The sequence below is a fragment of the Mesorhizobium sp. M0195 genome (assembly GCF_040322115.1).
Taxonomy (GTDB): Bacteria; Pseudomonadota; Alphaproteobacteria; order Rhizobiales; family Rhizobiaceae; genus Mesorhizobium.
On sequence record NZ_JAMYSV010000005.1, the window covers coordinates 110,388 to 164,354 of the forward strand.

Annotated in this window: 60 protein-coding genes and 1 tRNA gene (2 of these 61 running past the window's edge); 24 read left to right on the forward strand and 37 right to left on the reverse strand. The window is 62.3% G+C overall.

Annotation, left to right across the window (positions count from 1 at the left end; all coding sequences use genetic code 11):
* The 3 genes in view from speB to NKJ12_RS13420 are tightly spaced (at most 29 nt apart) and all read left to right on the forward strand, a layout consistent with a single transcriptional unit that may run on beyond the window.
* A protein-coding gene (gene speB, locus NKJ12_RS13410) for an agmatinase (RefSeq protein WP_352703104.1) crosses the window boundary here: on the forward strand, positions 1-1,006 show its 3' portion. Its footprint begins 2 nt before the window's first position; the window shows 1,006 of its 1,008 coding nt (coding positions 3-1,008); only part of the start codon is in view: it crosses the left edge, with 1 base visible at position 1; it ends in the stop codon at positions 1,004-1,006.
* A gap of 29 nt (positions 1,007-1,035) precedes the next feature.
* The gene (argC, locus tag NKJ12_RS13415) at positions 1,036-1,962 is read left to right on the forward strand and encodes an N-acetyl-gamma-glutamyl-phosphate reductase (protein WP_352703106.1); all 927 of its coding nucleotides are present in this window, start codon (positions 1,036-1,038) and stop codon (positions 1,960-1,962) included.
* Entirely contained in the window at positions 1,963-2,802 is an 840-nt protein-coding gene (locus NKJ12_RS13420) for an aminoglycoside phosphotransferase family protein (protein WP_352703108.1), read from the forward strand.
* Here NKJ12_RS13420 and NKJ12_RS13425 read toward each other — a convergent pair.
* A complete protein-coding gene (locus NKJ12_RS13425) occupies positions 2,792-3,886 on the reverse strand; it encodes a COX15/CtaA family protein (RefSeq protein WP_352703110.1) in 1,095 nt (364 codons plus the stop codon). The two genes, NKJ12_RS13420 and NKJ12_RS13425, sit on opposite strands and share 11 nt — an antisense overlap.
* Before the next feature lie 151 nt (positions 3,887-4,037).
* Between NKJ12_RS13425 and NKJ12_RS13430 the strand changes: the two genes are divergently transcribed.
* Positions 4,038-4,265, forward strand: coding sequence for a DUF2842 domain-containing protein (locus tag NKJ12_RS13430; protein ID WP_254817582.1), 228 nt, complete (start codon positions 4,038-4,040; stop codon positions 4,263-4,265).
* On the opposite strand, the gene NKJ12_RS13435 is transcribed toward NKJ12_RS13430, so the two are convergent.
* Complete coding sequence (locus tag NKJ12_RS13435) at positions 4,262-5,320, reverse strand: polysaccharide deacetylase family protein (protein WP_352703112.1); 1,059 nt, start codon at positions 5,318-5,320, stop codon at positions 4,262-4,264. The genes NKJ12_RS13430 and NKJ12_RS13435 overlap by 4 nt on opposite strands.
* A gap of 89 nt (positions 5,321-5,409) precedes the next feature.
* Here NKJ12_RS13435 and NKJ12_RS13440 point away from each other — a divergent pair, with 89 nt between their 5' ends.
* A complete protein-coding gene (locus NKJ12_RS13440) occupies positions 5,410-6,639 on the forward strand; it encodes a GNAT family N-acetyltransferase (RefSeq protein ID WP_352703115.1) in 1,230 nt (409 codons plus the stop codon).
* A 21-nt stretch (positions 6,640-6,660) separates the two neighbouring features.
* Here NKJ12_RS13440 and NKJ12_RS13445 read toward each other — a convergent pair whose 3' ends face one another.
* Entirely contained in the window at positions 6,661-8,910 is a 2,250-nt protein-coding gene (locus NKJ12_RS13445) for a GumC family protein (protein WP_352703117.1), read from the reverse strand.
* Positions 8,911-9,165: 255 nt separating this feature from the next.
* Between NKJ12_RS13445 and NKJ12_RS13450 the strand changes: the two genes are divergently transcribed.
* The 7 genes from NKJ12_RS13450 to NKJ12_RS13480 all read left to right on the forward strand — a co-directional run bounded on the left by NKJ12_RS13450 (position 9,166) and on the right by NKJ12_RS13480 (position 15,252).
* Positions 9,166-9,729, forward strand: coding sequence for a polysaccharide biosynthesis/export family protein (locus tag NKJ12_RS13450; protein ID WP_254817578.1), 564 nt, complete (start codon positions 9,166-9,168; stop codon positions 9,727-9,729).
* 12 nt (positions 9,730-9,741) lie between these two features.
* Complete coding sequence (locus NKJ12_RS13455) at positions 9,742-10,866, forward strand: glycosyltransferase family 4 protein (protein ID WP_352703120.1); 1,125 nt, start codon at positions 9,742-9,744, stop codon at positions 10,864-10,866.
* A 116-nt stretch (positions 10,867-10,982) separates the two neighbouring features.
* Positions 10,983-12,518 (forward strand): undecaprenyl-phosphate glucose phosphotransferase, encoded by a 1,536-nt coding sequence (locus NKJ12_RS13460; RefSeq protein WP_352703122.1) that lies wholly within the window; start codon positions 10,983-10,985, stop codon positions 12,516-12,518.
* Entirely contained in the window at positions 12,515-13,804 is a 1,290-nt protein-coding gene (locus NKJ12_RS13465) for an O-antigen ligase family protein (RefSeq protein WP_352703124.1), read from the forward strand. The genes NKJ12_RS13460 and NKJ12_RS13465 overlap by 4 nt, the downstream gene beginning before the upstream one ends.
* A 36-nt stretch (positions 13,805-13,840) precedes the next feature.
* Positions 13,841-13,917: transfer RNA gene (locus NKJ12_RS13470), tRNA-Pro, on the forward strand.
* Between the two features lie 827 nt (positions 13,918-14,744).
* Positions 14,745-14,939: a hypothetical protein gene (locus NKJ12_RS13475; protein WP_254817574.1), complete on the forward strand. Its 195-nt coding sequence runs from the start codon at positions 14,745-14,747 to the stop codon at positions 14,937-14,939.
* Between the two features lie 121 nt (positions 14,940-15,060).
* Positions 15,061-15,252, forward strand: a complete 192-nt coding sequence (locus NKJ12_RS13480; protein ID WP_352477180.1) for a hypothetical protein — start codon at positions 15,061-15,063, stop codon at positions 15,250-15,252.
* Between the two features lie 38 nt (positions 15,253-15,290).
* On the opposite strand, the gene NKJ12_RS13485 is transcribed toward NKJ12_RS13480, so the two are convergent.
* Together NKJ12_RS13485 and NKJ12_RS13490 are read right to left on the reverse strand one after the other, a co-directional pair.
* Positions 15,291-15,749: a YbaK/EbsC family protein gene (locus NKJ12_RS13485; RefSeq protein ID WP_352703126.1), complete on the reverse strand. Its 459-nt coding sequence runs from the start codon at positions 15,747-15,749 to the stop codon at positions 15,291-15,293.
* A gap of 119 nt (positions 15,750-15,868) precedes the next feature.
* Positions 15,869-16,147: a helix-turn-helix domain-containing protein gene (locus tag NKJ12_RS13490; RefSeq protein WP_254817571.1), complete on the reverse strand. Its 279-nt coding sequence runs from the start codon at positions 16,145-16,147 to the stop codon at positions 15,869-15,871.
* A gap of 317 nt (positions 16,148-16,464) precedes the next feature.
* Here NKJ12_RS13490 and NKJ12_RS13495 point away from each other — a divergent pair, with 317 nt between their 5' ends.
* Positions 16,465-16,659 (forward strand): hypothetical protein, encoded by a 195-nt coding sequence (locus tag NKJ12_RS13495; protein WP_352703128.1) that lies wholly within the window; start codon positions 16,465-16,467, stop codon positions 16,657-16,659.
* 126 nt (positions 16,660-16,785) lie between these two features.
* Here the strand turns inward: NKJ12_RS13495 and NKJ12_RS13500 are convergent, their stop codons facing one another.
* The 7 genes from NKJ12_RS13500 to NKJ12_RS13530 form a co-directional block, all read right to left on the reverse strand.
* Positions 16,786-17,127, reverse strand: coding sequence for a hypothetical protein (locus NKJ12_RS13500; protein WP_352689380.1), 342 nt, complete (start codon positions 17,125-17,127; stop codon positions 16,786-16,788).
* A 74-nt stretch (positions 17,128-17,201) separates the two neighbouring features.
* Positions 17,202-17,744, reverse strand: coding sequence for a MerR family transcriptional regulator (locus tag NKJ12_RS13505; RefSeq protein ID WP_023674511.1), 543 nt, complete (start codon positions 17,742-17,744; stop codon positions 17,202-17,204).
* 245 nt (positions 17,745-17,989) lie between these two features.
* Entirely contained in the window at positions 17,990-18,313 is a 324-nt protein-coding gene (locus NKJ12_RS13510; RefSeq protein WP_023674510.1) for an integration host factor subunit alpha, read from the reverse strand.
* Between the two features lie 104 nt (positions 18,314-18,417).
* Positions 18,418-19,389: a beta-ketoacyl-ACP synthase III gene (locus NKJ12_RS13515; RefSeq protein WP_352703131.1), complete on the reverse strand. Its 972-nt coding sequence runs from the start codon at positions 19,387-19,389 to the stop codon at positions 18,418-18,420.
* A gap of 9 nt (positions 19,390-19,398) precedes the next feature.
* A complete protein-coding gene (gene plsX, locus NKJ12_RS13520; RefSeq protein WP_352477175.1) occupies positions 19,399-20,469 on the reverse strand; it encodes a phosphate acyltransferase PlsX in 1,071 nt (356 codons plus the stop codon).
* 123 nt (positions 20,470-20,592) lie between these two features.
* Entirely contained in the window at positions 20,593-21,141 is a 549-nt protein-coding gene (locus NKJ12_RS13525; RefSeq protein WP_352477174.1) for a YceD family protein, read from the reverse strand.
* A 40-nt stretch (positions 21,142-21,181) separates the two neighbouring features.
* Positions 21,182-21,721: a ubiquinol-cytochrome C chaperone family protein gene (locus NKJ12_RS13530; protein ID WP_254817564.1), complete on the reverse strand. Its 540-nt coding sequence runs from the start codon at positions 21,719-21,721 to the stop codon at positions 21,182-21,184.
* 114 nt (positions 21,722-21,835) lie between these two features.
* Between NKJ12_RS13530 and NKJ12_RS13535 the strand changes: the two genes are divergently transcribed.
* Positions 21,836-22,366: an outer membrane protein assembly factor BamE gene (locus NKJ12_RS13535; protein ID WP_352703135.1), complete on the forward strand. Its 531-nt coding sequence runs from the start codon at positions 21,836-21,838 to the stop codon at positions 22,364-22,366.
* Between the two features lie 128 nt (positions 22,367-22,494).
* Here NKJ12_RS13535 and NKJ12_RS13540 read toward each other — a convergent pair whose 3' ends face one another.
* Both NKJ12_RS13540 and NKJ12_RS13545 read right to left on the reverse strand, forming a co-directional pair.
* Positions 22,495-24,636: a sodium-translocating pyrophosphatase gene (locus NKJ12_RS13540; protein WP_352477171.1), complete on the reverse strand. Its 2,142-nt coding sequence runs from the start codon at positions 24,634-24,636 to the stop codon at positions 22,495-22,497.
* A gap of 252 nt (positions 24,637-24,888) precedes the next feature.
* Positions 24,889-25,389, reverse strand: a complete 501-nt coding sequence (locus NKJ12_RS13545) for a DUF2165 family protein (RefSeq protein WP_352506499.1) — start codon at positions 25,387-25,389, stop codon at positions 24,889-24,891.
* Positions 25,390-25,468: 79 nt separating this feature from the next.
* On the opposite strand from NKJ12_RS13545, the gene NKJ12_RS13550 reads away from it, so the two are divergent.
* Positions 25,469-25,702: a hypothetical protein gene (locus NKJ12_RS13550; RefSeq protein WP_352703137.1), complete on the forward strand. Its 234-nt coding sequence runs from the start codon at positions 25,469-25,471 to the stop codon at positions 25,700-25,702.
* A 26-nt stretch (positions 25,703-25,728) separates the two neighbouring features.
* Here NKJ12_RS13550 and NKJ12_RS13555 read toward each other — a convergent pair whose 3' ends face one another.
* The 16 genes from NKJ12_RS13555 to NKJ12_RS13630 all read right to left on the reverse strand — a co-directional run bounded on the left by NKJ12_RS13555 (position 25,729) and on the right by NKJ12_RS13630 (position 40,681).
* A complete protein-coding gene (locus tag NKJ12_RS13555; protein ID WP_352703139.1) occupies positions 25,729-26,493 on the reverse strand; it encodes an ABC transporter permease in 765 nt (254 codons plus the stop codon).
* Positions 26,490-27,428: an ABC transporter ATP-binding protein gene (locus NKJ12_RS13560; RefSeq protein ID WP_352703141.1), complete on the reverse strand. Its 939-nt coding sequence runs from the start codon at positions 27,426-27,428 to the stop codon at positions 26,490-26,492. The genes NKJ12_RS13555 and NKJ12_RS13560 overlap by 4 nt, the downstream gene beginning before the upstream one ends.
* The gene (locus tag NKJ12_RS13565; protein ID WP_352703143.1) at positions 27,425-28,600 is read right to left on the reverse strand and encodes an ABC transporter permease; all 1,176 of its coding nucleotides are present in this window, start codon (positions 28,598-28,600) and stop codon (positions 27,425-27,427) included. Before NKJ12_RS13565 ends, NKJ12_RS13560 begins: the two co-directional genes overlap by 4 nt.
* Positions 28,601-28,642: 42 nt before the next feature.
* Complete coding sequence (osmF, locus tag NKJ12_RS13570) at positions 28,643-29,554, reverse strand: glycine betaine ABC transporter substrate-binding protein OsmF (RefSeq protein ID WP_352703145.1); 912 nt, start codon at positions 29,552-29,554, stop codon at positions 28,643-28,645.
* 159 nt (positions 29,555-29,713) lie between these two features.
* Positions 29,714-30,931, reverse strand: coding sequence for an MFS transporter (locus NKJ12_RS13575; protein WP_352703147.1), 1,218 nt, complete (start codon positions 30,929-30,931; stop codon positions 29,714-29,716).
* On the reverse strand, positions 30,928-31,428 hold the full coding sequence (gene nusB / locus NKJ12_RS13580; protein ID WP_352456584.1) for a transcription antitermination factor NusB: 501 nt from the start codon (positions 31,426-31,428) through the stop codon (positions 30,928-30,930). Before nusB ends, NKJ12_RS13575 begins: the two co-directional genes overlap by 4 nt.
* Complete coding sequence (gene ribH, locus NKJ12_RS13585; RefSeq protein ID WP_352703149.1) at positions 31,425-31,919, reverse strand: 6,7-dimethyl-8-ribityllumazine synthase; 495 nt, start codon at positions 31,917-31,919, stop codon at positions 31,425-31,427. The genes nusB and ribH overlap by 4 nt, the downstream gene beginning before the upstream one ends.
* A gap of 130 nt (positions 31,920-32,049) precedes the next feature.
* Positions 32,050-32,667 (reverse strand): riboflavin synthase, encoded by a 618-nt coding sequence (locus NKJ12_RS13590; protein ID WP_352703151.1) that lies wholly within the window; start codon positions 32,665-32,667, stop codon positions 32,050-32,052.
* Between the two features lie 30 nt (positions 32,668-32,697).
* Complete coding sequence (ribD, locus tag NKJ12_RS13595) at positions 32,698-33,828, reverse strand: bifunctional diaminohydroxyphosphoribosylaminopyrimidine deaminase/5-amino-6-(5-phosphoribosylamino)uracil reductase RibD (RefSeq protein ID WP_352703153.1); 1,131 nt, start codon at positions 33,826-33,828, stop codon at positions 32,698-32,700.
* Between the two features lie 2 nt (positions 33,829-33,830).
* Positions 33,831-34,340, reverse strand: a complete 510-nt coding sequence (nrdR, locus tag NKJ12_RS13600) for a transcriptional regulator NrdR (RefSeq protein WP_023674492.1) — start codon at positions 34,338-34,340, stop codon at positions 33,831-33,833.
* 153 nt (positions 34,341-34,493) lie between these two features.
* Positions 34,494-35,072, reverse strand: coding sequence for a hypothetical protein (locus NKJ12_RS13605; RefSeq protein ID WP_352703155.1), 579 nt, complete (start codon positions 35,070-35,072; stop codon positions 34,494-34,496).
* Between the two features lie 69 nt (positions 35,073-35,141).
* The gene (gene glyA / locus NKJ12_RS13610; RefSeq protein ID WP_254817549.1) at positions 35,142-36,455 is read right to left on the reverse strand and encodes a serine hydroxymethyltransferase; all 1,314 of its coding nucleotides are present in this window, start codon (positions 36,453-36,455) and stop codon (positions 35,142-35,144) included.
* A 438-nt stretch (positions 36,456-36,893) separates the two neighbouring features.
* Positions 36,894-38,147: a L,D-transpeptidase family protein gene (locus tag NKJ12_RS13615; protein WP_352689388.1), complete on the reverse strand. Its 1,254-nt coding sequence runs from the start codon at positions 38,145-38,147 to the stop codon at positions 36,894-36,896.
* A gap of 352 nt (positions 38,148-38,499) precedes the next feature.
* Positions 38,500-39,015 (reverse strand): transcriptional regulator LdtR, encoded by a 516-nt coding sequence (ldtR, locus tag NKJ12_RS13620; RefSeq protein ID WP_023674486.1) that lies wholly within the window; start codon positions 39,013-39,015, stop codon positions 38,500-38,502.
* A gap of 203 nt (positions 39,016-39,218) precedes the next feature.
* Positions 39,219-39,641, reverse strand: a complete 423-nt coding sequence (locus NKJ12_RS13625) for a DUF6163 family protein (protein WP_352506512.1) — start codon at positions 39,639-39,641, stop codon at positions 39,219-39,221.
* Entirely contained in the window at positions 39,638-40,681 is a 1,044-nt protein-coding gene (locus NKJ12_RS13630; RefSeq protein ID WP_352703157.1) for an enoyl-CoA hydratase/isomerase family protein, read from the reverse strand. The genes NKJ12_RS13625 and NKJ12_RS13630 overlap by 4 nt, the downstream gene beginning before the upstream one ends.
* A gap of 144 nt (positions 40,682-40,825) precedes the next feature.
* Between NKJ12_RS13630 and NKJ12_RS13635 the strand changes: the two genes are divergently transcribed.
* The 3 genes from NKJ12_RS13635 (at position 40,826) to NKJ12_RS13645 (ending at position 43,931) form a co-directional block, all read left to right on the forward strand.
* Positions 40,826-41,650, forward strand: a complete 825-nt coding sequence (locus NKJ12_RS13635; protein WP_352703159.1) for a DUF8605 domain-containing protein — start codon at positions 40,826-40,828, stop codon at positions 41,648-41,650.
* 86 nt (positions 41,651-41,736) lie between these two features.
* On the forward strand, positions 41,737-42,768 hold the full coding sequence (hemB, locus tag NKJ12_RS13640) for a porphobilinogen synthase (protein ID WP_352506516.1): 1,032 nt from the start codon (positions 41,737-41,739) through the stop codon (positions 42,766-42,768).
* Between the two features lie 515 nt (positions 42,769-43,283).
* On the forward strand, positions 43,284-43,931 hold the full coding sequence (locus tag NKJ12_RS13645) for a dihydrofolate reductase family protein (protein ID WP_352477155.1): 648 nt from the start codon (positions 43,284-43,286) through the stop codon (positions 43,929-43,931).
* Between the two features lie 45 nt (positions 43,932-43,976).
* Here the strand turns inward: NKJ12_RS13645 and NKJ12_RS13650 are convergent, their stop codons facing one another.
* Entirely contained in the window at positions 43,977-44,450 is a 474-nt protein-coding gene (locus NKJ12_RS13650) for a polyphosphate kinase 2 family protein (RefSeq protein WP_352703161.1), read from the reverse strand.
* Positions 44,451-44,730: 280 nt separating this feature from the next.
* Between NKJ12_RS13650 and NKJ12_RS13655 the strand changes: the two genes are divergently transcribed.
* Together NKJ12_RS13655 and NKJ12_RS13660 are read left to right on the forward strand one after the other, a co-directional pair.
* Positions 44,731-45,774: an aldo/keto reductase gene (locus NKJ12_RS13655; RefSeq protein WP_352703163.1), complete on the forward strand. Its 1,044-nt coding sequence runs from the start codon at positions 44,731-44,733 to the stop codon at positions 45,772-45,774.
* A 121-nt stretch (positions 45,775-45,895) separates the two neighbouring features.
* The gene (locus tag NKJ12_RS13660) at positions 45,896-46,054 is read left to right on the forward strand and encodes a hypothetical protein (protein ID WP_352703165.1); all 159 of its coding nucleotides are present in this window, start codon (positions 45,896-45,898) and stop codon (positions 46,052-46,054) included.
* Between the two features lie 50 nt (positions 46,055-46,104).
* On the opposite strand, the gene NKJ12_RS13665 is transcribed toward NKJ12_RS13660, so the two are convergent.
* Both NKJ12_RS13665 and NKJ12_RS13670 read right to left on the reverse strand, forming a co-directional pair.
* Positions 46,105-46,362 (reverse strand): DUF982 domain-containing protein, encoded by a 258-nt coding sequence (locus tag NKJ12_RS13665; RefSeq protein ID WP_023674477.1) that lies wholly within the window; start codon positions 46,360-46,362, stop codon positions 46,105-46,107.
* Positions 46,363-46,459: 97 nt separating this feature from the next.
* Positions 46,460-47,122 carry a GntR family transcriptional regulator gene (locus NKJ12_RS13670; RefSeq protein ID WP_352506519.1) on the reverse strand — a complete coding sequence of 221 codons (663 nt, stop codon included), beginning with the start codon at positions 47,120-47,122 and terminating at the stop codon, positions 46,460-46,462.
* Between the two features lie 181 nt (positions 47,123-47,303).
* Here NKJ12_RS13670 and NKJ12_RS13675 point away from each other — a divergent pair, with 181 nt between their 5' ends.
* Together NKJ12_RS13675 and NKJ12_RS13680 are read left to right on the forward strand one after the other, a co-directional pair.
* Positions 47,304-48,563: a multidrug efflux MFS transporter gene (locus NKJ12_RS13675; RefSeq protein ID WP_352506520.1), complete on the forward strand. Its 1,260-nt coding sequence runs from the start codon at positions 47,304-47,306 to the stop codon at positions 48,561-48,563.
* Positions 48,564-48,616: 53 nt separating this feature from the next.
* Positions 48,617-48,988, forward strand: a complete 372-nt coding sequence (locus tag NKJ12_RS13680) for a DUF423 domain-containing protein (protein WP_352506521.1) — start codon at positions 48,617-48,619, stop codon at positions 48,986-48,988.
* A 70-nt stretch (positions 48,989-49,058) separates the two neighbouring features.
* On the opposite strand, the gene NKJ12_RS13685 is transcribed toward NKJ12_RS13680, so the two are convergent.
* Entirely contained in the window at positions 49,059-49,202 is a 144-nt protein-coding gene (locus NKJ12_RS13685) for a hypothetical protein (RefSeq protein ID WP_352477145.1), read from the reverse strand.
* Positions 49,203-49,265: 63 nt separating this feature from the next.
* Complete coding sequence (locus tag NKJ12_RS13690) at positions 49,266-49,409, reverse strand: hypothetical protein (protein WP_352506522.1); 144 nt, start codon at positions 49,407-49,409, stop codon at positions 49,266-49,268.
* A 164-nt stretch (positions 49,410-49,573) separates the two neighbouring features.
* Between NKJ12_RS13690 and NKJ12_RS13695 the strand changes: the two genes are divergently transcribed.
* On the forward strand, positions 49,574-50,656 hold the full coding sequence (locus tag NKJ12_RS13695) for a LacI family DNA-binding transcriptional regulator (protein ID WP_352506523.1): 1,083 nt from the start codon (positions 49,574-49,576) through the stop codon (positions 50,654-50,656).
* Positions 50,657-50,679: 23 nt separating this feature from the next.
* Here the strand turns inward: NKJ12_RS13695 and NKJ12_RS13700 are convergent, their stop codons facing one another.
* Entirely contained in the window at positions 50,680-51,855 is a 1,176-nt protein-coding gene (locus NKJ12_RS13700) for an OpgC family protein (RefSeq protein ID WP_352506524.1), read from the reverse strand.
* 216 nt (positions 51,856-52,071) lie between these two features.
* Here NKJ12_RS13700 and NKJ12_RS13705 point away from each other — a divergent pair, with 216 nt between their 5' ends.
* Positions 52,072-52,746 (forward strand): alpha/beta hydrolase, encoded by a 675-nt coding sequence (locus tag NKJ12_RS13705; protein ID WP_352689395.1) that lies wholly within the window; start codon positions 52,072-52,074, stop codon positions 52,744-52,746.
* A gap of 9 nt (positions 52,747-52,755) precedes the next feature.
* On the opposite strand, the gene sthA is transcribed toward NKJ12_RS13705, so the two are convergent.
* Positions 52,756-53,967: the 3' portion of a Si-specific NAD(P)(+) transhydrogenase gene (sthA, locus tag NKJ12_RS13710; RefSeq protein ID WP_352506526.1), read on the reverse strand. Its footprint extends 177 nt past the window's final position; the window shows 1,212 of its 1,389 coding nt (coding positions 178-1,389); its start codon lies beyond the right edge, outside the window; it ends in the stop codon at positions 52,756-52,758.

The window sequence follows — 53,967 nt, forward strand, 5'->3', positions numbered from 1 at the left end:
GCCGCCAAGGACCATCGATCACGCCTTCACCACCCGCTCCAGGACAGGCGCGTCGTTCGAGCCGACCTATGCCGGCGCGCTGTCGTTCATGCGGCGCAAGTATTCGAAGGACGTGAAGGGCGCCGATGTGGTGGTGTGGGGCATTCCCTTCGATGCGGCGGTCACCAATCGGCCGGGCGCTCGTTTCGGACCGCAGGCGATTCGCCGCGCCTCGGCCATCCTCGACAACGATCCGCAATATCCGTTTTCGCGCGACCTGTTCGAACAGCTTGCTGTGATCGATTTTGGCGATTGCCTGCTCGACAGCGGCAATCACCAGAAGACGCCTGCCACGATCGAGCGCGAAGCGGCAAAGATCTTGAAATCCGGCGCCTTTCTGCTTTCACTCGGCGGCGACCATTTCGTCACCTGGCCGCTGCTCAAGGCGCATGCCGCCATCCACGGCCCGTTGGCTCTGGTGCAGTTCGACGCACATCAGGACACCTGGCCCGACGATGGCAAGCGCATCGATCACGGCTCCTTCGTCGGCCGTGCGGTCAAGGAGGGCATCATCGATCCCGACCGCTCCATCCAGATCGGCATCCGCACCCATGCGCCCGACACGTTCGGCATCAAGATCCTATATGGCCATGAAGTGGAGGAAATGCGGGCGTCCGACATCGCCTATGCCATCGTCGACCGTACGGGCGGCAAGAAGACCTACGTCACTTTCGACATCGATTGTCTGGATCCGGCTTTTGCGCCCGGCACGGGAACGCCGGTCGCGGGAGGCCCGTCTTCGGCAAAGATCCTGTCGGTGCTGCGCCAGATCAACCAGGTCGATATCGTCGGCGCCGACGTCGTCGAGGTTGCGCCAGCCTATGATCACGCCGATATAACGGCAATTGCCGGCTCGATGGTGGCCATGCACTATCTCGGGCTGCTGGCGGAACGAAAGGCCCGGCTCGAGGACATGAACCAGGGCAATCACAGCGTTGCCGGATTGAATCAGGCAAGCGGCATATAGCTTTGAGATAACAGGAATTTTGGCAGGCAATGAAACCGAAAATCTTCATCGACGGCGAGCACGGCACCACCGGTTTGCAGATAAGGGCGCTGCTTGCCGAGCGCGGCGACCTGGAAATCATCTCCATCCCGGCCGAACGCCGCAAGGAAACGGCAGCGCGCGCCGAGTTCCTCAATGCCGCCGATGTTGCGATCCTCTGCCTCCCGGACGCGGCCGCTAAGGAAAGCGTTTCGCTGATCGCCAATGACACCACCAAGGTGATCGACGCCTCGACGGCGCATCGCGTCGCCGAGGGCTGGGAATATGGTTTCGCCGAAATGGACAAGGACCAGGCGAAGAAGATCGCTTCGGCGAAGCGCGTCGCCAATCCGGGCTGCTGGCCGCAAGGACCGATCGCGACGCTGCGGCCGCTGGTTGCGGCGGGGCTGTTGCCAGTCGATTTTCCGGTCACTGTCAACGGCATTTCCGGCTATTCCGGCGGCGGCCGGCCGATGATCGAGGATTATGTCGCCAAGGGCGAGGATGCGCCGGAATTCCTGCCCTACGGGCTGACGCTGCAGCACAAGCACGTGCCTGAGCTCAGGACCTATGCCAAGCTTTCGCACGATCCGATCATGCAGCCGGCAGTCGGCAATTTCGCGCAAGGCATGATCACCGTGGTGCCGCTGCAACTCGGCGGCCTCGACCATGTGCCGACCGGCGCGGAGCTTCATGCGGCAATCGCCGATCATTTCGCTTCCATCGGTGGCGGCGTGGTCGAGGTGGCGCCGTATCTGCATCAGGAACGCATGCCCGACATCGATCCGGAGATCTACAACGGCACCAACCGGATGAAGCTCTATGTCTTTGCCAACGATAACAGGGCGCAGGCGCTGCTGATTGCCGTCTACGACAATCTCGGCAAGGGCGCCTCGGGCGCCGCTGTGCAGAACATGGATCTGATGCTCGGCCTTTGAATGGATGCGCCGAGATTTCCAAAGCGCTGGAAGGTCGGCGCGCCGGAGCTCATTACCGAAACGTTCAGTAGCCGCATCTGGAAAGTTGTTCGCGAGGACGGCTCACCGGCAATCGTCAAGGATCTAAAGCCTTTCGACGATGTGGAGGACGAGTTGCGTGGCGAGCATTTCCTCGCCTGGCGACGCGGCGAAGGCGCGGTGCGGCTGCTCGGCCGCGACGGCCACTGCATGCTGCTCGAATACGCCGGCGAAATCTCGCTGTCACAGATCATTGCTGATCAGGACGACAATGCCGCCACCGCCATCGCGGCCGAGGTGATGGCAAGACTGGTCTCGCCGTCGAAGCACGCCGCCCCGCCGGACCTTCAGCCGTTGCGGAGACGGTTTTCCAGCCTGTTCAAAAAGGCGAAGGCCGATCGCGCCGGCGGCGAAAAGAGCCTGTATGTCGAAGCTGCCGAAATCGCGGAACGGCTGTTGTCCAATCCGCACGACGTACGGCCGCTGCATGGCGACGTGCATCACGACAACATCATGCACGGTCCACGCGGCTGGCTGGCGATCGATCCGAAGGGCGTCCTCGGCGACCCGGGTTTCGACGCCGCCAACATGTTCTACAACCCACTCGACCGAGATGATCTTTGCCTCGATCCGAGGCGGATCGCCCATATGGCGCAAGTCTTTGGCGCTACGCTCGGCCAGACGGGGCCTGCCGTACTGGACCACGCCGTTGCCTATGGCTGCCTGTCGGCTGCATGGCACCATGAAGATCGCAATGCGGTCGACGAAAACCGCGAGCTGGCGATTGCCGCGGCAATCCGGCGGGTGCGGCTCAGCCTCTGAGAGCGATCTCGTGGGGCAGCGGGTAAGCGCCCTTGGTACCGCGCCAATGCGCGGCGGCGAAGCCCAGCAGAACCAGCGCGAATGCCTGATGCGTCAGGGCCATGTGCAGCGGCACCTGCATCAATAGGGTGCCGATGCCGATCGATGCCTGCACCACGACAATCAGGAACAGCAGCGTCGCGCGTCGGGCATGCGTCGTGCCCGGCAGACGCCGGCGTGTCGCAATCATGTGCCAGAGCGCGACCGCGAAGATCGTGTAGGCGCCGATCCGGTGCACGAACTGCACTGTCTTCGGATTTTCGAAGAAATTGCGCCACGCCGGCTCGAGCAGCAGCAGGTCGCCAGGGACCAGCTTGCCGTCCATCAGCGGCCAGGTGTTGTAGCTCAAGCCGGCGTCAAGCCCCGCGACCAGCCCGCCGAGATAGATCTGGACGAGCGCCAGCAGCACCAGAAAGCCGGCCAGACGTTGCGTCGAGCGGTCGGCGGCAGGTTCCGAGTGCGGCGCCAGCCCACGCGCGACAACCATGGTCGCCGTGAAGATCAGCGCCGCCAGCGTCAGATGCGTCGCCAGCCGGTATTGGCTGACCGAAACCCGGTCAACCAGGCCGGATGCCACCATCCACCAGCCTATCGCGCCCTGCAGCCCGCCGAGCAGGAGGATGCCCGACAATCTCGTGCCGAGGCCCCGCTCAATGCAGCGCGTCACCCAGAAGAACAGCAGCGGCAGGGCGAAGACCACGCCGACACTACGTGCCAGGATACGATGCACCCATTCCCACCAGAAGATCGACTTGAACGCCTCGATGCTCATGCCCTTGTTGAGTTCGGCATATTGCGGGATCTGCTGGTAGCGCAGGAACTCCTCCTGCCACTCGGAATCGTTGAGCGGCGGGATGACGCCGTGAATCGGCTGCCATTCGGTGATCGACAGGCCGGAATCGGTGAGCCTCGTAGCGCCGCCGACCACCACCAGCGCAAACAGCACGAGCAGCACGACATAGAGCCAACCGCGCACCAGTGCACGATTGCGAAGGTCTCGATCGCGGGCGGCGAAGGGCGCGTCGTCGGATATGGCAGCAGCCATGGGTTTGTCCCGGCAGTTGAAGTCGCGGATTGGTGAACCATCGCAACCCGGCTTGCAAGGCCGGGCGACGCGGCACGCCGTCGCGCCGTTTCTGGCGGGTTGCGCGCATTCGCCGTTCGGCCTAAGCGATAGCGATCAACGAGATCGCGCCATGCCCATTCGCCTGAAAAAGCTGATCGGAAGCTTCCTGCTGGTAGTGCTGGTCGTCGTCTATGCGCTGGTCGCCTCGATCGTCGCGGTCGCCCAACTGTCGCAGTCCGGGCCGCTGGCGCACTTCATCTTCTTCCTGCTGAGCGGGCTTTTGTGGGTGCTGCCGGCGATGGGCATCATCAAGTGGCTGATCCTCGAGCCGCGGCCGAAGGGCCGAGGCAACAGTTAAATCGTCACCACCGTCTTGCCAGCATTGGCCAGCGGCGTCGTCACGCCCGACAACATGGTTCGGATGTGGGCGATGCTCTGATAGCGGCCGTTGACTGAAATGCGCGGCAGGGCATGCAGGAACCCGGCATGCTCGGCGCGCAGTACGCCGTGGCGGGTCGTCACCGCCGACGCATAGCCGGCATCGCGGACAAGGCCCACTTCGCGGCGGCCGACTGCGCTGGCATGACCGTAGGGATAGGCGAAATGGCGGGGCTCCTCGCCGAGTTTGGCCTGCAATATGCGCTTGACGTCGCCGATCTCATGCCGCGCGTCGCTCTCGGAAAGCCGCTTCAGATTGCAATGATTGACGCTATGCGCGCCGATCGTCACCAGCGGGTGCCCGGCCATGGTGCGGATCTCGTCCCAGCTCATCAGCGTGCTCGGACGCGGACCGCCCAACTCGATGCCGTTCGAGCGCGCCAGATCGCGCAACACCGCACGCTGGTCACGCTCGCGCACCTTCAGCGTCAGATACCCGTGCAGGCGCGCATTGGCCTGGACCTTTTTTCCCAGGTTCGAGCAGTCGATCGTCACCGGGCCGTCCGGCGTCGTCAGCGTCAGGCGATCGCGCGCATTGACGATATCCTCAACCACGTCCCACCACAGATCGGCAGCGCCGTCGATCAGTCCCGGCGCGACGTAGATGGTGATCGGCGCGCCGTGCTTCTCCAGCACCGGCAGCGCCTCGGTCATGTTGTCTCGATAGGCGTCGTCGGCGGTGATCGTCGCGAACTGGCCGTCCTTGTCGCCGGCCCTGATGCGCTCGATCGCCTCGTCCAGCGTGACGAACCTGTAGCCGTTCGCCTTCATGTCGGCGATCACGATATCGAGGAACCCAGGCGCGATGTTCAAGTGGCGGTTGACGCCGTTCGGCTTTTCCGGCGTCGCGGTGACCCGATGCAGCATCAGGATGACGCCAAGGCCGCCGATAAACGGCTTGGCCAGCGGCGCGAGACCGGAATAGCGGGCGAGATTGAGCGCCAGTTTGCGAATTGCCTCGCCCCCGTCGATCATTCATTCACCTTTTGCGCCTAAGCTCATCAAGCATGGAATGCGCCTGCGCGGACCCCCAATCGCGACGAATACGCCCTAAGGATTGAGGTATGGTTGACGCCACCGCGTCATTTGACGGCAATCGGCTGGCAAGCAGCGAGGCGTCGCCGTATACCTCGCCGGCCGGCAAAGCCGGCTTGTCGATCTCGGTTGCCGATAGGGCGGCGCTGGCGGCGTACGCCGAATTCTGCCGTTCGGCGCTTTTTGCCCCGGCGCAGAGCGCAGGCTGGATCCTGAACTGGGCCGCACATACCGGCGCCGACGTTGTCGTTGCGACGCTGCGCGCCGACAACAGGCCGGTTTTCTCGTTGGCGCTGGAGGTCACTCGCAGTGGAGCGTTCCGCGTCGCCCGGTTCATGGGCGGCCGCCATGCCAACGGCAATTTTGCCGCCGCCGACCCGCAATGGCTGGCGAATGCCGATAACGCGGCGATCCGCGCTATGCTGGCTGCGATTGCCAAGGTGCGGCGTGATATCGATCTTGTTGCGCTAGAGCGGCTGCTGCCCGATCTCGACGGCGTTGCCAACCCGCTCTCCGCCTTGCCGCATTTTTCGAGCCCCAATCTGTCTCTGGCCGCCGGTCTTGTAGGAGGGTTTGATGCATTGCTCACCCGCGTGAGCGGCAAGCGCAGGCGCAAGAAGCATCGCTCGCAGGCGCGCAAATTCGGGGCCGTCGGCAGCCATTGCCGCATCGAGGCGAGGACTGCGGACGAGGTGAACAGGCTGCTCGACGCCTTTTTCGAGATGAAGGAATTTCGCTTCCGCAAGATGGGCATCGCCAATGTTTTCGGTGAAGCGGAGGTGCGTGCTTTTTTTCGCTCGCTGTTTACCGACGCGCTCCAAGAGGAAGATCCGTCCTTCGTGCTGCATGGGCTGGAAGTCGCCGGCAAGCTTCGTGCGGTCACCGGATCGAGCCGCTCGGGCAAGCGGCTGATCTGCGAATTCGGGGCGATCGCCGAGGACGAACTCGCACACACCAGCCCCGGCGACTTCCTGTTCTTCGAGAACATCCAGGAAGCCTGCGAGGCGGGTTTTGAAATCTATGATTTCTCGGTCGGTGACGAACCCTACAAGCGATTGTGGTGCGATGTCGAAACGCAACATTTCGAGGCGCTGGTTCCGCTGACGCTGAAAGGTCGCGCGCTGGCGCTTGCGCTCAGGCCCGGCGCAAGCCTGAAAGCATTCATCAAGCACAGCCCAATGGTCTGGAAGCTGACCAAGCTGCTGCGCCGCAAGGCCGTGGGCCAGACAGCACCGGCCGCAGGCGAAGACGACAGCTGATTTCGATTTGAGAAAAATGCCTCAGGCCGCCGAGCGCCGTCCCGGCATTGGCCCCGGCGCCACATGGCCGATTGGCGTGACCAGCGTTAGGTCGGGATAACCGCTCTCGATGAGCGCGACTGCGGCTTGCGTCACCTGGTCGTCCGGCTCCAGCATGGAGAGCAGCACCTCGGTGCCCTCGCCCACCAGGCGGCTGATGCCTTGCGCGTCGGCCGGCCCGCATTCGACCACAACCAGATCATAGGCCGTGGTTAGCGACTGCATGATGATCGGCAGCCGGTCGGCGGCGCGCATGGCACGGACCGGATCGGCTGTGCCGACGGGAATCACGTGGCAATCCGAATAGAGATCGGGGTGGATCACATCGCTGAACTGCGCTTGCGAGGCGAGCAGATCGGTGATGCCCGGAAACAGCCCGCTGTCCAGCATCGGCCGCGAGGCAGCACCCGAAGCGGTGAGATCAAGCAGCAGCACGCGTAGCCCAGCGTCGGAGACTGCGCGCGCCACCAGCACCGCCGAGGCAGCCGCCTCGTCGCCTTCCGGTGACACGAATATGGCCCGGGCTGCACCGGTGGCGATCAGTTTTTCCGCGGCCTTGTCGATGTCGATCTCGCCGAGGATAGAACGTGCCGGTTCAATGTCTCCAGCGGCCATTTCAGAGTACTCCGGTTCGATTTTCTCGGCAGCCGCTTCCGCCACCGCGACGGGTTCCGGCTCCACTTTGGTTTCAATGATACTGTCGTCGTCGGTCTCATCGATCTCGGCGACTGCCGGTTCGGACCGCGCAACCGGCGGGTCGGGCTCGGCCAATGCGCGTTCGGCCTGGACAGCCGGCATCGCAACCTGCTCGATGTGTTCGAAATGGGCACCGGCGGCCGGACGCATGGCGCGGCCGGAAAACAGTTCCTGCAGCAACGTGACGATCGCCATGATGAGCAACGAGCCGACAAAGGCCGCGCCGACAATCGGACCAATTTTGGGGAAATAGGGTTCGGTCGGCGCCCGGGCCTCCGAAAATAGGCGAGCGTCGACAGGCAGGTAGTTGCGATCCTTGCGTGCGGCCGCCTGGAGATAGCTGGACGAGTAGAGATCGAGTTGCTGGCGCTTGGTCGCGGCATCGCGCTGCAGCGCATCGAGTTCCACCTGCTCTTCGCCGGCGCGGGCGGACGCCGCCTTCAGCGTGTTGACGTCGGCCACGAGTTGAGCCTCCCGCGCCTTCGCCGTCTCGGCCTGCGCCATCAGACCCTTCATGATCTTTTCCGCTTCGTTGCGGATCTGGCGGTCGAGATCGGCGAGTTGCGACCTCAGCGCCCGGATGCGCGGATGGTTGTCGAGCAAGGTGGTGGAAAGGTCGGCGATGTTGTTCTTGAGTTCGACTTGCCGCTCGCGCAAGCGCTGGATCAGTTCGGACGACAACACCTCCGGAACGGCATCCAGTGAGCCGCCATTGCGCAACGCCCTGCGCACGCTGTCGGCGGTCGCTTCCGCTGAAGCGCGGTTGGCGCGCACCCGTGACAATTCGCTCGACAATTCGGACAGCTGCTGGGTGGCAAGCACCGAATTGTTGCCGCCCATCAAAAGATCCGACTGGGCACGGAATGCGGCAACCTTGGCTTCCGCCTCCTTCACCCGATTCTGCAGATCCGCGATTTCCGGCGCCAGAAAGTCGGTGGCAGCGGAATTCGATTCGAGCTTGGCGTTGCCCTTGGATGCGATATAGGCGTTTGCAATGGCGTTTGGGATCGCGGCGGCAAGCTGTGGATCCTCCGACGAGAACTCGATTGCTATCGCACGGGTTTTTTCGACGCCATAGACGTTGAGCTTCTCATGCATTGCGTCCAGCACGCGCTCTTCCAGCGGGATCTCGAAGGGATCGCTTTTCAAGCCAACGAGGACGAGGGTGCGGCTCAGCGCCGACATCTTCAGCGCCTCGTCGAATTCGGGCAACTTCGCCAGGTTGAGCTTCGCCGCCACCTGTTTGAGGATGTCGGGGGACGAGATGATCTGGACCTCGGTGGCCACAGCCTCTTCGTCGGGAATCGACCGTTCGTTGCCGTTGGCCCCGGCTGGCCGCGTGAACTCCGATTCTCGAGGCCCGATCTCCAGCTTGGCTGCCGCCTTGTATTCGGGCGTTGCAAGCCAGGCGAGCGCAAAGGCCAGGCCGGTTACAACCAGCGCGACGACAAGGATGCGCAACCAGTTTCGCGCCAGGCTGGCGAAAAGCTGCCTGAGATCGATGTCGACATCTGCGGCCGCGGATTGAACGGACATGCATCCCTGCTCCGGTACTGAGTCAGCATGCACCGTAAACAACTATGGTAACTCAGCCGTTAATATCGCGGTAAGAGCCTGTTAGGCTCTACTAACAAGCCGCAAACAAGAGGCTGAAAACGATCTGCATTTGTCGATCCGGCCCGTATCGGCCGTGCGCCTTTACCGGCCATTAACCCTAACAGGATGATAACCGAGCTCGATCGTTAAGGTTTGCCGCAGAGTCGCCGGCTATTCAAAGGTACGTGTCCGCTCATGAAAAGCACTGCTCCCCTTTTCCGCGCGCTGCTTGCCGTATCGATGCTTTCGGGCTGCTCCAGCTACCGGCCGACGCCGGCCGCATTCCATGAAGTTCTTGACCAGCCCTATCGCCTCGGCGCCGGCGACCGCGTCCGCGTCACAGTGTTCGAGCAGGAAGGATTGACCAACACCTACAGTGTCGACCAATCCGGCTATCTCTCGCTGCCGCTCGTCGGCAACGTGCCGGCGCGCGGCCACACCGCCCAGCAGCTCGAGGGCGAGATCGCCGAGAAACTGCGCCAGGGCTATTTGCGGGATCCTGACGTTTCGGTCGAAATCGATCGCTATCGACCGATCTTCGTCATGGGTGAAGTGGGTGCGGCGGGCCAGTATTCCTATGTTCCGGGCCTAACCGTGCAGAAGGCCGTCGCCATCGCCGGCGGGTTCACGCCACGCGCCAACCAGGAAAGCGTCGACATTACCCGCGACATCAACGGCAAAGTGATAACCGGACGCGTGGTGACCTCCGACCCGCTACTGCCCGGCGATACAGTCTATGTTCGCGAACGCCTGTTTTGATGTGCTGACCAAGTGGCGGACACACTCAGGATCGTCCACTGCTTTCGCTCACCGGTCGGAGGCATCTTCCGGCATGTGCGCGACCTGACCGAGGCTCAGGTCGCCGCTGGCCATGCCGTCGGCATCGTCTGCGATTCGACGACGGGCGGCGATTTCGAGGAACGGCTGTTCGAACAGATGAAGGGCAGCCTGGCGCTCGGCATTCACCGCACGCCGATGCAGCGGCATGTCGGGCCAGGCGATCTCGCCTCGGCCCGGCGCACCTATAGAATCATAAAAGAATTGCGGCCGGACGTGCTGCACGGGCATGGCGCCAAAGGTGGCGCCTATGCCCGTCTGTTCGGCTCATTGTTGCGGGTATCCAGGTCTCGCGTAGCCCGCCTTTATTCGCCGCATGGCGGCTCGCTTCACTATGACGAGACCACCGCCATGGGGAAGCTGTTCTTCGCGCTCGAGCGCTTCATGGCTCGCTTCACCGATTGCCTGCTGTTTGTTTCCGACTATGAGCGACGGACTTATCGCAGGAAGGTCGGCGAGCCGCCGATTCCGAACGCTCTCGTCCACAACGGCCTGCGCGCCGCCGAGTTCGAGCCGGTGCGGACCGAGCACGGTGCGGTTGACCTCCTCTATATCGGCATGATGCGAGACCTTAAAGGCCCGGACATCTTCATCGATGCGCTGGGGCTAGCCGCAACACGGCTCGGCCACCCATTGAAGGCGCTGATGGTCGGCGACGGCGACGACCTGCCGCGCTATCGCGCCCAGGTGAATCAGCTCGGCCTCGAGGTCAGCTTCCTGGCGCCGATGCCGGCCAGGCTCGCCTTCAGGCTCGCCGAACTGGTCGTCGTTCCCTCGCGCGCGGAAGCCATGCCCTATATCGTTCTGGAAGCGCTCGCCGCCGGCAAGCCGATCATCGCGACGTCGGTCGGCGGCATACCGGAAATCTTCGACACCGGCTCGCCTGCCCTGATCCGGCCCGACCCGCGCGAACTTGGCGACAAGATAAGCGCCGCATTGGCCGATCTCGACGCCTACAAGGGCCTGATGCCCGGCATCGCCGACCTCAAGGCACGATTCGGCGCCGATGTAATGGCCGCTGAAATCGAAAAGGCCTATTTTGCCGCGCTCAAAAAATAGAGCAACGGGTTTCCACCGGGCTGCTCCTGGTGAAAGCGTCTCCAAAGCCATCTGTTGTTTCAAGGGTTTCTTAGCTCTCTTTTGCTATTCACCTGAGGGAAACCTGCGGACGCCCCATGAACGAAATCGACCCCGCGCGCCGTTTTTCGCTAGACGCGGTGCGCAAATTCAACGCCCCTGCCGAGAACAACACGGCCGGCGGCATGAACGACGTCGCCCGCCAGGTCGCCTCGCAATACCGGCGCGATACGATGTCGCCGATCATGGTGAGCGGCGTCCTGCGCATGGCGGAATTCGCGCTGCTGTTGGTGTCAGGTCTTGCCGTCTATTTCTACTACGTCGGCTTTTTCAACTATCTTGCCTGGCAATACTCCCTGACGATCGCCGCCACCTCGTTCCTCGCCGTCGTTCTGCTCGACGTCACCGACTGCTACCAGATCGTCGCCCTAATGCGGCCGATCGCCAATTTCGGCCGGCTCCTGCTGGTCTGGGCCGGAACGTTCGCCTTGATGGCGCTCACCGCCTTCACCATGAAAATGTCGGAAGACTATTCGCGCCTGCTCTTCGGCACGTGGTTTGTTGTTGGCTTCGTGCTGATCCTGGGTCTCCGCCTGGTGATGTCGAAGCTGATCCGGCGCTGGGCGCGCGATGGGCGGATGGAGCGCCGCGCCGTCATCGTCGGTGGCGGCAAGGCGGCGGAGGTACTGATCCGCTCGGTCGAAAGGCAGCCCTACAACGACATCCGCATCTGCGGCATCTTCGACGACCGCGGCGACAAGCGGTCGCCGCCGGTTGTCGCCGGTTATCCCAAGCTCGGCACAATTTCCGAACTCATCGAATTTGCCCGCATCGCGCGCATCGACATGCTGATCGTATCACTGCCGCTGATCGCCGAATCGCGCGTGCTGCAGTTATTGAAGAAGCTATGGGTGCTGCCGGTCGACATCCGGCTGTCGGCGCATTCGAACGCGCTGCAGTTCAGGCCGCGCGCCTATTCCTACATCGGCTCGGTGCCGATGCTCGATATCTTCGACAAGCCGATCAACGACTGGGATTCGGTCGCCAAGCGCGCCTTCGACATCGTCTTTTCGATCATCGGCATCATCGTGTTCTCGCCGGTGATGCTGGCGACCGCGATCGCGATCAAACTCGACAGCAAGGGGCCGGTGCTTTTCCACCAGAAGCGGCACGGCTTCAACAACGAGATCATCGAGGTCTATAAGTTCCGGTCGATGTACACCGACAAGGCGGACCCGACGGCGAAGCAGACCGTGACAAAGAACGATCCGCGGGTCACCCGCGTCGGCCGCTTCATCCGCAAGACCTCGATCGACGAATTGCCACAGTTCTTCAATTCGCTGTTCGGGTCGCTGTCGCTGGTGGGTCCGCGCCCGCACGCCATTGCCGCGCAGTCGCACAACCTCCTCTACAATGAGGTGGTCGACGGCTATTTCGCCCGTCACAAGGTCAAGCCCGGTGTGACCGGCTGGGCGCAGATCAATGGCTGGCGCGGCGAGATGGACACCAACGAGAAGATTCGCATGCGGACGGAATACGACCTGTATTACATCGAGAACTGGTCGCTCCTGTTCGACCTCAAAATCCTGTTCCTGACGCCGATCCGCCTGCTCAACACGGAAAACGCATATTGAGCGCGACGGCCTATGAATTGCCGGCGGCGGCGGTCAACGCCAAGCTGATCGCACTGATTGCGTCAGGGGCGGTTTTCCTCGGCGTCTTCCTGTCCGGCTTCGTCATTGCCGAGCCGGCACCGTACGACGTCTATATGATCGGGCTGATCGTGGTGTGGCCCTTGTTCGGAATGCGCATACAGCGCGCGGGGGTACCGCTTCTGGTGCTGCTGTTGATCATGAACATCGGCGGCATGATCTCGATGACGCAGATGTCGGACCTCGCCGGCACGCCGCTCTATCTCGCCGTCTCGCTGTTCCTGGCCTTAACCGCGGTTTTCTTCGCTTCGGTAACGGCGGTCCGGCCCAGTCTCTATCGGGTGATCTTCGTCGCCTATGTGGTGTCGGCGGTGCTGACTTCGCTGGTCGGCATAGCCGGCTATTTCCATGCCTTTCCGGGAGCCGAGATCTTCACCAAATACGACCGCGCCGCCGGCGCGTTCCAGGACCCGAACGTGTTCGGGCCTTTCCTGGTGCTGCCGGGCGTCTACGTGCTCTATCTGCTGCTTACCGGCTCGGTCGCGCGCATGCCTGTATTGGCGGTGCCGCTGCTGATCATCACCGCCGGCATCTTCTTTTCCTTTTCGCGCGGCGCCTGGGGCATGTTCGCCGTTTCGGCGGTCCTGCTGACCGGTGCCTTGTTCCTGCAGAGCGCCAGCGGCAAGTTCCGGCTGCGCGTCGTCGTCATGACCATCGCCGCCGTCGGACTGCTGGTCATCGCAATGATCGTCATCCTGCAACTGCCGGGCGTCGCCGAGATGTTCTCGAACCGCGCACAGCTTGAACAAAGCTACGACACCGCCCGCCTCGGCCGCTTCGCCCGCTACACGATCGGCTTTCAGATGGCACTGGAGCATCCGTTCGGCATCGGCCCGCTCGTCTTCGGCAAGATGTTCGGCGAGGACACGCACGACATCTGGCTGAAGATGCTGATGGATTACGGCTGGCTCGGCTTCGTGTCGTTCCTGACGCTGACGTGCTGGACGATCGCCGCCGGCTTCCGCATTCTGCTGCGCGACCGGCCGTGGCAGCCTTATCTTCTATGCGCCTACGTCGCCTTCATCGGTAATATCGGGCTCGGCACCTTCATCGACATCGACCACTGGCGCCATGTCTACCTGCTGCTTGGCTTGATCTGGGGTGCCATCGCGCTCGAATACCGCCACCAGTGGCAGCTGCGGGCGGCGCAGCGACCGGCAATGCCCGTTGCTGTCGCTTCAGGCAGGACAGCAACCGAATTCGGTTGACCGGACCCAGTCTATCACGATACATCGCGACCGGTCCGGAGTGTAGCGCAGCCCGGTAGCGCACTTGACTGGGGGTCAAGGGGTCGTCGGTTCGAATCCGGCCACTCCGACCATTAAAATCCAAAGGCTTAGCCAGTTTTCCCCCAAACTGGGCTGTACAGACAATAGCCGCACTGCAGCCAGCGCAACGTACGCAGGCGCGTGATCTCATCGAAGAATCGATCACGATCACTCGTGCGCGAGGCACGGAGGCTGGCGGCTAGCCAGAAGCCCACCGAGAAACCGCGCGACAGTGGCTAGGCGACGTTTGCTGCGTACGCCAACCTTTATCGTGAGCCCGTATTCCAGCTTCAATAAGAAAAGGTCCCGCCGCACATGCCAGAACGGCGGGACTCGATCAGGCGCCTTGCATCAGGCAGGGGTGACTCGGGGGTTTGGGCATGCCCGGTGCGCGCGGATCGTAGTGAACCCTAGGCCCATCCGCTGCAATGCGTCCACCAACCGTCGGTTGGAAAGAACTAAATCAATCCCGATGGCTGGCCTGGCCTGAACAGGCGTGCTCAAGGCTCAGTTTCTTCCCGCGGAAGAGCTTTTTGGTCAGGACAATCAGGATAGGGCAATTCTTCACACGGAGGGGGCCTGTGGCCAACTCTGCCATAATGTTCCGCGAGTTTTGCGAAACCGTAGGCGAAGGCGAAGAGAAGCGCGAGGATAACCGCTATTCGGACGGCCATACCGTATTGTAGCAGGATCCTCGCATTGGAGCGCGCCGCGTTTTGGTACGTTTGAATGTTGAGTTCGAAAAACGTTGGCTTTATTTGAATTGCCGTCGTCCGCAGTTGTAAGGGCGAGCGGACGCTACGAAGATGCCACGCGCTTTCGCCCTTAGGGGAGAGATGCAATGTCGCTTCAAGGGGTTGCCTGTCCTGCCGAGCTGACCATGTTGACCAAGGCACTTGATGCCCGATGCCGTGAACTAGGCCTCGCTGACGGCGATCCAGGCAGAGAAGTGCTCGGCCGCAGGGTGATGGATTTGTTCGAAAGTGGTCAGCTCAGCGCCGAAGACCTGAGACTGGCTCTGAGCGGCGAGATCTTTAACGCCAAAAATCCTCCGGCCGGAGCCAGTGGGCTTTGATACGGCAAGCGGCTATCCGCGCAGCCATTTGAATTACTGGGCCAGCGTGTGAACAAATGTGATTTGGCCGTTGGTGCCAGACGGGCTAACTTTGCCCATCGAACGAACGAGGAGAATGATCATGAAGACATTCCTCGCAATAGCCGCGGCACTGACCATGTCCATATCAGTTGCCTCTGCGGATTGCCCCGCGCATTCAAAGGTCCAGGCATCGGTCGACACGCAGACGACAGCGAGCGTCGAGAAGGCCGATATGTCGACTGTCACGGACGCTCAGACGATCAAGAAAGAAGAGCCACAGAAGACCGAGTAGCGGTAACGCTCAGCGGATCCCACGACCCGGATAAACGGCTACTGGCACACATCCACCCACTCGGCGTCGACGAGTTCGGCCAGGCGTTGCGGGCTGAGCCGTACGGCGGCATTCGTCGCGCCTGCCGCCGGGACGACCTCGTCAAAGGCGCGCAGCGAGATGTCGCAGTAGACCGGGAGCGGCGCCGGTAGGCCGAACGGGCACACCCCGCCGACGGGATGACCGGTCGCGGCAAGCACCTGTTCGGCATCCAGCATTCGCGCCTTGCCACCCAACCGGTCCTTGAATTTGCGATTGTCCAGCCTGGAGATCCCGCTGGCCACGATCAGCATCGTCTGGTCGCCGACGCGCAAGCAGATCGTCTTGGCGATCTGCGCCGGCGGTACGCCATGCGCTTCGGCGGCCAGAGGCACTGTCGCCGAGCTGGCTTCCGTGACGATAACGTCGATGTCGGGCGCGTGTGCGGCGAAAAAGGCGCGAACGGATTCGAGGCTCATCTCCGGCAATTTCCGTCTGGCGTCGCCGTGGCGGCCGGCAAGTCCACTACGTGGGTGAAAAAACGAAGCCCGCCAGGGCGACCCATGGCGAGCTCGTGGAATAAAAGCATGACACGTCGCTACGACACGGATCGCCTTTTGGCAGGCAACACGGCTTCGTCAAACAGAGCGCTTTCCGGAAGTTGAAGCGCGGAGGCAATACGCCGACGTTTCGAAGGATCGGCATCCTTGCCGCTTTCGATGTCGGCAATCTCATAGGCTGCCAGCCCGCACGCCAGGGACAGCTCTTCGATGCTGTATCCACGGGCTTCCCGGGCGGTGCGGACGGCACTGCGTTCAGGCGTAACCGCGCTCGCCGCCAGGTCGGAGTAAGGTTCGCGTTTTGCTATTTGGGGCATTGGCAACTCCGTGGGATGAAAGAGTTAGATCAAATCATGTTGTTGCCTGAGACGATCCGGAGAATGCCCGCTCGCCGGTGATTTGCCAAGCATCAAAGATAGCGTCACGGCATCGTGAACCGACGCCGGAATCAATGGCGGATGCCGGTGCGCCGACATCCGGTCGGATCGTCGGCAGACACAGTTCGGAAACAAAATTCTACAGGCCGGAAAAACTGCCGAAAAACTCCAAGGCGATAGTCCCAACCGCACCGATCGGGTCACCGACCTGAATCGGTGACGTTTAGATTCCGCCTGCGCAAAAAGGAAACGATGTCATGAACAAGCCTCTTCTCTCCGCCCTTGGACTTGCAATCGCACTTGCCCTCTCGATGCCGATCATCGGCGCAACCAGCGCGAATGCAACGACGATGCACGCCACCGTCAAGAAGCATCACCGCCATCACTACCATCACCGCGTCCACCACCACTATCGCCACCATCACAAGAAGGTTGTGGCGAAGAAGTACTGAAAACACCCTCGGACGAACAACCGGCAAACAAGGCATTCTGGCCCTTGATCAAGGGCGGCACGCTTACCGGGTTGCCGTGTCGGCGAACAATGGCGGCGGTCCGCCGACCACCGCCATTTGCTTATCTCAACGTGCCGATCTTGAACGCGCCCGCGGTGCTTGTTGCTGCCGGCCGCCGAGGAACAGACTGGCGACGAGCCCGACCAGAACCAGTCCGACAGCGGCCGCCGTCGCCGGGTGATCTCGGGCGGTCTTCTCGATCGCCCGGCCTTGCCTTCTGATTGCCGGCAAAGCGTCGCCGAGGCGCTCAGTGATATCCGAATAATAATCCGATGCGGTATCGCGCCCGTCTTCGTAAAAGGCGCCGCCCCGCTTTAACACGGCTTTCTTCAAGGTGGCCAGTTCCCTGGTCAGGGCCGCGACCTGCTTGTTCAGATCGGTGTCGGAGATGCTCGAAAGCGATGGCATGACGTGCTTCCTTCATATGTAGAAGGAAGCCTAACGCATGACCCTGAAGACCGTTCCGGTCAGCCCGGCGGGCTCTAGCGAACCTGATCGAGCAGGCGCTTGCATTCCAGGAGGTCGAACAGCGCCTCCTGCAGCAATGCGCGATTGTCACGGGAAAGCTTTGACGTGTCCGGCGGAACCGGACCTTCCTCGTCGGTCTTGCCGATGCCGAAAAAACGACGGCTGGGTTTCACCCTCGGTTGGCCGACCAGCATTTCGTCGTCCGGGCCGCGCGGCTGCGCCGCTTGCGTCAGCGGTACCGTGTCAGCCTGTCGGCGCTGCGAGATCGCCTCGACCGCCGCCATGTCGCCACTGCCGACGGCGATCAGAAACTGGTTGCCGTTCTCGCGCAACAGCTTCTGCACGCCCTTGATCGTATAGCCCTGGTCGTAGAGCATATGACGAATACCCTTGATCAGTTCGACGTCCTGCGGACGGTAGTAGCGGCGGCCGCCGCCGCGCTTCATCGGCTTGATCTGGTTGAAACGCGTCTCCCAGAAGCGCAGCACGTGCTGCGGCAAATCCAGATCCTCCGCGACCTCGCTGATGGTGCGGAAAGCATCAGGGCTCTTGTCCATGGGCGAATCCTCACGCTAGAGCATGACCGCGAAAGGCGGGAACCGGGTTCGGGCGACATCACACTTAACAAGGAGAGCAGCTTTCCGTCCCGCCGGAACGGATCACACCCAAATACCGATCCGGCGTACCGAATCGCATCTTATTTCAGCGGTTTATGAAACAATATTCAAGCCCGGCGCAAAAGCAGGGTTCGCTTTTCAACCGAAGCCTGGAGCATGATTCTTGGCAAAGGGGGATTGGGCGGCTACTTGCTGCCCTTGACTTTGCTGTTTTGATGGGAGCGCAGGATACGGTTCTTCAGCACGTTCGACGACTTGAAGGTCATCACCCGGCGCGGCAGGATCGGCACTTCCTCGCCGGTCTTGGGATTGCGCCCGATGCGCTCGTTTTTGGAGCGCACGTGGAAGGTCGCGAAGGACGACAGCTTCACCGTCTCGCCGCGAACGATCGCCTCGCAGATCTCATTCAGCACCGCCTCGACAAGCTCAGCCGATTCAGTACGCGACAGCCCAACCTTGCGGTAAACGGCTTCGGCGAGGTCGGCGCGCGTAAGTGTCTTTCCCCCCATACGAACCGTCCCATCAGCTCAAAAACATAAATCGATACAAGCAACGGCAGAACCTAAGTAATTGATCCGTCAAGGTCAAGGACCCGAACCCGATAGTTCGGCACTTACCAGCGGAGCAGGACCGCGCCCCAGGTGAAGCCGCCGCCCATCGCCTCAAGCAGTACCAGGTCACCCGTTTTGATGCGACCGTCGGCGACGGCCGCGGACAGTGCCAGCGGCACGGAAGCAGCGGAGGTATTACCGTGCAGATCGACGGTCACCACCACCTTCCGCTCCTCTATCCCGAGCTTTTTGGCCGAAGCGTCAATAATTCGTTTATTGGCTTGATGCGGCACGAACCAGTCGAGATCGGCGGCGCTGATGCCGGCCTGTGCGAACGTCGCCTCGATGACGTCGGTGATCATGCCGACCGCATGCTTGAACACTTCGCGGCCTTCCATCCTGAGGTGCCCGACGGTTCCGGTGGTCGACGGCCCACCGTCGACGAAAAGCTTGTCCTTGTGGATGCCGTCGGAGCGCAGGCTGGCCGCCAGAACGCCACGGTCGGCGATGCCGCCTGCTCCCGTGCCTGCTTCCAGCACCATCGCGCCGGCGCCGTCGCCGAACAAAACGCAGGTTGAGCGGTCGTTCCAGTCGAGAATGCGCGAAAACGTTTCCGAGCCGATCACCAGTACCCGTCTGGCCAAGCCGCCGCGGATATAGAGGTCGGAGGTCGTCACTGCATAGACGAAGCCGGAGCAAACCGCCTGCAGGTCGAAGGCAAAACCGTGGTGCATGCCGAGCCGGTTCTGGATCTCGACCGCGGTCGCGGGAAAGGTGTTGTTGGGCGTCGAGGTCGCCAGCACGATCAGGTCGATGTCGTCCGCCATCAGGCCGGCGCTGTCGAGGGCTGCGCGCGCCGCCGCCTCGCCCAGCGAGGCCGTCGTCTCGTCGTCGGCCGCGATGTGGCGCTGGCGAATACCGGTGCGCTGGACGATCCACTCGTCCGACGTCTCGACCATGCCTTCGAAATCGGCATTCTTCATAATGCGGCGGGGCAGCGCGGCGCCCGTGCCGCGCACGACTGATCTGATCAATGCTCTTTCCTATTCCTTTGCGTCGATGACGACGTCGGATTTCCGGATTGTCTGGGCATTCGGATTGCGGGCATGGAACAGGTCGAGATCGGCTTCGATGCGGTCAAGCAGATTGTTGCGTACCATGTCGTAGCCAAGCTCGATCGCCGCCGCAAAGCCATCCGAATCAGCCCCGCCATGGCTTTTCACCACGATGCCGTTCAACCCGAGGAAGACGCCGCCATTGGAGCGGCCGACATCCATCTTCTCGCGCAGGCGATTGAAGGCGGTCTTCGCGAAGATATAGCCGATCCTGGCCATCAGCGTCCGGTTCATCGCCGCGCGCAGATAGCCGGCGATCTGCCTGACCGTGCCTTCCGCCGTCTTCAGCGCGATGTTGCCGGCAAATCCTTCGGTAACGACGACGTCGACACTGCCCTTGCCGATGTCGTCACCCTCGACAAAGCCATGGTAGTTCATCGAGGCCATGTTGGCCTCGCGAAGCATGCGGCCCGCCTCCTTGACCTCCTCCTGACCCTTGATCTCCTCGACGCCGACATTGAGCAGGCCGACGCTAGGCCGTTCGATGCCGAAAACCGAGCGCGCCATGCCGGTGCCCAGAATGGCAAAATCAACCAGTTGATGCGCATCCGCCCCGATGGTGGCGCCGACGTCCAGCACCACGCTTTCGCCGCGCAATGTCGGCCAGAGCGCTGCGATTGCCGGGCGATCGATGGTCGCCATGGTGCGAAGGCAGAACCTGGACATTGCCATCAGCGCCCCGGTATTGCCGGCTGAGATGCAGGCGTCGGCAGTGCCTGCCTTGACCGCCTCGACGGCCTTCCACATCGATGACTTCCATCGACCATGGCGCAGCGCCTGGCTCGGCTTGTCGTCCATCCGGACTGCGATCTCGCAGTGGATGAACTCGCTCACGTCCGCCAGCTTGGGGAATTTGGCGAGTTCGGGCCGTACCACTTCTTCGCGCCCATAAATGACGAAGCGTATGTCCGGACGGCGGGTGGCGACAGTCATGAGCGCCGGGATGACCACGCTTGGCCCGTGATCGCCGCCCATGGCATCGATGGAAATCCTGATCACGCGGTGTTCATCTCACGGTTGCTTGGCCAGCGGGCTTGCCAAGGTACGGGGCTCGCGAAGGTTCGGCGAAAATAACGGTTTTGGGCTGCCGCACAACCAACTTTTCTCAAATTGGATCAGCTATCAGGATTTTCCCAACAGTGATCTCAGCTTTTGCTGGAATTCATTCTCCACAGGCTCGGCATCGCCGGCAGCCTCCAGCGACACACCGGGCTTGCGCGGATAGGGATCGATCGCCAAGCCAAAGAACTGTTCGGCAAGCGCCCCGACGTCGATGGCGTCGCCGGAAAAGGTTTCCGGGCTGTCCGGCCCTTCGGCGTCGAGCAGGATCTCACCGCCGCCGTCGAAACCTTGCCGCCCGAGCTTGGATTGCTCCGGCAGGAACAGCGCTTCGACCGGCTCGTCGATATGCGCCTTGACCGGGTCGAGGGTGACGATGCAGGCCTGCGTTACATCGGCCTCGACATGGCCGCTGACTTTCACCCCGTTGCGCTTCCAGGGCTCGACCAGGAGTTCGGCGCGATAGTTTTCGACCGAAAGCAGCTCGTGCTCGGCGGCCAGCAGGGCGCGCTGCCCGGCGTCGGCATCGATCACCACCGGCAGCCCCTTTTGCGGCAGCCGAGCGACATTTGCCCGGAATGACACTGGGCTGTGGATATCAGGACGTTTCATCTTCGCCTCCACTTCGCATCTTCATTCGGCCTGCCGCCGCTCAAGCGTTGGCCACTGGAAATACCACCGTGCCGGAAACAATCGATTCGGTCGGCTGTTCCGTGAGTTGCCTGGATGCATCGGCGGCATAGAGTGCCAGCTGCGACGCTTGCGGCCAGGCGCCGGCATCGGGCCTGACATTGCGGGCAAGAGCGGCGGCAAGTGCATCATGGTCATTTCGTTGCAGTGCATCGTCATAGGCGGCGGTGCGGCCGTAGAACATCTTCGCCAGTTTCCGCATGCGCTTCGGCACGCCGACGTCGCCAATGCCCAATTCCCGCAACGAATGTTCGACATCCATGAAGAACTCGTCGATCAGCACCTGTGCAACCTCTGCCGCCGCACCACCCTCGCCGCGCAACCGGTGCTGGAACAGGAACATGTGCAACGACAGCATCTCGAAGCGGCCGAGCGGTGTGTCCGGCACGTTCCAGGCGGAATAAAACACCGTTTGCCGCGCCGCCGCCACGATTTGTGCGTAAAGCGCCTCGGTGATGGCGCGGTTGGCATGTCGTTCGCGGCCAAAGAGGCGCTGGAACATTTGAGGGTGGTCTCCCGGGACCGTTTGTTGAAGTGGCCTTGTTGCATCGGCAAGCAAGCTGGTTTACCGGTTTTGCGGCCCAGCGCAAGTTGCGGCCAGCTTATGGAGTTGTAGTTGCGCGCGCTGAAATTCAAGTTGACTTTTCTGCCCAGGCCCGCCGGTGCGGTTTCGCTACTGGTGATCGCTGCGGCGCTTTCTGCCTGCAATTCGTCCAAGATGATCGGCGATCTCAATCCGAGCGAGACGCTGACGCAAGGCTACGTCATCGACCAGCAGGCGATCGACCTGGTGCCGGTCGGCTCAAGCCGCGAACAGGTGCTGCTGGCGCTCGGCACTCCCTCGACGAAAGCGACCTTCGACAACGAGGCCTTTTATTACATTTCGCAGACGCGCAAGCGCTACGTCGCCTTCGACAAGCCGCGGCTGGTCGACCAGCATGTACTGGCGGTCTATTTCGGCGATGACGGGCGCGTCACGCAGATAGCCAATTACGGGTTGAAGGACGGCAAAGTGTTCGACTTCATCTCGCGCACCACGCCGACCGGCGGCAAGGACCAGAACTTCCTCAGCCAGATCATAAATGGCGCCAGCAAGCTGGCGCCCGGTATTCCCGGCGGCGGCGGCAGCACGCTCGGCGGCACCTGATCCATTCCGGCGGAGGTCGGCTCCTTCTTTCCTTTTACTTCCCTCCCCGGAAGCGGCACATCTCAGGCAATGAAAAACCCGCGGGAGCGATCCCGCGGGTTTTTGTCTTAAGGTCGTAGCGACCGAGCTTAGCCGTGCGCGAGAACGGCCAGCAACAGCAGCGCGACGATGTTGGTGATCTTGATTGCCGGGTTGACCGCCGGGCCGGCAGTATCCTTGTAGGGGTCGCCGACCGTATCGCCGGTCACCGAAGCCTTGTGCGCTTCGGAGCCCTTCATATGCTTGACGCCGTCCTTGTCGACAAAACCATCTTCGAACGACTTCTTGGCGTTGTCCCAGGCACCGCCGCCGGAGGTCATCGAGATGGCGACGAAAAGGCCGTTGACGATGACGCCGAGCAGCGAGGCACCGAGGGCGGCAAAGGCGGATGCCTTCGAACCGGAGATCAGGAGGACGCCGAAATAGACGACCAGCGGCGCCAGCACCGGCAACAATGACGGAACGATCATCTCCCGGATCGCTGCCTTGGTCAGAAGGTCGACGGCGCGCGCATAGTTCGGCTTCGAGGTGCCGGCCATGATGCCCGGATCCTCGCGGAACTGCTTGCGCACCTCCTGGACGATAGCGCCCGCGGCGCGGCCGACGGCGGTCATGGCGATGCCGCCGAACAGATACGGGATCAGGCCGCCGAAGATCAGGCCGGCGACGACGTAAGGATTGGAGAGGTCGAAGGAGACGTCGCCCATGCCCTGGAAATACGGGTATTTGTCGCCATTGGCGGCAAAGAACTTCAGGTCGTTAGAATAGGCCGCGAACAGCACCAGCGCGCCGAGGCCGGCCGAGCCGATGGCGTAGCCCTTGGTTACCGCCTTGGTGGTGTTGCCGACAGCGTCAAGCGCGTCGGTTGACTGGCGCACTTCCTTGGGGAGGCCCGCCATTTCGGCAATGCCGCCGGCATTGTCCGTAACCGGGCCGAAGGCATCGAGCGCGACGATCATGCCGGCGAGGCCGAGCATCGTCGTCACCGCGATCGCCGTGCCGTAGAGGCCGGCAAGCTGGTATGTCGAGATAATGCCGCCGACGATGACGATCGCCGGCAACGCCGTCGCTTCCAGCGAGACCGCGAGGCCCTGGATGACGTTGGTGCCGTGACCGGTGACCGAGGCCTGGGCGATGGAGTTCACCGGACGCTTGTTGGTGCCGGTATAATATTCGGTGATCACCACGATGAGGCCGGTCACCGCAAGGCCGACAAGACCGCAGATGAACAGGTTCGTGCCGGTAATAGCCATGCCGGCGACGGTGCCGATCTCCCCCCAGCCGATACATGCCGAAGTGGCTACGGCAAGGCCGACAATCGACAGCAGCCCGGTCACGATCAGGCCCTTGTAGAGCGCGCCCATGATCGAGCCGCTGGAACCAAGCTTGACGAAGAAAGTGCCGACGATCGAGGTGAGGATGCAGGCGCCGCAGATGGCCAGCGGATAGAGCATGGCCGCGCCGAGAACGGCGGTGCCGCCGAAGAAGATGGCGGCGAGGACCATGGTGGCGACCACAGTCACTGCATAGGTCTCGAACAGGTCGGCCGCCATGCCGGCGCAATCGCCGACATTGTCGCCGACATTGTCGGCAATGGTGGCCGGATTGCGTGGATCGTCTTCGGGAATGCCGGCTTCAACCTTGCCGACGAGATCCCCGCCGACGTCGGCGCCTTTAGTGAAGATGCCGCCGCCGAGACGGGCGAAGATCGATATAAGCGAGGCGCCGAAGCCGAGCGAAACAAGCGAGTCGATGACGACACGATCGTTTGGCTGCAGACCCATGAACTGGGTCAGGATCAGGTAGTAGATGGAGACGCCGAGAAGGGCCAGGCCAGCAACCAGCATGCCAGTGATGGCGCCCGACTTGAAGGCGATCTCAAGGCCGGCAGCGAGGCTGTTGGAAGCCGCCTGCGCGGTGCGCACATTGGCCCGCACCGAGACGTGCATGCCGATGAAGCCAGCGGCACCCGACAGAACGGCGCCGATCAGGAAGCCGATGGCGGCGGTAATCGAAAGCAGCCACCAGGCGAGCAGCAGGACCACGACACCGACGATGGCGATGGTGGTGTACTGGCGCGCCAGATAAGCCTGCGCGCCTTCGCGGATGGCCGCGGAAATTTCCTGCATGCGTGCATTGCCCTGATCGGCCGCGAGAACCGAACGTGTCGCCCAGATGGCGTAAAGGACTGAAAGCAGACCGCAGGCGATGACAGCTGAAATTATGGTCATTGCCGAATTTTCCTCGATTGGTGGCCCAAAAGAACCCCTCCCCGGGCCGTTGAGACAGGGGACGAATTTCCGCAACCGGAATCCGTCCCTTCGCAGCGGCTTATGCGAAACAGGGCTCGGAACGTCAAGATATTGTTCGGTTCTTGTCCGGCTTTCGCCCAAAAGATCCCGGGTTTCGCCCAAAAGGCTGGACGGCAGTGCGCCTGTCGACACCGCCATCCGGTTAGATCGATTGAAATCGACGAAGGGCCGTCAAGCTTTGCGCGGGTCGCCGTCCGGCTGGACGACGAAGACCAGCACCACCAGCATGGTCATGTAGAATTTGAACGCCGCCTCCTGACCATTCCATGTCGAAGACTGCCACATGGCAAACCACTCGCCGCCAACGACCATGAAGCCGAAATACCAAACGAGAAAGCCAATTGTGGCGGCAATGATGGCGAACTTCTTGGCATCGTTGAAAGCCTGTCCGCTGGCGTTGCGCGCCTGCCAAAGTTGCCAGGCGGCGATCAGGTACAGCAGGCAGGTCAGCGCCTCGCCAAGGATGATCAGCCAGTAGCCTGCCGTCCACAAGGCCGGGTTGGTGATCGAGCGGTACATCAGTGCGTTGCCGGGAAAGGTCGTGTCCATGCTCAGCACATGCTGGACAAAGGCGAAGTTTGAGCCGTAATCGGTGATGTTGCCAAAGGCGACGAGGAAGGCGAAAGCCGCCAGACACAAACACATGACGATCTTGGAGAAACGCGCGGTCATGGCAAGAACTCCTGCTGAAAGATCGGGGCATCGCACTCATCAATCGCCGAGTCCCGAAGATCGCGCAACGGGTGGCCCAGTGATCATCGTACTCACAGCTATTGCAAGACATTATGCCGGCAAGCAAGACATTGCCGAGACTGTCGAAACCCTCGATCTCGATAGTGATTGCGCTGTGGGCGACTTGGTCTCTGTGGTTAGAGCCGGTACACAGCACGATTTCGCCGTCATCCGCCGCCGCTGGATCGCCAGCGGGACGGGTATGGCGCTCGAACTGACGCTTGATCATCCGGCGCGTTCGATCGGCCGCTGAAAGGAACGAAGCTCGCTCGGAGAGGCTTACTCCGCCTCGCGTCCCATGCGCCGCGCTGTGCGGCGCTCGATCGCCGACAGCCCGTCATAGATCAGTACGGCAAGGGCGGCGACGATCAGGCCGCCCTGCAGGATGAAGGCGAGGTTGTTCGACAGCAGGCCGGCGATGATCACCTCGCCCAATGTCCTCGCCGCAACTGTCGAGCCGATGGTCGCGGTGGCAAGGCTGATCACCACCGACAGCCGGATACCGCCGAGAATGATCGGCGCGCTGAGCGGCAGCTCGACCTTGACCAGCCTTTGCCAGCCAGTCATGCCGGCGCCACGCGCCGCCTCGACGACGTTGGCCGGCAGCGTCGTCAGGCCGGTCAGCGCGTTCTCGAAGATCGGCAGCAGGCCATAGAGAAACAGCGCAATCAGCGTCGGCTTTTCGCCGAAGCCGACCGCCGGCACGGCAAGCGCCAGCACCGCCACCGGTGGAAAGGTCTGGCCTATATTGACCAGGCTGCGCGACAGCGGCAGGAATTCGGCGCCGGCCGGCCTGGTGACCAGAATGGCGAGCGCGACCGCAACGATCGTCGCGGCAACCGTCGCGATCAGCACGGTCCGCAGATGCAGCAGCGTCAGCGTCAACAGGCTGCCCTGATTGTAGATTACCGGCGCGTTGTTCTCTGTCAGCGGCTTCAGCAGCGGTTCGAACCAGCCGGGATTGGTGACGAAGGCGATAAGCACCACCACCAGGGCAAGCCTGAGCAGTGATGGAAGCCAAGCCTTGAAGCCAGCCTCTTTCATGCCGGTCTCGCCGCGCGCTTAACTAGCCCGTCCACCGTGACGCGGCCAAGCGGCTTGCCGTCGGTATCTGTCACCGGCAGCGCAGGGCGGCCCGACCACAGGAGTTCGGCGAGCGCGTCGCGCTGGCTGGCGTCACCGGGGATCGCCTCGCCTTCGGCGGTGCCGTTTTCCACCGCGTCGCGGACCCGGCCAAGCGACAACAGCCGGAACGGTTTTTCGCTGGCACCTACCAGGGTTTCGACAAACGCGCTGGCCGGTTTCGCCAGTATTTCGGCCGGCTCGGCATATTGCACCACTTTGCCGCCGTCCATCACGGCGATCTTGTCGCCCATGTGAACGGCCTCTTCCATATCATGGGTGACCAGGATGATGGTGGTGCCGAAGCGCTTCTGGATTGCCAGCAGATCCTCCTGCGCCTTGTTGCGGATAATCGGATCGAGCGCCCCGAACGGCTCATCCATCAACAGCACGTTGGGTTCCGCGGCAAGCGCCCGAGCGACGCCGACGCGCTGCTGCTGGCCGCCGGAAAGCTCGTGCGGATAGCGTGGCCCGTAGTCTTGCGGGTCGAGCTGGTATAGCGTCATCAGCTCGTCGACGCGGGCCTTGATGCGGTTGGCGTCCCAGCCGAGCAATACCGGCACAGTGGCGATGTTCTGCGCCACCGTGCGATGGGGAAACAGGCCGTGGCCCTGGATGGCATAGCCTATGCTGCGGCGCAGCTCATAATCCGGCACCGAGCGGTTGTCGACGCCGTCGAGCTTGATCACGCCCGATGTCGGCTCGACCAGCCGGTTTATCATGCGAAGCAGCGTCGTCTTGCCGGAGCCGGAGGTGCCGACGATGACGGCGATGCTGCGCGGCTCGATTACCATCGACACGTCGTTGACGACTGTCGTCTCGCCATAGCGCTTGGTGATGCCTTCGATCTCGATCATGCCGTTTCAACCCTGCGCTTGCTGGCGCTCATTTGGATCACTGCATCGAGGATGATGGCGGCGGCGAAGGCCAGCGCCACCGTCGGCACGGCGCCGAGCAGCACCAGGTCCATCGCCGTCTGACCGACGCCCTGGAACACGAACACGCCAAAGCCGCCGCCGCCGATCAACGCGGCAATCGTGGCGAGGCCGATATTCTGCACCAGCACGATGCGGATGCCGGTGAGGATCACCGGGAAGGCGAGCGGAAACTCGACGCCGAACAGCCGCTGGCGGTCGGTCATGCCCATGCCGCGCGCTGCGTCGTTGGCGGCACGCGGCACACCGGCAAGGCCGACCACGGTATTAGCCACCACCGGCAGCAGCGAATAGAGGAACAGGGCGACGAAAGCCGGCGCTGTGCCGATACCGCGAATGCCGAGCGCGGCAGCACCCGGCACCTGCGAAGCGACCCAGCCCAGCGGCGCGATCAAGAGGCCGAACAGCGCGATCGAAGGAATGGTCTGGATGATGTTCAGCACGTTGAGCACGCCGGCCCGCAATTTCTCGACGCGATGGCAGAGGATGCCGAGCGGCAGGCCGATAATCACCGCAGCCGCCAGCGAACCCAGCGCCAACGTCACGTGCTTGGAGCCTTCCGCCCAAAAACTATCGGAGCGATTGAAATATTCCTTGAGAATCGACAGGCTGTTCCAGCTTCCCGAGACGAGCAGCAGGCCGATTGCCGCTGCGGCGACAACAAGCACGCCGACCCGTGCCTGCGGCGACAGGTTCAGCCTTGTAAGCACGTCGGCGAGCAGAAGGGTGAAGGCGAAGATAAGCAGCCAGAATCCCGAAGCCGGCGAGATACGCGCGAAGGTGTTGCCGGCGGGCGTCAGGAAGCTGCCGGCAACGCCGATCAGCAGCGCCAGCGCCGCAAGTGCAACCACACTGGCGGCGAGGCGCAGAGCAAGCGGCGTTTTCAGCAGCGCAATGAGCGCCGCTGCGACAACAATCGCCATCAATAGCGGACCGACCGCCGCGGGCAAAGATTCGAGGATCGAGCGCGCCTCGCCGGGTACGATGCGATTGGCGCGGAAGGTGGCGAATGGCGCCGCGAAAGCCGCATAGGCCGATATCGCCGCGATGACCACGCCGAGCTTGTCGAACCGGATGCGCACGCCCTCCCCCATCGGCCGATCCGGCGCACCTTGAAGCGGAGCGCCGGAATCGCCTTACTTCAGGAAGCCGTTCTTTTTCAAAAAGTCCTCAGCGACGCCCTTGACTGGCTCGCCGCCAACCTGCACGCGGCCATTCAACTCCTGCAGCGTGACGAGATCGAGCTTGGCGAAGACCGGCTTCAGCAGCGTCTCGATTTCGGGATGTTCCTTCAGCACCGCCTCGCGGATGATCGGCGCTGGCTGGTAAACCGGCTGCACACCCTTGTCGTCTTCAAGCACGACTAGGCCGGAGGGCGCGATGCCGCCTTCGGTGCCGTAGACCATGGCGGCGTTGGCGCCGTTGGTCTGGTTGGCCGCAGCGGCAATGGTCGCCGCCGTGTCGCCGCCCGACAGCGTGATCAACTGGTCCGGCTTCAGCGTGAAGCCATAGGTCTTCTGGAAAGCGGGCAGCGCGGCCGCCGAATTGACGAACTCGGCGGAGGCCGCCAGCACCACCTTGCCGCCGCCCGAGACATATTTGCCGAAGTCGGAAAGGGTGACGAGCTTATTGGTATCGGCGACCTCCTTGCGCAGGGCGATCGCCCAGGTGTTGTTGGCCGGTGACGGTGACAGCCAGACGATCTTGTTGGCGTCGTAGTCGAGCTTCTTGGCAGTCTCGTAGGCCTTGGCGGCGTCTTTCCACACCGGATCGTCGGCCTTCTCGAAGAAGAAGGCGGCGTTGCCGGTGTATTCCGGATAGATGTCGATCTCGCCGGCTGTAATCGCCTTGCGCACCACGGGCGTGCCGCCGAGCTGGATACGGTCGGTGGTCTGGATATTATTGGCGTTCAGCACCAGTTGGATGATATTGCCGAGCACGCCGCCCTCGGTGTCGATCTTCGACGACACCACCACCTGGGCACTCGCCGAGGCAAACGTAATTCCGAGCGCTAGTACAGCGCCGGCCAGAACCTTGATTGAAAACATCTCACAAATCCCTTGCTGTGAACCGGAATACGGCTGCCGCATATGAGCATGGCTTCGATGCCCCGTCGGGGTACACGGTTTCATAAGAGGGGGGATGGGCGCAATAATTTTGTTCGGATGTGAGTGAATCCGCTGCCGCGACGTCCCGACAGCGTGACGTCAGTTGGCCGCCCGCAAGCCCGTCATCTTCAACACGCCCAGTGCCACGAAGCACAGCGCGACGACCGGGAAAATCATCCAGTTCAGCATCTCCCAGCCCCAGGCATTGTAGACCGCGCCCGACATCAGCGAGGCGAAGGCGACGGAGCCGAATAGGACGAAATCGTGGAACCCCTGGACCTTGCCTTTTTCGGATGGCTGGTAGCTGTCGGCCACCATGGCAGTGGCACCGATGAAGCTGAAGTTCCAGCCAAGGCCGAGCAGGATCAGCGTCGTCCAGAACTGCCACAGTGCCAACCCCGACAGCGCGACTATGCCACAGCCAATGAGCAGTACCAGGCCGATAGCCACGATCCGTTCCGCGCCAAAACGATGGATCAGCGACCCCGTGAAGAAGCTCGGCGCGAACATCGCCATGACGTGCCAGGAAATGCCGAGCGTGGCGTCGTCGGTCGAAAGGCCGCAGCCGACCATAGCCAGCGGCGCGCCGGTCATCACGAAGCTCATCAGTGCGTAGCTGCCGATGGCGCAAAACAACGCCGCGACGAAGCGTGGCCTGGTGACGATTTCTGAGAGCGGCCTGGCGTCGCTGTCGGAAATTTCCACCTTCTCGGTTGCCTTGGCTGGGATACGCAACAAAGAGAGAATGGCGGCGCCGACCGCCGCCAGCACCAGGATGGACGCAAACGAGCCGGCAAACTTCACCGGTGAGAACAGATCGCCGGTGAAGATGACGATCTGCGGCCCGAGTATGGCGGTGACGATGCCGCCGGCCAGCACGAAGGAGATGGCACGCGCCTTGAATTCAGGCGGAGCATTGTCGGCGGCGGCAAAGCGGAATTGCTGGACGAAGGCACTCCCGATCCCGATCACGGCCAAGCCGAAAGCGAACAGCCAGAAGCTGGGATGAAACAGCGCCAGCGTGGCGATCAGGCCGCCAAGCGCTGTCACCGCCGTTCCGGTCATGAAGCCGTCGCGCTGGCCGAGCCGGCGGATGATCGCCGCGGCCGGCAGGGAACCGAGTGCCACGCCGACATTGAAGCCGGTGATCGGCGCGGTTGCCAGCGACTTGTCAGCGTCGAGCAGATACTGCCCGGCCAATCCGCCCATGGAAATGGCGATGGGTGCGGCCGAGCCGATGATCGCCTGCGAGGCTGCGAGGATGAAGGCGGTGCGACGCGCTTCCTTGCCCGCCTCAACGGCGACGACGGCAGTCATGAGGCGTCCTTGCCGCGGCCCTCGCCACGCACCCGGCGCGACACGCGATCAAGCACGGCATTGACCAGTTTCGGCTCGTCTTCCTCGTAAAATGCCTTGGCGATGTCGACATATTCGGAGACGATGACCGCCACCGGCACGTCCTCGCGCTGCATCAGCTCGTAGACGCCGGCGCGCAATATGGCGCGCAATGTGGAATCGAGCCTCGACAGAGGCCAGTCCTCGGTCAGTGCCTGTCGGATGATCGGATCGATGGTCTTCTGGTGCTCGACGACGCCGGCAAGAATGGCGCGAAACCATTGCGCATCGGCTTCGCGATAGAGCGCGCCGTCGACTTCCTTGCCGAGCCTGAACGCCTCGTATTCGGCGGTGATCTCAAACACGCCGCTGCCGGCGACGTCCATCTGGTAGAGCGCCTGTACAGCGGCCAGACGGGCTGCACCGCGCTTGTTGGCATGGCGAACCGCAGGCTGGCCGGGCGAAGCGGGTTCGCTCACGTTCGCTCTCCCAGCTGTTCCTTTAGAGCGATCATGGTCAGCGCCGCACGCGCCGCAAAGCCGCCCTTGTCGCCTTCCGAACGCCTGGCCCGTGTCCACGCCTGTTCGTCGTTTTCGGTGGTCAGGATGCCGTTGCCGATACAGACCGAATCCTGCACACTCAGGTCCATCAGGGCACGGCTGGATTCATTGGCGACGATCTCGAAATGATAGGTGTCGCCGCGGATGACTGTGCCGAGGGCGACGAAACCGTCATAGTTCGTCCCGCCTTCGGAGGCACCGTCGAGCGCGAAGGAGATCACGGCGGGGATTTCGAGCGAGCCAGGAACGGTGACGACATCGTATGTCGCGCCCGCTTCGTCGAGCGCGCTGGTCGCGCCTTCGAGCAGCGTGTCGGCAAGGTCGTCGTGAAAGCGCGCCTCGATGACAAGAAGGTGCGCCTTCTTCTTCGGACGGATGAACGCTTTGCCGTGTTGGGATGTGCCTGCCATAGATGTCTCCGGGGATCGCCGGTGACTTAGGCCGAAGCCGGTTTGATCGCAAGCGGAAGATTGCCGAAGGAACTTTCAAGACCAACCCGGTGGCGGTCGCATCAGAGAATGGGCTTTATGGACGACCGCCTCAAAGCCCCTCCTTCGCCGCCTCCATCAGCCGCGCGGCGTAGCGGGCCATGGTGTCGATCTCGAGATTGACCCAGTCGCCGACCTGGCGTTCGCCCCAGGTGGTGACGGTCAGCGAATGGTGGATCAACAGCACGTCGAAGCGGGTGCCTTCGACCTTGTTGACGGTGAGCGAAGTGCCGTCGAGTGCGACGGAACCCTTGGGGGCGATGAATTTGGCAAGCTCGCGCGGTGCTTCCAGGGTAAAGCGCACGGCGTCACCCTCTTCCTGGCGGGCCACGATCTCGGCCATGCCGTCGACATGGCCTGATACAATGTGGCCACCGAGTTCGTCGCCGATCTTCAGCGCCCGCTCCAGATTGATCCTCGTACCGGATTTCCAGGCCATAGCTGTCGTCAGCCTGAGTGCTTCTTCCCAGGCCTCGACCTCGAACCACCGTGCGTTGGCGCCGTCTTCCGGCAATCCCGTTACCGTCAGGCAGACGCCGCCACAGGAAATCGAGGCGCCGATGGCAATGGTCTGCGGATCGTAGGCGGTGTCGATACGCAAACCGACGCCTTCCCTGAGCGGCTTCACGGCAGCGACGGTGCCGACATCGGTGACGATTCCAGTGAACATTAGTTTGGCCCCATGAACATCAGTTCGGTCCTAGATGTCTCTTATCCATTCCGCATATGTGTCTTCGCCGAAACGCATGCTGCGCAATTTGCGAAATCCCGGCGGGATATTGTTGGCATCGATTGGCGATACAATGCCGCCCTCGCCGATCGCGTCCGGCCCCTGGAACAGCACGATACGATCAACCAGTTTTTCATCGAGGAACGCCTTGGCCACCCTGGCGCCGCCCTCGACCAGGAGGCTGGCCATACCGAGCGCCGCCAGATCCTCGAGCAGTTCCGGCAGCGCAATATCGCCTTCATACGTCTCAGTGCCGATGAAGCGAACGCCGACGCGTTCGAGCGCGGCGCGCCGGTGCGGATCGGCCTCGGCGCAGGCAGCGATATAGAGCGGCACACGGTCGACGCCGGCGACCAGTTTCGAAGTCTCGGCTAGCCTGATCTGACGGTCGAGCACGATGCGCGCCGGCGAACGGCTCTCCAGTCCCGGAAGCCTAACCGTCAGCGCCGGATCGTCCTCCAGTGCCGTGCCGATGCCGATCAATATGCCATCGGCTTCGGCCCGCATCAGATAGACTTCGCGCCGGGCGATATCGCCGGTGATGGAGACCTGTCCCTCGCCTCTCACGCCGATCTTGTTGTCGCTTGAAAGCGCAAGCTTCAGGATCACTTCCGGGCGTTTTTTCAGAGATCGAATCAAATAGCCGGCCATCTGCTCCGCGGCGTCGGCCGCCAGCACTTTTTCCACCACCTCGACCCCAGCGGCACGCAAGATTGCATAGCCCTTGCCGGAAACACGCGGATCCGGATCGCTGGCAGCGCCGACCACACGCGCCACGCCGGCACTGACCAGCGCATTGGCGCAAGGCGGCGTGCGGCCGTGATGGGCGCAGGGCTCCAGCGTTACATAGGCGGTGGCGCCGCGCGCCAGTTCGCCGGCCTCTGCCAAAGCCTCGGTCTCGGCATGCGGCCGGCCGCCGACGGCGGTGACGCCGCTGCCGACGACCATCGGCCCGTTGCCGTCATCACGTACGATCAGCGTGCCGACGGAAGGATTGGTCGAGGTCCGGCCGGCATTCTTGCGCGACAGCCTGAGGGCTGCCGCCATATAGCGGCGATCGAGGAGCTCTTGCTCAGCCGTGCTGCGTTCGGACCCTGCCATGCTCAGCTGGCGTCCTCTTCGCTCTTCAGCTCTTCGCCCCTGGGCTCGTCAGTTTTGAGCTCGTCGCCTTTGAGTTCGCCCAATACGTCGTGGAAATCCTTGGCCTCGCGGAAATTGCGGTAGACGGAGGCAAAGCGCACATAGGCGACATCATCGAGCGACTTAAGCGCCTCCATGACCAGCCGGCCGACTTCGCCAGAAGCCACTTCGGTCTCGCCCGAGCTTTCGAGCTGGCGCACGATGCCGGTCACGGCCCGGTCGATGCGCTCGGGATCGACATTGCGCTTGCGTACCGCGATCTCGACCGAGCGCAGCAGCTTGTCGCGGTCGAACGGCACCTTGCGTCCAGACTTCTTCACTACGACAAGGTCGCGCAGCTGTACCCGCTCGAACGTGGTAAAGCGGCCGCCGCAATCCGGGCAGACGCGCCGCCTGCGGATCGCCGCTCCGTCTTCGGCAGGGCGCGAATCCTTCACCTGCGTATCTTCGGACTGACAGTAGGGACAGCGCATGGAGGGCCTTCGGTTCGCGATTCTCGTGGAGCGAAAGGCTTAGAGGTTTTTGCCACGGTGGCAAAGTATGGCCGATGACCGATCGCGCCTCAGAGATAGCGAGGCACGAGGAAAATTGCGAGAGTGGCAATCAGTTGAACGGCAATACGCCAATCAGGGAGCGACGTCGCCGGTCGGGAAGCCGCAGGACGTGCCGAGATAGCGATAGGCCTTGGTGAAGCCGTCCATCGATATGGTCGCGACCGGCGTGTCGGCGAAGCTGACATCAAGGGCGCTCGTACGGCGCATGGCACGCAGTATGGCAAGCGTGGTCTCGGGTTTGTTGTCCATCATCCACTGTTCGTCGGCGATAAGATGAAAACCAGCCTTGATCTTGTCGTTAACGTCGCGAAACACCGCCGGGACGTTGTCACCTTTGGGCAAGTCACTGTTTCTCACGGCGATGATGAGGCTCGGATAGCCTCCCGGTGGCAGTACGTCGCCATTCGAGATGGCCAGTGTAAGGGTGCCGCTGGTCCCGTTAGCGTCGAAAAAGACGGTCGAGGCGGCGCAGGTCTTGCGCACATCCTCACCGGTGTTGACCTCGTCCATCGTGGTGGACCACCTGCCGAAGGTCTCTGTCTTGGGCGCTGCCGGCGTCGGCTCGGTCTGCGCCAAGGCGAGGTCGGACAGCTGCAAAATGACCGATGCCAGCAAGGCGCCAAAGCCGGCGAAACGGAAAGTTTGCATCATTGAGCTTCTCCGCAAGTGCCTTGCTGTCGCACCGGGATTGTCGCGCACATGGAGGACACTCGGCGTCGGTCAACCAAGATACGGGTAAAGCGGAAAACGATCCGTCAATGCCGCCACCTTGGTCTTCACAACTGCCTCGACGGCCGCATTGCCATCGTCGGAATTGGCGACTTTCAGTCCATCCAGCACCTCGGCGATCAGCTTGCCAATCTCGCGGAACTCAGCCTGGCCGAAGCCGCGCGTGGTGCCAGCCGGCGTGCCAAGCCGAACGCCCGAGGTGACGAAAGGCTTTTCCGGGTCGAAGGGGATGCCGTTCTTGTTGCAGGTGATGTTGGCGCGGCCAAGGGCAGCCTCGGCGCGCTTCCCGGTGGCGTTCTTGGGGCGCAGGTCGACCAACATCAGATGGTTGTCAGTGCCGCCGGAGACGATGTCGAGACCGGTTTCCTGCAGGCTGGAGGCCAGTGCCTTGGCATTGGCAACGACGCTCTCCGCATAGACCTTGAAGCTCGGCTTCAGCGCCTCGCCCAGGGCCACCGCCTTGGCGGCGATGACATGCATCAGCGGTCCGCCCTGCAGGCCGGGGAAGACGGCCGAATTCATCTTCTTGGCAATGTCCTCGTCATTGCACAGGATCATGCCGCCACGCGGGCCGCGCAGCGACTTGTGCGTCGTGGTGGTGACCACATGGGCATGCGGCAGCGGCGACGGATGCATGCCACCGGCGACCAGTCCGGCGATATGAGCCATATCGACCATCAGATAGGCGCCGATCGAATCGGCGATCTCGCGAAAACGCTTCCAGTCCCAGACACGTGAATAGGCTGTGCCGCCGGCCAGGATCAGCTTCGGCCTGGTCTCATGGGCGGTCTTCTCGATCGCGTCCATATCGAGCAGATGATCGTCCCGGCGCACGCCATAGGAGACGACCTTGAACCATTTGCCGCTCATATTGACCGGCGAGCCATGCGTCAGGTGCCCGCCGGAATTGAGGTCGAGACCCATGAAGGTGTCGCCGGGCTGCAGCAGCGCCAGGAACACCGCCTGGTTCATCTGGCTGCCGGAATTCGGCTGGACGTTGGCGAAGTTGCAGCCGAACAGCTTTTTCGCGCGTTCGATGGCCAGTTCCTCGGCGACATCGACAAACTGGCAGCCGCCATAGTAGCGTTTGCCTGGATAGCCCTCGGCATATTTGTTGGTCATGATCGACCCCTGCGCCTCGAGCACGGCGCGCGAGACGATGTTTTCCGAGGCAATCAGCTCGATCTCATGGCGCTGGCGACCGAGTTCGTTGCGGATGGCGCCGAAAATCTCGGGATCGGCATCGGCAAGCGTGGTTTCGAAGAAGGATTCGAATTTGTTCGACACTGCCGCTGCTGTTGCCATGGGCTGAACTCCTCAAGGTTCGGGGTCTGTCGCGCCATTAACACAGTTGCTTTCGGCCCGCCACGTTTGGAGCGCGAAATTTGCTGGCCGGATTGCGCCAGAGAGACTGGCGGCCTATTCCCTTGCCCTGCTGAAGGGCCGGCAGGCTTCGGTGAGCGTGATCTCGGTGAACAGCGCCTGCATCGTATGGTCGTTGATCTGGCCGGCGTGATGGCGCCGCGCACGCCGGCAACAGAGCCGGCGATCCGGACGCGCAGCCCGAACGGCTCGGCCTTGCGCTTGTGTAATCGCGCCGAGACGCGCGTCGCGATGTCGCCGACCCAGACCCCCAGGAAGCGCAGCCCCATCCGGCGATCGGCCCAGCGAAGCTTGTCGCGAAAGACCCGGCAACGAAAAAGGCCGCCCTTCCGGCGGCCTTTTGCAAATGAACTCAGCTGCTTAGAGCGCGGATGTGATCTGCAGCTCGTTGGCTCCGTCGAGGCCGTAAATGTCGTCACGGAACTGGACCACGCCCGGCCCTGTTGACCAGGCCGAGACGTAGAGAAAATAGACCGGCACCGGATTGGTGACCTGCACCGGCGTGTTCTCCCCGGTCTTGATCGCCGCCTCGAAATGCTGGCGATCCCAGCCCGGTGTGTCGCGCAGAATCCAGGTGACGAGGTCGCGCACGTTCTGAACGCGCACGCAGCCAGAGGAATCGAAGCGCATCAGCTTGCCGAAAAGGCTCTGCTGCGGCGTGTCGTGCATGTAGACGCCGTCCGGGCTGGGGAAATTGATCTTGACCGAGGCCATCGCGTTGCCGGAACCGGGATCCTGGCGGAAGCGATATTTTTCGGCATCGTCGGTCGACCAGTCGACCGTCATTGGGTCGACCTCGCTGCCGTCCGGCGCGAACAGGCGGATATGGCTATCCTTGAGATAGTTGGGGTCCTTCCGCATCAGCGGAATGATGTCCTTGCGCACGATCGAGACCGGCGCGTTCCAGTACGGATTGACGATGATTTCGTTGATCTTGGAATTGACGATCGGCGTCTGGCGATCGATCTTGCCGACGATCGCGGTGTGGCGCAGCACAACGCGGTCGTTCTCGACAGCCTCGATCTGCGCCGCCGGGATGTCGACCAGCACATAGCGGTTGCCAAGCGTGCCGGCCCGCTCACGCAGCCGTTGCAGATTGGTCTGCAGCTGACCAAGCCGAACCGGCGCCGACACGTTCATTGCCGCGAAAGTATATTTGCCGGTGGTCCCGTCGGCCGGCAAGCCGTGACGCAACTGGAAGCGCTTGAGCGCCGAGTCGACGTAAGAATCGAACGCTTCCGAGAGCCCGGCGCTCTGCGCCAGATCGCCCGATATCATCAAGCGCCTGCGCAGCGGCACCACATCGGGATCCTCGACGCCAAGCTGCAGCTTCTTGGTGTCTGGAACCTGCTCCCAGCCGCCTTGCGCGACGATATTCTGATACTGCATGATCGCCTGCTCGGTGAAGGACACCGTCTGCAGGCTGAAGATCGGCAGCGTCGAGGCAACCTTGCCGCCTTCGCTGGCACGCGCATCGAATTGGTCGTCCCAATTGCCACGCGCCGAGGATTTCAGGATATCCCCGATCACATCCTGTGCACTGGCGCGGCCGGCGACCATTGCGGCTGCGAGCGCGGAGGCTCCTGAAAGGAAGAAACGGCGGCTGGTTCTCATGGATGGTCCAGACATTCTTGCTACAATTCAACCCACCGGGCGGTCTCGCCCGCACTCTAGAGTTGGCTTCTTAACAATTAGCCAACCATGGCCCGCATCACTTCGGTGTAAAAACACATGGGTGTAAAAACACATGGAAGTGACTTGAGCACAGGACAAATGCACGGCTTTGGCCCAGCATCACCCGCATCTTCGGTTCCATTCGAATATGGCGGCAACGTGGCTGTTGCTCGAATTTGGATCGGCCGGCCTGACGAAACGGCAAGACCGGTGCTTTTCGGCACCGGTCTTTGGTCTGCTCCGCGGCAGCACTTCCGTGGTCCAGCTTCAGATCTTGCTGCGGCGGGTGCGATTACATCCGATAGGCGATGGTATCGTTCCAGAACCGATCCAGCCGCTGCAGGGCGCGGTTCATCTGCTTGAACTCTTCCGTGTTGATGCCGCCGACCTGCTCGATCGAGCCGACATGGCGTTCGTAAAGGCCGGCGACGACTTCCGCCACCTCGTTGCCCTTCGGCGTCAGCGAGACACGGACCGAACGGCGGTCGATGCGCGAGCGCTGGTGGTTGATGAAGCCGAGATCGACCAGCTTCTTTAGATTGTAGGAGACATTCGAGCCGAGATAATAGCCGCGCGAGCGCAGTTCGCCAGCGGTCAGCTCCGAATTGCCGATGTTGAACAGCAGCAGCGCCTGGATGGCGTTGATGTCGGAGCGACCGTTGCGGTCGAATTCGTCCTTGATCACATCAAGCAGACGGCGATGCAGCCGCTCGACCAGCTGCAGCGATTCCATGTACAGCGAACGGATCGCCTCGCGGCGGTCATCGGATACGTTGGCGGTCTTCGCCGCCGGACGCGAATTGATCATTGTCTTTGCCTCTCGTTTGTCGCCCGGTGATTTTTTTGTTCTTCACCTTGATCGCGACACTATCGAATACTCATAAAATTCGACTTAAACGCCAAGGCTAACAAGAGCTTACCGGTAAGGGGTTTCGAAAGAGGCTTAACGGACGGTCACCCGAGCAAGGATGATTAACCTAAAGATTTAGCCAACGATCCTGGCCGGAATTGCTATCGCCGGGCTTGCCGCTTCTGGATCCAGATCACCACGCGGAACACTATGTAGAGCAGCGCCACCGCAAGGTGCGAGGCGACGATCAGCGGCCGGCGGCCGAACAAGTCGGGGAAGCCAGCATACATGACGCACTCGGTCACCGCGCAGATGAACCAGATCACCGGCCCCCAGGACGCCAGCATCCACAGGCCGGCGGCAGCGAATGGAAAAAACACCGCCAGCACCACCGCCGCCACCTGCCAGTGCACCGGCATCAGATCGAAGCGCCACAACTGGCCGGGGTAAACGCCGATCAGCCGGATCCAGTACAAGATGCCGAACAGCAGACAATAGCCGGCGATAACGCGCTGGAACCAGGCGAAGATGACCTCGATCGTCGAGGGCTGCAGCACCACGCGTCTCGAGGTGGCCTCGCTCACAGCTTCAGTTCCCGTTCGCCGAGCGATGCGAAATAGGCATCGACGTCGGCGGCGCTGACGTCATCGATGCCTGCCGGCCGCCATTGCGGCGTCGAGCCTTTATCGATGATGGCGGCGCGGATACCTTCATAGAAGTCGTGCCCGACAAGCATACGGTTGAGGATACGGAACTCCATTTTCATGCACTCGTCCATCGACAACGTCTGCCCGGCGCTGATCTGGCGCCACGCGACATGCAGGCTGGTCGGTGAACGTGTGCGGATGGTGGCCAGCGTCTTTGCCGCGAACTCGTCGGCGATGGCTGCCCGCTCCAGGCTGGCGACCATATCGGCCAGTGACGGCTGCGCGAAATGCCGAGCGATGGCTTCCAGCGTCGGCCTGTCTGTCTCGCGTTTGGCCGGGACGAAGCAGCCGCGCAGCACCGATTCCGGGTCGCCGCTTGTCGCCAGCCGGTCGAGAAAGCCGGGCTGGTCCTCCGCCTTGATCGTATGGGTGGCGAGGCCCGACCACAAAGCATCGCCATAGCGGATGCGGTTGCCGGTCAGCGCCAGATACATGCCGAAGCTGCCGCCGAGATCCGGCAACAGATGGCTGGCGCCGACATCCGGGAAAAAGCCGATGCCGACCTCTGGCATGGCAAATTGCGCGTTCTCGGTCAGCACCCGCTGCGAGCCATGGAAGGAGATGCCGACGCCGCCGCCCATGACGATGCCGTCGATCAGGGCGACATAGGGTTTCTTGAAACGGGCGATGCGGGCGTTCAGCCGGTACTCGTCGGCGAAGAACTCGACCGGCGGTTTTCCAGCCCGGCCGGCTTCGTAGATGTGGAGGATGTCGCCGCCCGCCGAAAATGCCCTGCCCTCGGCCTTGACGACGACGACGTCGACACCATCGTCGCGTTCCCAACTGCGCAGCGCCTTGTCCAGCGCCTTGACCATGCGGTGGGTTACGGCATTGAGCGCCTGCGGCCGCGTCAGCGTGACGACGCCGGCCCTGCCCAACCTTTCGAAGCGAATCTCGTCGCCTCCGCCAAAATCCATCGCCAGAGAATCCCTCCCGCGCCCGCCGGGAGTGAAGTGCTAATGCGTGGCGCATAGCCACGTCAATGGCAGCGCCAATCCCGCCTGCTGGCCCGTGGCCGCAGCCGGTGCTAATGCTGGCGCTTTGAACTGGAAGGTTGGACCATGCCTTGGTTGCCACGCCTTGCTGTTGTGGTGGTCGGCCTAATCGCTGCGAACACTCCTCCCGTATCGGCCGAAACCGTGGATAGTCTCTACCAATCGCAGACCATCGTCACCGGCCAGGGCGAGGTCAATCGCCAGATCGGTTTCAAGACATGTCTGGATGCGGTGCTGGTGCGTGTCTCGGGTGATCAGCGGCTGGCGAAAAAACCTGAGATGGCGGCGCTGCGCGACAAGGCCGGCAGCTTCGTTGCCGAATTCCGCTACCACGACCGCCTTGAAGGCATTCCGGTCCATGACGAACAAGGCACTCACGACCGGCCGCATGATCTCACCTGCCTGTACAAGCCCGACGCCATCGATCCGGTGCTTGCCGCGCTTGGCAGCAAGCCATGGCTGGCCGAGCGGCCACGCCTGGCGATTTTTCTGGCGGCGGAGCAAGGCACAAGGCAGTTCGCGCTGACTGCCGACGACCAGCGCGGGGCGGCGATGCGCGAATCCTTCGTTAATGCCACCGGTCCGCTGGTCATGCGGATTGTGTTTCCCGAAGCGTCGCTGCTGTCGGCCTCGAAGCTTGACGACCGGGCCCTGCGCCATGCCGATATGGCGACGCTGGACCAGCTTGCCCGAAAGGCCGGTGCCGATCAGGCGCTCGCCGGCAGCCTGATCTGGAGCGACAAGGAGTTTGGCTGGATCGCCGATTGGCGGCTTGCCATGAACGGCAAGGCTTATAAGTGGCAAGTGCGCGGTGTCAGCTTCGACGAGGCATTCCGCGTCGCCATGCGGGGTGCTGCGCAGATCCTGTCGGGCAATGGTCAACCAGAATAACGCCCAACAGGACCGCTGGCACAATCGTGTCGCATTGGTCAGCAGCGAAGGCTCGTGGTAAAAGCCGCCCGTCCGGAGTTTTGGCGATGAACAAATTCACACCTGCAAAGCCTGCCGGCGCGCGCAGCGTCGACGAGATCACCGGCAGCCGGCGGCTGCGGCGCATGCGCAAGGCCGATTGGTCGCGCCGCCTTGTCCAGGAGAACCGGCTCTCGGTCGACGATCTGATCTGGCCGATCTTCGTCGTCGACGGCAGACAAGTGCGCGAACCGATCGCCGCCATGCCCGGCGTGTTCCGCCTGTCGCTCGACCTCGCCGTCAAGGAGGCTGAGCGCGCGGCCAAGCTTGGCATTCCGGCGATCGCCACTTTCCCCAATGTGGAGCTCGGCCTGCGCGATCAGACCGGTTCGCACATCCTCGATCCCGAAAACATCATCAACCGCGCCACCCGCGCCATCAAGCGGGCGGTGCCGGAGATCGGCATCATCACCGACGCGGCGCTGGATCCGTTCACCTCGCATGGCCATGACGGCATCTTGCGCGAGGGCATTATCGTCAATGATGAAACGGTGGAGCAGGTGTCGGCGGCGGCCGTCATTCAGGCGGCGGCGGGGGCCGACATCATTGCCCCCTCGGACATGATGGACGGCCGGATCGGTGCCATCCGCGATGCGCTCGACGCCAATGGATTTCAGGATGTAGCGATCATGTCCTATGCGACCAAGTTCGCATCCGCCTTTTACGGCCCCTATCGTGAGGCGGTCGGCACCGCCGGCCTGCTCAAGGGCGACAAGAAGACCTATTACATCGACCACGCCAATTCCGACGAAGCGGTGCGCGAGGCCGAGCAGGATCTAGCCGAAGGCGCCGACATGCTGATGGTCAAGCCCGGCCTGCCCTATCTCGACATCATCCGCCGGCTGAAGGACGAGTTGCAGATGCCGACCTTCGCCTATCAGGTCTCGGGCGAATATTCGATGATCAAGGCCGCCGCCGCCAATGGCTGGATCGACGGCGACAAGGCGATGCTGGAATCGCTGCTCGCGTTCAAGCGCGCCGGCTGCGACGGGATTCTCACCTACTTTGCGCCCGAAGTAGCGGCGATGCTGAAGGGATAGGTGATCGCATCGTTTTGGGACTTTGGTGCATGGGATGGGGCCTGTCGTAAACCTTCGGGATTGGCCGAATCCTCCCTCCCCCTCGTCATCCTGGGGCGAGCAGGAGCGAAGCTCCGTCGCGGAGACCCCAGGATCCATGCCGTGACCTGGCGGCAGTGCTCCGGCGGATCGAAAACCGAACGCAACCATCCGGTTCTCCGAAAAAGTTCGAACCATTCCGGATTGGTCTTCTTGATCTCCATTCGCGTGGTTCGTCGTTCTGGGCCGCTGTGTTCTTCGGCCGATGTCACGGCATGGATCCTAGGGTCTGCGCCGCGTCGCTTCGCTCCTTGCTTCGCCCCAGGATGACGACGGGATGGTTGGTTATGGCCAATCGCCAGCGTTGGGAGATTGGCGGTTGTGGCCCAGCCGTTCATCGCTAGCCGGCGATCCAAAAACACCGCTTGCAAAATGCAATCAGTTAAGCTAACCCGATAACTGCTTGCATGTCACAATTGGTTATCGAGGAGGCTCTCATGTCCAAACTTCGCGTCAGCGCTTTCACCCTGTCGATCGACGGCTTCGGCGCCGGTCCCGACCAAGACCTGAAGAACCCGCTGGGTGTTGGCGGGGAAGCCCTGCACGGATGGATGTTTGGCACCCGCACTTTCCGCAAGATGGTCCTCGGCAAGGATGGCGGGACCACGGACACTGACGAGGCGTTCGCCGCACGCAGCTTCGAAAACGTCGGCGCATGGATCCTCGGCCGCAACATGTTTGGGCCAATCCGCGGCGAATGGCCGGATGACAGCTGGAAAGGCTGGTGGGGTGACAACCCGCCCTACCATGTGCCGGTCTTCGTGCTCACGCATCATCCGCGTGATCCGATTGTCATGGAGGGCGGCACGACCTTCTATTTCGTGACCGATGGCATCCACTCAGCGCTGCAAAAGGCGAAAGCAGCGGCTGACGGCAAGGACATAAGGCTCGGCGGCGGCGTCGCAACGATCCGGCAATATCTCCAGGAAAAGCTCATCGACGAATTGCATCTGGCGATCTCACCGGTCCTGCTGGGCGCCGGCGAGAACCTTTTTGCCGGCATCGACATGCCCAAGCTCGGCTATCGCTGCAGCGAGCAGGTCGCGACGCCGAAAGCCACGCACGTCATCATCGAGCGTACCTAGCTTGTCGCAGGGCGCCACAGAGCAGCGCCCTCCTCGCCGCTTTAGTCAGTACTTCTCCGGCACATACAGTTCGCGCGGCAGTACCTGGCGCTTGTATTCGGGATTGAAGACGCGCTCCGGCAGTGTGATCTCTTCGTGCGGCGCCTCCTCATAAGGCATCTGCTTGAGGAGTTGGTCGATGCAGTTCAGCCGTGCCCGTTTCTTGTCGTTGCCCTCGACGATGAACCACGGGGCGCCACCCTTGCCCGCCGAGTCGCGGCCCTCGAAGACCACGACGAGCTTCTTCTTGTGATAGGCGACCCAGGACTGCAGCTTGATCAATTCGGATTGCAGCGTGATGAGATCGCGAAAATACTGCAGGCGGTCGATCGATGGCGAATGCGCATTCTTGTAGATCTTGGCGATCTCCATCGACAGCGCCGGCTCCGAGATTTCCAGCTCATAATCTTCGTCGAGCGTGTCGGCGAGTTCCGCTTCCAGCCAGTCCCTGGCCGGAGAATTCTGTTTTATCTCGGTCATTTGCGCTGCTCCGCTTACAGTCCTTGCCGGCCGCTGTCAGGCGCTCCGCCGCCCGGCCCGGCGGCCGGAAATCGAAGCGCTGAACCGATGTTAGTATAGGCCGGCAATGACGGTTTTTATTGCAGCCACTGCTGCGCTGGCTGTGCGTTCAATCGGAAAGATGTGATCGAGCTTGCCCTGCGGAACTGGCGACAAGCGGAACGAATTATCCTACAAATGCCCGGTTCATTGAGGGCTGTCGTTTGCAACGCCCTTTCCCGATAAATCGTGAGGATACGACATGGAATACCGCACTCTCGGCCGTTCCGGGCTGAAGGTTTCGACGCTGACCATGGGCACCATGACGTTCGGTGGCGGCGGCGCGTTTTCGGCGGTCGGCAAGACCGACCTCGACGAGGCGCGCCGGATGATCGACCTTTGCATCGATGCCGGCGTCAATGTCATCGACACCGCCAACGTCTATTCGAACGGCGTGTCGGAAGAGATCATCGGCGAGGCGCTCGGAGGCAAGCGCAAGGGCGACGTGCTGATCGCCTCCAAGGCGCGCATGCGGATCGGCAAAGGCCCCAACGATGAGGGCTTGTCGCGCTACCATCTGATCCGCGAATGCGAGAGGAGCCTGAAGCGCCTCAGGACCGATGTCATCGACATCTATTTCCTGCACGAGTGGGATGGCCTGACACCGCTTGAGGAAACCATCGCCGCGCTCGACACTCTGGTCGCACAGGGTAAGGTCCGTTATGTCGGCTGCTCCAATTATTCCGGCTGGCAAGTGATGAAGGGGCTGGGGATTAGTGACCGTCATCACCAGCCGCGCTTCGTCACCCAGCAGATCCATTACACCTTGGAAGCGCGCGAGGCCGAGTATGAATTGTTGCCGATCTCGGTCGACCAAGGGCTCGGCGTGCTGGTCTGGAGCCCGCTTGCCGGCGGGTTGCTGTCCGGCAAATACCACCGTGACCAGCCGACCGCCCGCCAGCTCAGCGGATGGTCGGAACCGCCGATCCGCGACGAGGACCGGCTGTGGCGGATCGTCGACGCGCTGATCGACATTGGCAACAACCGCGGTGTGTCGGCGGCGCAGGTTGCGCTTGCCTGGCTGCTCGGCCGGCCCGCTGTCAGTTCGCTGGTGATCGGCGGACGAACCGAAGCGCATTTCAAAGACAATATCGCCGCTGCAAGCCTGGTGCTTGGCGATGAGGAACGCACACGGCTCGATGTGGTCAGCAGGCCGCCCGTGCTCTATCCCTACTGGCACCAGCAATTCACGGCAAAGGACCGGTTCGGGCCGGCCGATCTCGTCCTCGACCGCGACGGCGCCTGAAAAACAGCCTGAAGCCAGGCTCCCGGACTGCGCCGAGATATGGAGCCGATCGTGCCTTGCGGTGTTGTGTTTGCGGCCCAATGCTCCTAGGCAAAGGCCAAGCACAATGAAAGGAACCGATATGGCACGAGCACCGAACTACGGTCAGGAACGCAAGGAACGCGACCGGCAGAAGGCCGCCAAGAAGGCGGAGAAGCAGGCTGCCAAGGTCGCAGCCAAGGAGCGATCGAAGCCCGAGGGCGAGAGCGAATCCCAAACCAAAGCCGAAACGGCCGAGTGATACGCCCGGCCTGTCAGGCGGTCCGGGCCTCGGTCAAATCCCGCTATGCCTCAGGCGGGCGCCTTGTCGCTGACGAAGACGTTCACTTCACGAGCGGCGGCAATGAAGGCCCGTCTTGCGTTCATGGCCGGCTTGTCGCCGGCCAGCGCATCATGACAGGCCTGCAGCGCTTCGCGGTGCTTGGGGCTGCGCTTGCCGGGCCAATTGTTGAGGAGGTAGTCGGAAGCCTCGCGGGCCGTACGCAAGAGCTGATTGCTTCCTGCCGCGCCCTTGACGGTCACGGGTGTGTCAAATCGGTTGTTTTCCATCGCCGCTCTTACGCCATCGGCATTTGCGAAGCGAGACCGAAAGTAGCATTCTTCGCTCATCTGCCCTTTTTCGTCATCAATGGCCGCGGATCCTCACTCAAGCGACGACGGCAAATCCCCGGGCGCGCAGGCCGCGCCGGTCGTTGCGCAGCGAGGTCACCAGCCGGTCGCGGCTGCCGATGATATGGGTTGAAAGCAGGCGGGCAGCGCTATCGGCATCGCCGGCCCGTACCGCCGACAGAATGGCATGGTGTTCGGCCCAGGCACGGCCAAGTGCTGCCTCGTCGCGAACCTCGAGCCAGCGGGCGCGCGACAGGCGTGTCATCGCGTCGCGAACCGCTCTGAACAGAAACTCGTTGCCGGACAGACGCGCCAACTCGATATGAAAGTCCATGCCGACGCGATGCCATTCCTCGCGCGGCGTCTTGTCGTCGCAAGAATCGAGCATCCCCTCAATGATTTCGACGGCACTCCGGTCCTGCAAGGTGCAAGTTATTCTGAGCGCCGCGACCTCGACCGCCTCGCGATAGACGGCGATCTGCTCGAGTTCGGCGAGATTAATAGGCGAGACCGTCCAGCCGCGGCCGTCGCGGCAGATCAGGCCTTCGGTCTCGAGCCGCAGCAATGCCGCCCTGACCGGCGTGCGCGAGGCGCCGAAACGGCTTTCGACCCAGCGCTCCGTCAGCCGCTCGCCGGGACCGATCTCGAGCCCGAGGATCATCTCGCGAAGCTGCTTTTCGACGTTTTGCATCTGCGACATTGGCGTTCCTTTTGTTGGAGCCGGTTCATTGGCTCTCTGTTCACCGGCCATTTGTTGCCGATCCCTTTGCAGGGGCCGCATTGACAGCGACCAGCCTTGCGTCCATGATGGATACCAATCTGGTATACCAAAATGGGATCCACAACAAGTTTTCATCCAAGCCGGCGGGACAGGACAGGACATGCCGCAAGACGCCACCCTCGCCACGCAAGGCACGCACAACGTCCACTGGCGTCGCAATCTCGCCGTGTGTTTTGCCGGCTCGTTCAGCACGCTTGTAGCGATGACGCTGCTGTTGCCCTTCCTGCCGCTGTACGTCGAGCAGTTGGGCGCCGAGGGTCACGCGGCGATCGTCCAGTGGTCGGGCATTGCCTACGGCGCCACCTTCCTTGCTGCCGCGCTGGTTGCGCCCTTGTGGGGGCGGCTAGGCGACCGCTACGGCCGCAAACTGATGCTGGTGCGTGCCAGTTTCGGCATGGCGCTGTGCATGTCGCTGACCGGCATGGTGCAGACCGTCTGGCAATTGGTGCTCCTGCGCCTGCTGATCGGCTTTGCCGGCGGCTATTCTTCGGGCTCGACCATCCTGGTTGCCATGCAGACGCCGAAGGATCGCTCTGGCTGGGCGCTGGGCGTGCTGTCGGCCGGCATAACCGCCGGTGCTCTGGTCGGTCCGCTGCTCGGCGGCGCGCTGCCGCCGCTGATTGGAATCCGCGCCACCTTCCTGCTCGCCGGCGGCGTCATTTTCCTGGCGTTTCTGGCAACCACCTTGCTGATCAGGGAGGCCCCTCGCCCGGTTGCCGTCAAGGCGGCGTCACAAGAAAAAGCGAGAGGCGGCTGGTCGCAGATTCCCGACAAGCGCCCCGTCGTCGCCATGCTGGCGACCGGCATGCTGTTGAGTTTTGCCACCATGTCGATCGAGCCGATCATCACCGTCTATGTCCAACAGCTCATCGAAGATCAGAGCCAGGTCACGCTGATCTCCGGCATCGTCATGTCCGCGGCAGCGCTCGGCGCCATCCTGTCAGCGTCGCGGCTCGGCAAGCTCGCCGACCGTATCGGCCATTGGAACGTAATCGTTGCCGCACTCGCCGTCTCGGCGCTGCTCCTGATCCCGCAGGCCTTCGTTACGCAGGGCTGGCAACTCGTCGGCCTGCGTTTCTTGATGGGCCTGGCGCTTGGCGGTCTCGTGCCCTGCATCACCAGCGTCATCCGCCACAATGTGCCAGACGGCGTCGGCGGCAATGTGCTGGGCTTGTCGATCTCGGCGCAATATGTCGGGCAGGTCGCCGGACCGTTGCTCGGCGGCTTCGTCGGCGGCCATTTCGGTATGCGCTCGGTGTTTCTCGGCACATCGGTGCTGATGGCGGGCGGAGCGGCCTATAACTGGCTGGTCCAGTCGCGCCGCGAACGCGCCATGCTGGCGGAAGCCGGCAAATCCTGACACGGTTCGCCGCACTATCTCAGGCGGTCGCCAGGAATCGCGGAGGCGTGGAAATGAGCATGGCTGAACAGACGGCGGGCAGTCGCATTCTGATTTTTGCCGGCAGCCTATGCGGCGCAACCGGCGTGGCTCTTTCGGCGGCGGCGGCACATCTCGGCGGCGCTTTCGTCGGTACGGCCGCATCCTTCCTGCTCATGCATGCGCCGGTCTTCCTTACCGTCGGGCTGCTCGGTGGCAATAGAATCCTGCGAACCGGAAGCCTCATCCTTCTCGTCGGGCTTCTGCTTTTCTCGGGAGATCTTTTGGCCCGCGACTTCCTTGGCTCGCGGCTGTTCCCGATGTCGGCGCCGATCGGCGGCACGTTGCTCATCGGCGGCTGGCTCGTGATGGCCGCCTCGGCGCTGGTACACCCGCGCCGCCATTGATGCGGCAACCAATGGCGGCCGCTGCTCTTTTCGCCAGCCGCGCTCGATCCACGAGCTCTGTCTTGCCAGCTCAGTCTTGCGGACGTTCGGGCCGGACTTGGCCGTCGCGCTTGGGCGTCTTGACTATACGCCGTCGCTCCAGCCGTTCGGTGGCCGGCGAGATGCCCCAATAATTGCGATAGATGTCTTCGAACAGATGCTTGATCGGATGCATGGCTTAATGTCCTCTAGCTTTTTGAATCGATCCAATGCGCGGGCACAAATAATAGGCCGCCGATCAGCTCCGCTTGCGCCCTACGAGGAAACGCAGGTCGCGAATCCACGGACCGGTCCTGTCGCGCCCCTTACGGACATCCGCGCCCGAGCGGATGCTCCAGTCGTTCCGGTAAATGTCCTCGAACAGATAATTGACGGGGTGCATGGCGCTCTCCTCTTGTATCGATCCAATCTGCGGATAAAAACCGCTCTTGGATCGATTCAAGAATACGCGTCACATTATAAATGTCAAGCAGAAATTTGAATCGATCCAAGGAAGATGTTAGGTAATCGGCGATACTGTTGGACAGGAGTCCTGGAGACAAACAAATGGCATCACTCACCGAAGGCGGCAGGAGGCCCATCCGGCTGGCGGACATCGCCAAGGCCGCGGGCGTATCGCACGGCACTGCCTCCAATGTCTTCAGCCGTCCCGAAATCGTGCGCGAGGAGGTCCGCGAGCGGGTCAAGGCGGCGGCCGACGCGCTGGGCTACGCCGGCCCGGATCCCAAGGGCCGCCTGCTGCGCGCCGGCAAGGTCAATGCAATCGGCGTCGCCACAACCGAGCCGCTGTCTTATTTCTTCGACGACCCGTTTGCCCGCGTGATGATGGCCGGCATCTCGGAGGCCTGCGACGCCACCGGCGCGGGAATAGCCCTCGTGTCGGCTGGCAACGAGGAAAAACTTGCCTGGAATATCCAGAGCGCCCTCGTGGACGGCTTCATCCTGTTCTGCATCGAGGGCGGTCCGCGTCTCGTTGAGCTGACGCGCGAACGAAAGCTCCCCTTCGTCGCGCTCGAGCTCGGCTCGCAGGACGACACGGTCTCCGCGATCAGTATCGACAATGTTGCCGGCGGCCGGCTCGCGGCGCGCCATCTGGCGGAACTTGGACATCGCCGCTTCGCCGTGTTGTCGCTGGCCTTCGCCGACGACAGCACCGGTCTTGTCTCGCCCGAGCAGGTCCGGACGGCGTCCTATACCGGAACCCGTGATCGCCTCCTCGGCTATTTCGAAGAGCTTTCCCGGTTTGGTGTCGACACCACCAAAGTGCCGGTCTACGAGACCGAAAACGATAAGGCGAGCACAAGGGCTGGCCTTGAAACCATCTTCGCCTCGGCGGAACCGCCGACCGCCATCCTGGCGATGTCGGACCGGATCGCAATGGTGGCATTGGAATGGCTCAACGCACGGGGCATCGCGGTTCCCCGCGATGTTTCCGTCGTCGGCTTCGACGGCGTGCCTGAAGCCGCAACTTGCGAGCCTCCGCTCACCACCATCGCCCAGCCGATCGCCGAGATCGGCCGCCGGGCAGCGCGAAGAATCCTCGACTTCGACGGCACGGTGCGGCGAGAAACGCTCGACGTCGAACTTGTCGTCAGGGCATCGTCCGGACCACCGCCAAGTACAGGCTGACTGGGGCAGATCGGCTCCAAATCTTATCTATTGGCCGCCATGGGACCGATGCCAAAGGATGGACGAACAGGCAGCGCCTCGTTGCGGACCGGCTTGCCCTTGCCGGACCAGCCGATTGCGGACAGCCACTCCAGATAAAAGGCGAGCGCGAACTGCATGGCGATGCCGGCGGCGAGCAGCAGACTGTCATAGGCAATGCCGCCCGGGTTGATCAGCTTCATCACCTGCGCCGCCATGGCAATCACCGTGCCGGCAATGAAAACCGGCAGCGAGCGTTTGCCCAATATGGCGAGCGGATTGTCGCGGCCGGTGCGGAACAGGTTCGAGACGAAAGGCAAGGCGACGACCAGATAGCTCATCGCCAGGATGTGCAGCAGCCGCGGCAACGACAGGAACGTCTTGTCGAAACCGGTCAGCACCACCGGCAGGTCGAGCCATGACACATGCCCCCACAGCGGGCTATGCACCCAGACGAGCGCCGTCAGCACATAGGCGGCCGCCGCGCCGACCAGCCATCGATTGACCGGGATGGTGCCGCCGCGCCGCACATGCAACACGCTGGCCATGCCGATATTGAACAGCAATTGCCATGACAGCGGATTGAGGAACCAGAACCCGGGCTCCGGGTAGTTCGGCGGCGCGATCTGGTAGATTCCGGCAACCAGCCAAAGGGCTGCGGACACGGCAAGCGCGGCCAGTGGCCTGTAGCTGATGAACAGCAGGAAGGCCGGCGCCATCAACAGCAGCACCGCATAGACCGGCAGTATGTTGTTGTAACCGAGCTGATGGCCGAGCGTGACGACACCGACCAGGACTTGCGGCGGATTCCTGACGAGCGGCTCGATGTTGATCAGCGTCAGAAGGTCCGGCCGTTTCGCAAACACCGCCGCTGCGCAGAAGATGGCCATGACCACCATCGTCGTGACGATGTGGGTGACATAGAGCACGCCGGCGCGGCGCCACATCTTCAGCGTTGCGACCAACCGGTTTCCCGGCTGGAATCTGGTGCCGTAGGCAAGAGCGACGGACATGCCGGAGATCAGCACGAAGGCCTCGGCCGCATCCGAAAACCCGAAATTCTTGTAGGTCAGGGTTTCGAAAACTGTGCCCGGCACGTGGTCGATGAATATGGTCAGGAGGGCGAGTGCCCGGAACACGTCAATACGCGTATCGCGTTCCGGCGAAACTGGCATGGTCATCGATAAAAGGCCTTAAAGCTGGTTGTTCATGCGCGGTATGCGACCACCCGGGCGACCACCCGGCGCACACTGCTTCGAATCCCTCCCGCGGGGATTATATCGGCAAAGAAACGGACTGAAATGCGCCCGGTTCAATCAACTTTCGCGGAGCTTGAAAATATTCCGTTTTGAAGCCGGCAAATGAATGAAACATCGTGAAAACAAAAGGATGCAACTATGTCCGAAAAACCTCCGGAAGATGACTTTTTGCGGCGCGACCTGCCATTTTTTTATCGCGTTTACAGGCCCGCAGCACCAACCGGAGAGTGCCTCTTTCTGCTGCATGGATCGGGTGTCGACGAGACGACTCTGGTGCCGCTGGGGCGCCAAGTCTCGCCGCACGCCACCTTGGTGGCGGTGCGTGGCCGCATCGCCCAGGAAGACGGTTTCCGCTGGTTCAGGCGGATTTCGCCGATACGATTCGAGCAGGACAGCATCCGCAAAGAGGCGGACGCTTTCGCTGACTTCATCCCCAAGGCCGCGAAACGCCACGACCTCGATCTCGCCCGAGCCTCCTTTATCGGCTACTCCAACGGCGCCAACCTGGTTTCAAGCGTGATGCTGCTTCATCCGCGGCTGATCGTCCAAGCGGCTTTGCTGCGCCCGATGCCGGTTCTGGACGAGGTGCCGCCGGCGGATCTCAGCAACGCACGGGTGGTAATCTTATCCGGCGCCGACGACCTGATTTACCGGCCCTTCGCACTCGCGCTGGTCGGACTGCTCAGCCGGCATGGCGCCAAAGTCGAGGCCCACACCGTCGCCTCCGGCCATGAAATCGGCAATCCGGACGCCGCGATCGTCAGGCGGTGGCTGGCAGATCCTGCAGCCGCCGTTGCAACGTCAGATCGATAAGCCTCGAAGCTAGCCTCGCCCCATGCGGTTCCAGGCGTCCAGCCCGGCGATCTTGTAGGCTTCGGCCAGCGTCGGATAGTTGAAGGTGTTGTTGACGAAGAAGTCGACAGTGCCACCGAGATTGATGACCGCCTGGCCAATGTGGATGAGTTCGGTCGCGCCCTCGCCGACAATATGGGCGCCGAGCAGACGGCGTGTTTCGATCGAAAACAGAAGCTTCAGAAAGCCGGTGTTGACGCCCATGATGTGGCCGCGCGAGGTCTCGCGAAACCGCGCCACGCCGACCTCATAGGCTGCACCACTCTCGCGCACCTGCTCCTCGGACTGGCCGACAGTGGAGATTTCCGGCACGGCATATATGCCATAGGGAAAGGTTTCGGGCGGCGGCGGCAACGGCACGCCGAACGCGTGGCAGGCGGCCACCCTGCCCTGCTCCATCGAAGTCGAGGCCAGGCTCGGAAAACCAATGACGTCGCCGGCGGCATAGATGTTGGGCGCGCTTGTCTGGAACGTCTGCGGATCGACCTTGATGCGGCCCCTGGGATCGGCCTCAATGCCGACCGCTTCCAAGCCCAGGCTGCCGACATTGCCGGTACGCCCTGCAGCATAAAGCACCATCTCGGAACGTATGGTGCGGCCGTCGGCCAGCATCACCTCGGCATGATCGGGTTTCGAGGCGATCTCCTTGACGGCGCTGCCCAAGCGGATGGTCATGCCGCGGTCGCGCATCTGATGGATGAAGTCGTCGACGATCTCGCGGTCGACGAAATCCAACATGGTATTGCGCGGCTCGACCAGCGTCACCGACACGTCGAGCGCCGAAAAGATCGTTGCATATTCGACGCCGATGACGCCGGCGCCGATCACCGTCAGAGTGCGCGGCAGGCGGTCGAGCTCCAGCATCTCGTCGCTGTCGAAGATCCGTGTCTTGTCGAACGGCACGTCGCGCGGCCGGTGCGGCCGGGTGCCGACCGCGATCAGCGCATGGGCGAAGCCAACCTCGCTGTAGTCGCCGGTGTCGGTGGTCAGGCTGACCTTGTTGGGGCCGAGGAATTTTGCCGCGGCACGTGCGCTCTTGACCGTGTTGCGCATGAACTGGTGCTGCAGCACCTCGACCTCATGGTCGAGCGTCTTATGCAGGCGCTCGACCAGATCGCCAACCGAAATGTCCTGCTTGACCCGGTAGCCGCGACCGTAAAAGCCGCGCTCGCGCCAGCCTGA

What these genes read in the sequence shown, in the direction of transcription:
- NKJ12_RS13615 (WP_352689388.1), bottom strand. Translation starts at nt 38,147, where the DNA reads ATGAGAACCAGCCGCCGTTTCTTCCTTTCAGGAGCCTCCGCGCTCGCA.
- NKJ12_RS13505 (WP_023674511.1), bottom strand. Translation starts at nt 17,744, where the DNA reads ATGGACAAGAGCCCTGATGCTTTCCGCACCATCAGCGAGGTCGCGGAG.
- NKJ12_RS13545 (WP_352506499.1), bottom strand. Translation starts at nt 25,389, where the DNA reads ATGACCGCGCGTTTCTCCAAGATCGTCATGTGTTTGTGTCTGGCGGCT.
- NKJ12_RS13500 (WP_352689380.1), bottom strand. Translation starts at nt 17,127, where the DNA reads ATGCCATCGCTTTCGAGCATCTCCGACACCGATCTGAACAAGCAGGTC.
- NKJ12_RS13635 (WP_352703159.1), top strand. Translation starts at nt 40,826, where the DNA reads ATGCCTTGGTTGCCACGCCTTGCTGTTGTGGTGGTCGGCCTAATCGCT.
- NKJ12_RS13650 (WP_352703161.1), bottom strand. Translation starts at nt 44,450, where the DNA reads ATGACCGAGATAAAACAGAATTCTCCGGCCAGGGACTGGCTGGAAGCG.
- nrdR (WP_023674492.1), bottom strand. Translation starts at nt 34,340, where the DNA reads ATGCGCTGTCCCTACTGTCAGTCCGAAGATACGCAGGTGAAGGATTCG.
- NKJ12_RS13695 (WP_352506523.1), top strand. Translation starts at nt 49,574, where the DNA reads ATGGCATCACTCACCGAAGGCGGCAGGAGGCCCATCCGGCTGGCGGAC.
- NKJ12_RS13665 (WP_023674477.1), bottom strand. Translation starts at nt 46,362, where the DNA reads ATGGAAAACAACCGATTTGACACACCCGTGACCGTCAAGGGCGCGGCA.
- NKJ12_RS13540 (WP_352477171.1), bottom strand. Translation starts at nt 24,636, where the DNA reads ATGACCATAATTTCAGCTGTCATCGCCTGCGGTCTGCTTTCAGTCCTT.
- NKJ12_RS13700 (WP_352506524.1), bottom strand. Translation starts at nt 51,855, where the DNA reads ATGACCATGCCAGTTTCGCCGGAACGCGATACGCGTATTGACGTGTTC.
- glyA (WP_254817549.1), bottom strand. Translation starts at nt 36,455, where the DNA reads ATGGCAACAGCAGCGGCAGTGTCGAACAAATTCGAATCCTTCTTCGAA.
- NKJ12_RS13490 (WP_254817571.1), bottom strand. Translation starts at nt 16,147, where the DNA reads ATGCCCCAAATAGCAAAACGCGAACCTTACTCCGACCTGGCGGCGAGC.
- NKJ12_RS13430 (WP_254817582.1), top strand. Translation starts at nt 4,038, where the DNA reads ATGCCCATTCGCCTGAAAAAGCTGATCGGAAGCTTCCTGCTGGTAGTG.
- NKJ12_RS13435 (WP_352703112.1), bottom strand. Translation starts at nt 5,320, where the DNA reads ATGATCGACGGGGGCGAGGCAATTCGCAAACTGGCGCTCAATCTCGCC.
- NKJ12_RS13605 (WP_352703155.1), bottom strand. Translation starts at nt 35,072, where the DNA reads ATGATGCAAACTTTCCGTTTCGCCGGCTTTGGCGCCTTGCTGGCATCG.
- NKJ12_RS13495 (WP_352703128.1), top strand. Translation starts at nt 16,465, where the DNA reads ATGAACAAGCCTCTTCTCTCCGCCCTTGGACTTGCAATCGCACTTGCC.
- argC (WP_352703106.1), top strand. Translation starts at nt 1,036, where the DNA reads ATGAAACCGAAAATCTTCATCGACGGCGAGCACGGCACCACCGGTTTG.
- NKJ12_RS13510 (WP_023674510.1), bottom strand. Translation starts at nt 18,313, where the DNA reads ATGGGGGGAAAGACACTTACGCGCGCCGACCTCGCCGAAGCCGTTTAC.
- ribH (WP_352703149.1), bottom strand. Translation starts at nt 31,919, where the DNA reads ATGGCAGGCACATCCCAACACGGCAAAGCGTTCATCCGTCCGAAGAAG.
- NKJ12_RS13450 (WP_254817578.1), top strand. Translation starts at nt 9,166, where the DNA reads ATGAAAAGCACTGCTCCCCTTTTCCGCGCGCTGCTTGCCGTATCGATG.
- NKJ12_RS13475 (WP_254817574.1), top strand. Translation starts at nt 14,745, where the DNA reads ATGTTGACCAAGGCACTTGATGCCCGATGCCGTGAACTAGGCCTCGCT.
- NKJ12_RS13480 (WP_352477180.1), top strand. Translation starts at nt 15,061, where the DNA reads ATGAAGACATTCCTCGCAATAGCCGCGGCACTGACCATGTCCATATCA.
- ribD (WP_352703153.1), bottom strand. Translation starts at nt 33,828, where the DNA reads ATGGCAGGGTCCGAACGCAGCACGGCTGAGCAAGAGCTCCTCGATCGC.
- NKJ12_RS13670 (WP_352506519.1), bottom strand. Translation starts at nt 47,122, where the DNA reads ATGTCGCAGATGCAAAACGTCGAAAAGCAGCTTCGCGAGATGATCCTC.
- NKJ12_RS13525 (WP_352477174.1), bottom strand. Translation starts at nt 21,141, where the DNA reads ATGAAACGTCCTGATATCCACAGCCCAGTGTCATTCCGGGCAAATGTC.
- NKJ12_RS13630 (WP_352703157.1), bottom strand. Translation starts at nt 40,681, where the DNA reads ATGGATTTTGGCGGAGGCGACGAGATTCGCTTCGAAAGGTTGGGCAGG.
- NKJ12_RS13685 (WP_352477145.1), bottom strand. Translation starts at nt 49,202, where the DNA reads ATGCATCCGATCAAGCATCTGTTCGAAGACATCTATCGCAATTATTGG.
- ldtR (WP_023674486.1), bottom strand. Translation starts at nt 39,015, where the DNA reads ATGATCAATTCGCGTCCGGCGGCGAAGACCGCCAACGTATCCGATGAC.
- NKJ12_RS13675 (WP_352506520.1), top strand. Translation starts at nt 47,304, where the DNA reads ATGCCGCAAGACGCCACCCTCGCCACGCAAGGCACGCACAACGTCCAC.
- NKJ12_RS13555 (WP_352703139.1), bottom strand. Translation starts at nt 26,493, where the DNA reads ATGAAAGAGGCTGGCTTCAAGGCTTGGCTTCCATCACTGCTCAGGCTT.
- osmF (WP_352703145.1), bottom strand. Translation starts at nt 29,554, where the DNA reads ATGTTTTCAATCAAGGTTCTGGCCGGCGCTGTACTAGCGCTCGGAATT.
- NKJ12_RS13645 (WP_352477155.1), top strand. Translation starts at nt 43,284, where the DNA reads ATGTCCAAACTTCGCGTCAGCGCTTTCACCCTGTCGATCGACGGCTTC.
- NKJ12_RS13655 (WP_352703163.1), top strand. Translation starts at nt 44,731, where the DNA reads ATGGAATACCGCACTCTCGGCCGTTCCGGGCTGAAGGTTTCGACGCTG.
- NKJ12_RS13460 (WP_352703122.1), top strand. Translation starts at nt 10,983, where the DNA reads ATGAACGAAATCGACCCCGCGCGCCGTTTTTCGCTAGACGCGGTGCGC.
- NKJ12_RS13690 (WP_352506522.1), bottom strand. Translation starts at nt 49,409, where the DNA reads ATGCACCCCGTCAATTATCTGTTCGAGGACATTTACCGGAACGACTGG.
- NKJ12_RS13560 (WP_352703141.1), bottom strand. Translation starts at nt 27,428, where the DNA reads ATGATCGAGATCGAAGGCATCACCAAGCGCTATGGCGAGACGACAGTC.
- NKJ12_RS13530 (WP_254817564.1), bottom strand. Translation starts at nt 21,721, where the DNA reads ATGTTCCAGCGCCTCTTTGGCCGCGAACGACATGCCAACCGCGCCATC.
- NKJ12_RS13425 (WP_352703110.1), bottom strand. Translation starts at nt 3,886, where the DNA reads ATGGCTGCTGCCATATCCGACGACGCGCCCTTCGCCGCCCGCGATCGA.
- NKJ12_RS13680 (WP_352506521.1), top strand. Translation starts at nt 48,617, where the DNA reads ATGAGCATGGCTGAACAGACGGCGGGCAGTCGCATTCTGATTTTTGCC.
- NKJ12_RS13440 (WP_352703115.1), top strand. Translation starts at nt 5,410, where the DNA reads ATGGTTGACGCCACCGCGTCATTTGACGGCAATCGGCTGGCAAGCAGC.
- NKJ12_RS13575 (WP_352703147.1), bottom strand. Translation starts at nt 30,931, where the DNA reads ATGACTGCCGTCGTCGCCGTTGAGGCGGGCAAGGAAGCGCGTCGCACC.
- NKJ12_RS13420 (WP_352703108.1), top strand. Translation starts at nt 1,963, where the DNA reads ATGGATGCGCCGAGATTTCCAAAGCGCTGGAAGGTCGGCGCGCCGGAG.
- NKJ12_RS13660 (WP_352703165.1), top strand. Translation starts at nt 45,896, where the DNA reads ATGGCACGAGCACCGAACTACGGTCAGGAACGCAAGGAACGCGACCGG.
- NKJ12_RS13445 (WP_352703117.1), bottom strand. Translation starts at nt 8,910, where the DNA reads ATGTCCGTTCAATCCGCGGCCGCAGATGTCGACATCGATCTCAGGCAG.
- NKJ12_RS13485 (WP_352703126.1), bottom strand. Translation starts at nt 15,749, where the DNA reads ATGAGCCTCGAATCCGTTCGCGCCTTTTTCGCCGCACACGCGCCCGAC.
- NKJ12_RS13590 (WP_352703151.1), bottom strand. Translation starts at nt 32,667, where the DNA reads ATGTTCACTGGAATCGTCACCGATGTCGGCACCGTCGCTGCCGTGAAG.
- NKJ12_RS13565 (WP_352703143.1), bottom strand. Translation starts at nt 28,600, where the DNA reads ATGGGGGAGGGCGTGCGCATCCGGTTCGACAAGCTCGGCGTGGTCATC.
- hemB (WP_352506516.1), top strand. Translation starts at nt 41,737, where the DNA reads ATGAACAAATTCACACCTGCAAAGCCTGCCGGCGCGCGCAGCGTCGAC.
- NKJ12_RS13705 (WP_352689395.1), top strand. Translation starts at nt 52,072, where the DNA reads ATGTCCGAAAAACCTCCGGAAGATGACTTTTTGCGGCGCGACCTGCCA.